Raw genomic sequence first — 57,671 nt, 5'->3', positions numbered from 1 at the left:
AAACCTGGAAGAGATGCTGATATAAGCGATTGGAAAATTCCAGACGAGGCTCGCAATTCACTTCCTCCAGAAAAAGAATATCTTGCGTCAATGGGAATTTACATATTCAATGCAAAGGCGATGGAGGAAGCGCTCGATAACAGCTTTACAGATTTTGGAAAAGAGATAATTCCTCGCGCTATAAAAACAAAAAAAGTGAATTCATTCATATTCAACGGTTACTGGGAAGACATTGGTACTATAAGAAGTTTTTATAACGCAACTCTGGACTTAACCGAGTACAATCCCGCTTTTAATCTCTATGATGTCGAAGAGCCGATCTACACACACATGCGTAATCTTCCACCTTCAAAAATAAACGATGCGATTATCGAAAATACGCTCACCTCTGAAGGCTGTGTAATAACAAAAGCAAAATTAAGGCATTCTGTTGTTGGAATTAGATCTATAATTGAAAACGGAACCGAATTAGACGGCGTAATAACTATGGGTGCTGATTTTTATCAGGGCGAAGATGAAAAAGCAGAAAATGCACGCACAGGAAAGCCAAATATTGGGATTGGAAAAAATTGCAAAATCGCTAAAACGATAATCGATAAAAATGCTTCTGTTGGAGACGATTGCCAGATAAACGTAAACGGAAAAACTTACGAAGACGGAGACCACGGAATGTTCTACGCTGCAGACGGAATAATAGTCATAAGGAAAGGAGCGGTTATTCCATCTGGAACTATAATTTAAAATAAAAATCCAACAGGAAATTTCTAACGATGCCAGATTCAATGTACGATAAATTGGGAGAATTACTCAATGATGCACTTGAATCTGGCAATTTTTTTAATTCATCCTCCGCAAAAAAACTCGATACTACACAAAAAAATACAGAAAATTCTTCTATAAAGAAAAATAAAAAACTTATAAAATTTGCTAGTTTAGAAGTTCAAAATGCATGTTCGATTTTAGGAATAAATGATGAAATGAGTTATTCTGATGCAAAAAAAATCTACTATAAAAAATTAAAACGCTTTCATCCTGATAAAAATGCGGATAATTTTGTAATGAATAAGATAACTAAAGAAAAAACAGACTCTATTTTAAAAGCGTGGAAGGTTATAGAAGATTGGTATAATAAAACTAGTTAAAAATCAGTCTTCTATTTCGTCTTGAATAAGTCCGTATTCGTTTAGTTTTCTGTGCAAGGTTTTTCTGCCGATTTTTAATGTTTCTGCAGTTTTGGTTTTATTTCCGTTATTTGAGCGCAGGTTTTCTAAAATTACAATTTTTTCGGCTTCTTCAAGGCTTGTTCCATAAGGAACCGATATAACAGAAGATGATTTTTGAGATGTCGAGTCAATAGTTAAATCTTCGCTTTGAATTTCAACGCCGTTAGACATAACAACTGCACTTTCTACGCAATGTTGCAATTCACGAATGTTTCCAGGCCAGTTATAATTTAGCAAGATATTTTTTGCACTCGAAGAAAAACCTTTTACATCCTTGTTGTTTTCTTTATTGTATTTTTTTAAAAAACTGTTTAATAAAAGCGGAATATCATCTTTTCTTTCACGCAAGGGAGGAACTGTAATTTCTATTCCTTTAAGCCTAAAATAGAGGTCTTCTCTAAATCTTTTTTGTTTGACTTCTTCTTCTAATTTTTTATTTGTCGCAGAAATAATCCTTACGTCAACTTCGATTGTGTCCTCTCCGCCTACCCGCTCAAAAGTTTTTTCCTGAAGTATACGCAAAAGTTTTATTTGAACGCTTTGACTTATCTCGCCAATTTCATCCAAAAAAATAGTTCCGCCATCTGCAAGTTCAAATTTTCCTTTATGAAGGCTTTCGGCCCCAGTAAAAGCACCTTTTTCATGACCAAAAAGTTCGCTTTCCAACAGCGACTCACTCAAGGCTGCACAGTGAACTTTTATAAAAGGCTTATCTTTCCTTAATGAACTCTGCTGAATAGCGTCCGCGACAACCTCTTTCCCAACTCCACTTTCACCAGTTATCAAAACACTTATCTTGGAATCTGCAACTTTTTGAATCAAAGTGTTGACTTTTTGCATTGCAGGACTTTTTCCTATCATGTTGTCAAGACTTTTGGATTTTACTTCCGATAAAAGCTCTTGATGCTGGAGGCTTAATTCTCTTCCTTTTAAGGCTCTTTTTACGACAAGTTCAAGGTGCTCAAGATTTAAAGGCTTGGTTAAAAAATCATATGCACCATTTTGCATTGCAGAAACGGCCGAATCTATTGAACCGTGCCCTGTAAGAACTATAACAGGAATCCCTGGCATCTGCGTGGTAACCTGCTTTAAAACATCCTCTCCGCTTATGCCAGGCATTCTCAAATCTGTTATTACAATATCGATATCTCCTTTGGAAAGATAGTCCAAGCCTTCTTTTCCGTTTGCTGCAAGTTTTACATTGTAACCGTCCATCTCAAAATCTGCGGCAAGACCTTCCCGTATATTTTTTTCATCGTCTATAACTAAAATCGTAAATTTCATTTTTCATCTCCACAATTTCTAAAATCTTTATAAGTGAGCAATTTATGTTGAGTTTGGGGAATTGGAAGATTTATCGTAAAAGTTGAACCTTTACCTAAAGTCGATTCCACAATTATATCGCCAGAAAATTCTTTTATAACTTTGTACGCCATCGCAAGCCCAAGCCCTGTTCCGTTTGCCTTTGTCGTATAGTAAGGCTCAAAAACTCGCGACATAACTTCTTCGCTCATTCCACAACCGTTATCTGAAAATTTTAAAATAAACCTGTCGTCTGTAACTTGAGTTTTTATCGATAACTTCCCAGAAAATGCACCTTCAAAAATTTTTACTTTTTTATTGTCATCAAAACATTCTTGAATTGCAGCAAGCGCATTTTGTGCAAGGTTTACCAAAACTTCTCTAAAAAGTTTTTCGTCAATCAAAAGCTTTGGCTCTTCTTTGCACAGCTCAGCGCAAACTTCTATATTATTTTCATTGAATTCTGGAGTGATAAAATCAATAAATTCACGCAAAATAGCATTTGCCCTCACAAGCGAAAAATTGGCAGCAACTGGCCTAACCGCCATCAAAAAATTGACTACGATTTTGTTCAAGCGGTCAATTTCTTGCGTTACAACATCAAGATAATTTTCTGTGTATTTTTTATCTGGGAGTTTTCCGTCGCCTTCCCGCTTTTTTTTAATCGCTTTTTGTAAAAGTTGAATGTGAATACTTATCGCTCCGAGCGGATTTTTTATCTCGTGAGCGACATTTGCTGCGATATTTGTAAGACCAGCCATGGTTTCCATTCTGTGTAAAAGGACTTCCTGATTTCTTTTTTGAGTTACATTGTCGACCCAAATTATGTTTCCTGTAATTTCATCGTCTTCGACCAAAGGCGTTACAGAAACTTCTATAAAGCGAATCGTGCCTGCTGCGGTCGAAAGTGTGTATTCTTCGCTTATATTTGTTTTATTTTTTTCTGCACAATCTCTAAAAAAAAGAGCAATTTCATCATCATCGATAAAATCATAAAATTTTTTATTTTCGTTTTTTTCGTCTTCTGGCAAAAATTTTAAAGGTAAAAGTCGTTCTGCAGCTTTGTTTATCTGGCGGACTTTCCAAGTTTTATCAACTGCAATAAGACCTGTAGAAAGCGATTGAAAAATTGATTTAAAAACTTCGTTTTGACTTTTAAGACCTTTAAAGATAACTTCAATCTGGCTCGCAGATAATTTTGAAAGTTTTTCGTATACTCTGTCTGAAAATTCCTGCAAAATCTACCTCAAATTTGATTTTTTTATAAATGCTAAATCTCTATAAAGTGTTTCTAAAGCAGACAGCGGTTTTTGATTGAAAAGAGAAACGCTATTGTAGCAATCTTTTATCGCTTTTAAATTTTTTGCCTGAATCTCAAAATCGCAGGCGAATTTTTTTTCTTCCTCGTTTTGATTACGCTGAGCAAGAATTAAAAACTGCAAAAAAAGTTTGAAAATCGTTTTAGGCTCAAAATTAGCACAGCGGTTTACAAAATCGTCTAACTGAAAAAGGGTGTTCTGTTTTATGCCTTGATAAAAATCGTTTGCGGCCTCTTGAATTTTTTCTGGCAAAATTGGAAGAAAAGTTTGCAAGTAACCAGCAATGGTTCCATCACCTTTATTTACATCGTCATGAAAAACCCGCTCTATAACTTCCTGCTGTTCGGCGATGCTTCTTTGATTAAAGCTGTAAGTTCTGACTCTGGAAAGAATTGTTGGCATTACAGCACCACGCCTAGAAGTTGTCAAAATAAAAAGAGAATCTGCTGGCGGTTCTTCTAAAATTTTTAAAAGAGCGTTTCTGCAACTTTCGTTCATCCTTTCCGCATTTTCTATGACAAGGACTTTTTTTCCTTCAGGAGATTTTAAATGAAGCCAAAATGATGAGCGCCTTATGTGTTCAATCGGCAAAGAATCGTACATAAAATTGCTCTCAAGTTTTTCCGATTTTTCTATTATTTTAGATGTTACGCTTTCTAAAACTGAATTTTCTGGCAACGAAAGTTCTGGATTCAACTTTTCTAGTTCATCATTTATCTCTTCTACCAATGGCGAAAGCTTTGAAAGTTTATCGTCTCCTTCCCAAAAAATTGGGCTAAATCTTAACAATAGCTTTCGTACAGAGCGAATAAAAAGATAGCGAGCGGCAGTGATATACGATAAATTGTTAAATCCGGCCTCTAAAAGAGTTCTCTTGGCAGCAAGAATTTCAAGAGAGCAATCACGTGGACCCGAAAGTATTAAATTTGTGTTTGCCAATTCTTTATGTTTTTTGCAGGAAGGACAGTCGCAAAGCCAACTTCCTTTTTCGTTTGAAGAAGATGTGCACGAAAGAATCCTTGCCAATTCCAAAGCACAGGTCAATTTCCCAGAAGATTCAGGGCCAGAAAGTAAAATCGAAGATGGCAACGTATTGTTTTTTATGTCAGAAGTGAGGATTGATGAAACATTTTGATATAAAAGATTTTCAAACATCAGATAAAAATTCCTGCAACTGCCAATATTGGTTTTTCAAGAAATTTTGAAAGAACCTTCCAATAAAAACTGCCGTTTGTAATTACAGAAAGGTCAAACCAGGGTTGTGCTTTTATCAAAACCAGAACAACACAAACTAACAAAAGTCCTTCCAAAGTCCCAAGACAAAAGCCCAAAAGCCTGTCCAAACTTCTTAAAATTTCCCCACCAAAAATTCCGCCAACAATAGTTTGAATTATCTTAACGAGCAAAAAAGCTGTTATAAAAAGCAAAACAAAAGACAATACAAGACAAACGCCCTTGTTATTTATGAAATTTTCAAGGTAAGGACTCAACTTTGCGCTAAAAAGAATTCCGGCAAAAATTCCTGCAACAAGAGCGAGTTTGCCGAAAAGTTCTTTTATAAAGCCTTTTACGCAAACCATTATCCCTAAAAAAAGAATTAAAATCGTAAAAACAATATCGATAAAAGTAAAATGCATTTAAATCTCCAAAAATCAAGATTTTGTTATATCTTTAAAAATAAGTTGGGCAATTTTTTGTGCTGGGCGTTCTTTTCCACCAAGTAAAAGAGCTTTTTTTGACATCTCATTTCTGATATTTGAGTTGGAAAGTTTTTCGAGTGCAGATTTTAACTGCTCAGCATTTGCTTCATCGCCTTCCAAAACAAAAGCACAGCCAGTTTTCTCAAAAAAATGAGCGTTATCAACTTGGTCTCCACGAGTTCCACTTCCGCAAAGAGGAATTAAGATGCTTGGTTTGCCTAAAACCGCGATTTCCCAAAGAGTATTTGCTCCTGCTCTAGAAAGCACAATATCGCAACAGGCAATAACGTCTGGCATCTGGTTATATATAAAAGGATAAGGACGATAATTTTCAGATTTTTCAGGAACAAAATCCTTATCTTTCTCGCCGCACTGATGAACTACAAAAAAGCGTTCGGTAAGCCAGTTGAGATTTTCTTTTACGAGCGAATTTAATTGATGAGCACCTAAACTTCCGCCCAAAATCAACAGTATGGGTTTTAAATCATCACGAGATTTTTTTTCATCACCAAAAAGAAAGTTAAAACCTCGCTCTACATTCGCCTCATAAAAAGCAGGTCTAACAGGATTTCCTGTAACAATAGCTTCTGATTGAATTTTCTGCGGCAAAAATTTTACAGTTTCCTCGTACGAAACCAAAACTTTAGACGCAAGCCGACTGTTAATTTTTGTTGCAAGCCCGGGAGTAAAATCGCACTCGTGTGTAAAGACAGGGATTTTTAGTATCTTTGCAGCAAGGCAAGGCGTAACAGAGACAAAACCGCCTTTTGAAAAAAGAATTGTCGGTCTTATAAAAAAAAGTCGAAAAAATGAAACGCAAAAGCCTGCAAATATTTTAAATAAATCAAAAAGATTTTTTAAAGAAAAATATCTTCTAAATTTTCCAGATGGAATGGAAACAAAAAAATCCGCACTTCCACTGCTCTTAACCAATTTTTTGTCTAATTTTCCTGTATTTCCAAACCAATATATTTTTATGTCGATGTTGTTTTCTTTTGCAAGTTTTTTTAATTCATCTGCTACTGCAAGACCTGGATAGATATGCCCTCCAGTACCACCACCAGCAAACACGATTTTAACGCTCATATATGTGTTATTATGACACGCTTACAGCCTTTAGACAATAATAAAAACGAGTTTGATGCGATGTAAAACTTGTTAGGATTTTTAATGTACAAAAAAGGCTACCATAAATGGTAGCCTTGAAAAATTTTTAAGTCTTATAACTAGATAATTAGATTGAAAGCCTTAAGCTTGCAGCACCTGACCAAAGTCCATCATCTTTAATGTTTCTAAGATCTGCTGTAATGCTCAAAGTAAAATCTATAATCAAGAAATTTACTCCAACGCCTGCAAAAACCTGTGGTTGAATCGCATTAAAATCAAAATTTGAAGTTGTATAAGCACCGTTATCCTTTAGTTTTGGGACAGGAATACTTGCAAGAGTTGCAGCATTCGCAATTTGAGTTGCATAAGTAGATTTGTATTCCCAATTCCATTCGTTGTTAGATTTAGAAACAAGCCCTCTTAAACCAACAAAAGGAGTAACAAAGAGAAACTTTTTAGAAAGCTGAGCCTGTGCATACATAGTGTGAACTTTATAGTCTACAGTGGCCTTTGCGTAATCAGAATCAACTCCAAAAGTTCCCTGATTGTAAAAATAACCAGCTCCAATACTCAATTTTGGCATTACAAGTCCACCTTCAAACATTGCATAGCGAACATCTGCTCCAATAGTCAGAAGGTCTACATCGAGGTCTGCACCAAATTTTGAAGTACTCAATTTTCCTGTTTTCATAACAGCAATTCCTGCATCAAAAGGCAACAAAACACCTCCAACGCGCAAATCTGCAGTAAATACAGGAAAATAATAATCGTTTTTAATGTCAATATCGCTCAAACCCAAAGATTCAATCGCTTTTTTTAAGCCACTTGTATTTATGTGGGTAAGCCCCATGTTTAAACCACCACCAAAGTGCGGAACTACAGAAGGAAAAAGTTTTCCTATATAAGCGTCTGCCCAAACATTTTGCTGTGTTGCAGCCTGAGGAACAGAAATTGAAAGTTGCTTTGCAAAATCGTCGAGTCCAGCACTTATTTGTCCGCTTTTTGCGTTTAGAGTGCTTGCAAGAGCAGCTGGATCAAACGCAAACGCAGAAACACCAACAAAAGCTGTAAGTGTAAAAGCTAAGGCTTTTTTTATAATTTTCATAATAATCCTCCAATGATGTGCTAATTCTAACCTAAAAAAATCTAAGTTACAATTTTCTTTATAAAATATTATAAATGCAAATATAAAAATATAGAAAATATCAAGCCCCAAGGCAATTATCATCGCTCATTTTTTTGCAATTCCCACTCCAGACAGTTGAATAAACTCAAACGCTATGTTATTTTACGCTAACAAACAAAACCGAAAAGGAGGTTTTTATGAATATTACAAAAGAAACAAAAGTTTCAGATTTGATTGAAAAATATCCATTTCTTAAAAAAGATTTTGCAAAAATAAATCCAAAATTTAAAATGCTTCAAACTCCAATGGCAAATATCATGCTTCCAAAAGCAACCGTACAGGATATGATAGAGCGAAGCGGAATGGAAGAAAACGAATTGATAAGCGCGATTCAAAATCTCATAAACGAATCTTCAAACGAAGTTTCTTGGGAAGATAAAATTTCAACATTCAAAAAAATGGATGTACGAGGCGCACAGGGCAATTTTTTCCCAGCATTGAGAGAACAAGCTTGCAAAATGAAAGTTGGAGAAGGAATTGAAATAATCCAAAAGTTTGAACCTCTTCCGCTTTACGAAGTAATGGACGGCTTAGGATTTGAACGCCTTACAAAAAAAGTGGGCGAAAATGAATGGCATGTCTATTTTTATAGAACAAAAATCGATGAAGCAGGAATGGAAATTCCTTTTAGACCAGCGGCACTTTTAAACTTTCCAATAATTGACGAAGATTTGGGAAATTTAACAGTAAATTTTTGGGATTTAACCTGGAACAATGATAAAAGATATTTGCCTTATGAAACACGATTGCTCCTTTCGCTTACAAATGCAGTAGGCGCTGGAAGAATGCGACAGGCAACACGCGAACTCGTAAAAGCGTATGTTCACGGAATAGACAGTGCTGCTTTTGATGATGTTTTTGAACTACTAGCATGGAATCAAGGAATAGGATTCTTCTCTTCTGAAATTGGACCTTCAACTTTGTTCAAAGCATATAAACACATAAAAAACCGCGAAAAAGCAGGAATAAAACGCGATGAAATTTGCAGCGAACTGATGGAGCAATTCGGCGAAAAAAATCCAGATGTAAAAGTATAAGAATACTCTTCTTATAACAAAAAAGTGAAAAACACAACATAAGCTTACAAAGCGAAACGATTTTTATATCGAGCTTTAGCTGTGTTGTGTTTTTTTTATTTTGTCGATGATTTTTTTTGATACGGAAATAAAACAGTTTTTTTTAACAATGCATATTACAAATCATCATAAACTAATCATTCAGGCATAAAAAAAGACCTCTGCAATCACAGAAGCCTTTCTTGCCACAGGTTGGAATCGAACCAACGACATACGGATTTTCAGTCCGGCGCTCTACCAACTGAGCTACTGCGGCGTGATGTTAGAATGATATAGATTCCAACAATTTTGGTCAATAGCATTTTTATAAAAAATTCTAAAATTATAAGTTTTTAAAATTTAATCTTTCTGTCAGAACCTTTATAAAATTCTTCACGAAGAGAGCGAACCTGTTCATCTTCCATATAATCGTCAAATGGCATCATCCTATCAATAACCCCTTTTGGAGTTATTTCTATTATGCGATTTGCAACGGTTGAAATAAATTCATGGTCGTGGCTTGTAAACATTATAACTCCAGAAAAATCGACCAGAGCCCTGTTCAAACTTTCTATCGCTTCCAAATCCAAGTGATTTGTAGGGTCGTCCATTATTAGAACATTTGAACCTGCAAGCATCAATTTTGAAAGCATACAGCGAACTTTTTCGCCTCCAGAAAGAACTTTTACTTTTTTAAGCGATTCGTCGCCGCTAAAAAGCATTCTTCCCAAAAATCCGCGAACATAAGCGTCATCCTGCTCTTTAGAATACTGCTTTAGCCATTCGGTTATATTATAATCGTTGTCAAAATACTTATTGTTGTCGCGACCAAGGTAAGACAAACTCGTAGTCTGCCCCCAAAAATATTCGCCGCTTTCTGCCTTTTTTTCTCCAGAGATTATATCAAATAACGAGGAAATGCAGTTGTGCTCGATTCCTACAAAGGCGATTTTATCTGTTCGATTAACAATAAGATTAAAATCATTTAACAATGCAAGACCATCATCGTCTTTAGAACACAATTTGCGACATTCAAGCACATTGCTTCCTATATCTCTGTCTGGCTTAAACTGAACAAAAGGAAATTTTCTGCTCGTAACTGGCAAATCTTCCAGCTCAAGTTTTTCCAAAACTTTTTTGCGGCTTGTAGCCTGCCTTGATTTTGCTGCATTGGAAGCAAACCTTTGAATAAACTCTTTAAGGTCTTTCGCTTTCTCTTCGTTCTTGCGTTTTTGGTCTTTTGCCTGTTTTTGAAGAAGTTGGCTCATCTGATACCAAAAGTCGTAGTTACCTGCAAATTGAGTTATCTTTCCATAGTCAATATCGCAAGTTACTGTGCAAACTGTGTTCAAAAAATGACGATCATGACTTACAACTATTACGATATTTTCAAAATCCAGTAAAAAGTCTTCCAGCCAAGTGATAGATTCAAGATCAAGACCGTTTGTAGGTTCATCAAGGACTAAAATTTCAGGATTTCCAAATAGAGCCTGTGCCAAAAGTACACGAACTTTTTGAGATTCATCGAGGTCTTTCATCACCTTATCGTGATAGCGCTCTTCAAGTCCAAGCCCAGAAAGCATCTGTTCTATCTGATTTTCGGACTCATAGCCGCCAAGTTCTCCAAATTGTGCTTCGAGTTCTGCAGATTTTATTCCGTCTTCCTCTGTAAAATCAGCCTTTGCATAAATTTCATCGCGCTCTTTTGAAACTTCATAAAGTTTTGGATAGCCCATCAAAACTGTTTCTTTTACGGTGTAACTGTCAAACGCAAAGTGATCCTGTTTTAAAACCGCCATACGCTCGCCAGGAGTTATTATTATTTCCCCAGAATCCCGATCCTGCTCTCCTGTTAAAACCTTTAAAAAAGTGGATTTTCCAGCACCGTTTGCACCTATAATTCCGTAACAGTTACCTGCCGTAAACTTAAGATTAACGTCCTTAAAAAGAGGTTTTTCGCTAAAGTGCAGGCTTACGTCTGAAACTGTAATCATTTTTATCTCCAATTGCGCCTTTTACGCAGATTTTATTTCTCCGCTTCGTATGCGGATTTTTTTGATAGAATTTTAAATTTGTTTTGAAAAGAAACTTTTTATTTTAGAAAAAAGTCCAATTTTCTTAGTTTCTGTTTTTTTGTTCACTTTATAATTTTGGGAAGAAGATTTCTTTGATGAAATTGATGAAAAATTCTTTTCTCGTTTTTTAGAATTCCTGCTAGAATTTTTATCAATTCTTTTAGATTTTGATGAACTTTTAAAAGATTCGTCAGATTTTTGTTTTGAATATTTATTCTTGTAGTATTGCATTCTTTCGTCTGATGTCATTGAACTCAATTTTTCAAGTTCTTCATCAGAAGAGCGAAGCGGTTTTTCTTTTTTTGAAAGATTTTTTTCGCTTTTTGAATGTTTTTTTAACTTTGAACGTTTTTCTCTTTCGTTTTTTAATGCTTTGAACGGATTTCTCTTTTCATCGCTATCGAGTTTTATAAAAACATCCTTGCTTTTATCTTCTACAAAATCTTCATCTCCTGCTAAACGATTGGGAATTTGCTTTTCGATATAGCGCTCAATCGGCATTAAAGAATACACATCTTGCTCGCTGCAAAAAGTATACGCTTTTCCGGATTTTCCAGCGCGTGCTGTGCGCCCAATCCTGTGAACGTAATTTTCTGCCTCGTTTGGAAGATCATAATTTACGACCATAGCCAAATCGTTTACATCGATTCCGCGAGCAGCAACATCGGTTGCGATAAGACAATTTATCTTTGAAGATTTAAAACTGTTCATTATTTTTAAACGCTTGCTTTGCGGTAAATCACCGATTATATATTCATTTTTGATGCCGTTTATCAAAAGTCTTTTAGACAAAATTTCGCACATCTTTTTTGTATTGCAAAAGATTATAAGGCTTTCTGGATTTTCCTTTTTTATGATTCCAAGCAGAAGTCGGATTTTATCTTCGCTTGAAACGTGAATAAGCTCTTGGACGATTTCGTCAACGGTTATGTTTTGACTTTCAATCGTAATCTCTTTTGCTTCATGAGTGTATTCCCAAGCAAGATTTTTTACATAGGAGTTTAAAGTTGCAGAGAAAAGCATTGTTTGCCTAGAAGTGCTTTGTGGAAGAAATTTTACGATTTTTCTTAAATCCGGATAAAAGCCCATGTCAAACATTCTGTCGGCTTCATCGATAGCAAGATAGCAAACTTTGCTCAAATCCATTTTATTGGATTCTTTTAAATCTATTATGCGGCCTGGAGTTCCAATGATTATATCGACTCCTTTTTTGAGTTTTGAAATTTGCTCTTCGTAGCCTACTCCGCCGTAAAAAGAGGCAAAACCTAAACCAGTATATTTGCCAAGTTTTTGCGCTTCTTGCTCAACTTGAACTGCAAGTTCTCTCGTTGGAACCATTATTAATGCATTTTTATGAGACTCGCTTGAGCTTTGTAAAAGTTGCTGCATTATGGTGATTAAAAACGCAGCGGTTTTTCCTGTTCCAGTTTGCGACTGAACATAAAGATCTCTTCCATCGAGAGAAACATTTAATACTTCTTCCTGTACTGGAGTACAACTTATATAACCTGCTTCTTGAATACCTTTAAAAAGTTTTTCATCTAAATTTAACTGTGAATAATCCATAAAACCAAATCTTTTTTATCAGGAGAAAATCTGTGCAGCAAATACTCCGATATTTGTTTGAAATTGTTAGAAAATTATACCTTTTTTTACCATACATATCAACCAAAGCGGCAGGGATTGTACTTAAAGAAAAACATCCGTGTTTTTCTTAAAGGGACAGTTTTTGAAAAACTGTCAACATTATTCGTAGGTCGCACCTCCTGTGCGACAAACATCCGTGTTTTTCTTTAAGGGACAATTTTTGCAAAACTGTCAGCATTATTCGTAAGTCGTACCTACTTGTGCGACAGTGCGGCAGTGATTGGAGGAGCGGCGTAGCCGTTGGCGTAAGCCAATGGAGCGATAGCGCAACTCCGCAAAGCACGATTTTTGCGCAGGCAAAAAGCCGCCCAAATTCTAAAATAAAAACGGTATATATTTTTTAGCATTTTTTTTGTAAAATCGGTGAACTTATGGAAAATAAAATCGAATATCAAGCGACGCTTTTTGAAAACAGGGTTGCAAAAAAATATAAGCTTTTAAAAAAATGGGCGAGAAAAAATCGGATAAATTGTTTTCGCATTTATGACCGCGACATTCCAGAAATTCCGCTCGCAGTAGATTTATACGAATTTTTGCCTGAACACATAAGCGAAAAAATTGAATGTGCACTCTGGCTAAAAGAGAATTCCGCCTTGATTTCTGCAAACGATTTAAAAACAATCGAAAATACAAAAAAACGGACGTTTGCACATCTTTACGCTTACGAAAAATCAAATGAAACTTCCGAAGAAGAATTTGAACCGTGGTTAAATGCGATGAAAAAATCGCTTGCAAAAGTTTTGCAGATTCCGCAAGCGAACGTGATAACAAAGATTCGAAAAAAACAGGCTGGAACTGCGCAATACGAAAAAATTGAAAGCGAGAAAAAAATTGAAGGGCTTGTTCAAGAATGCGGGCAGATTTTTAAAATAAATTTGAGCGAATATCTTGATACGGGGCTTTTTTTAGACCACAGACCTCTACGAGCGATTATTCGCGAATCTTGTGCTGGGAAATCAGTGTTAAATCTTTTTTCGTATACAGGAAGTTTTTCTGTCTATGCGGCGGAAGGAAAAGCGGCAAGGATTGAATCTGTTGACTTGAGCAATACATATCTTTCTTGGGCAAAAGAAAACATGGAGTTGAATGGATTTTTCGACAAAAAAAAGTTTTTTTACACAAGGCAGGATGTAAACGGATTTTTAAATCAAAAAAATGCGGAAGTTGAAAATAGCGAAGGCTCAAATAGGTTCGATTTGATAATTTTAGATCCGCCGACTTTTTCTAATTCTAAAGCGACCCAAAATATTCTGGATATAAACAGAGACTGGGCTGATTTGTGTGCAAAATCTTTAAAGTTGCTCCGCAAAAATGGAATTTTATATTTTTCATCAAACAGCAAAAGGCTTCCATTTAGCGAAGAAGAATTAAAGGCAAAGGTACAGGATTTTGAATTTGATATAGAAGATATGACAGAAAAATCGATTCCAGAAGATTTTAAAGGCAAAAAAATCCACAGATGTTGGAAAATAAAAGTAAAATAATGCAGAATGAGGTTTGAAAAGCTAGTAGACTTTTAAATCTGAAAATAAAAAATCGACAGAATCTCAGTATAAAAGATAGTAAAAATCAAAAATAAATAGCACTGGCAAAAAAACTTGCTATCTAAAAATTAAATTGAAATTTTCCCTCAGCAAAAAGCTTAAAAAATGTAGAAAAAGATAAAGAAATTTAGGCCAGCATAAAAAAAACCTTTCCGTTAAGGGAAAGGTTCATTGATAAAAAGTTTCTTCGTAAAAATCTTATTTTGATTCTTTTGAAGCAAGACCAAATCGCTTATTAAAGCGTTCGATACGACCTGCGGTGTCTACAAGTTTCTGTTTGCCAGTGTAAAAAGGATGGCAAGCAGAGCAGATTTCTGTTGTAATGTTCTGCACTGTAGAGCGAGTCTCAATTACATTGCCACAAGCGCAAGTAATTTTGGTCAATTTGTATTCTGGATGAATACCTGATCTCATAGTTTATTCTCCTTAAATTCTTTGCCCGATATTAAAGCAACTCCAGTCATCTCTAGTAACTACAAAAAAATTACTATCATTTCATCACTGTTAAGAAGCAAGTTAATACCACAAAGATTTTTTATATTTTACCTATTTACGATAAGTCTCGTCAACTAGGTATAATTTTTGTAACCAGTTTGACAAATTTTTGTCGAAAAAAAAACTGGCAGATATATGCAGAAAAATTGACAGAAAGGCAAAAAGATTTCACTCCCCTTGCCAAAATTTTACATACCTGCAAAAAAAATTTTTCATAGTCACCTTATAAGAATTCAGGCGATAAATGAATACTTAATTAATCCTGTGCAGCAGAACCCGTGTTCATGTTAGAAAGAAAAGCCTTGTTGTCCTTGCTCTTTTTCATCTGTTGCAAGATAAGCTCTGTAATTTCAATGTCTTCCATTGGAGCAATAACCTTACGCAAAACCCAGATTTTTTGAAGTTCATCTTCAGAAAGCAACAATTCTTCTTTTCTTGTTCCCGACTTTTTGATGTTGATAGCAGGGAACAAACGCCTTTCGGCAAGTTTTCTGTCAAGGTTGATTTCTGAGTTTCCTGTTCCTTTGAATTCTTCAAAGATAACTTCATCCATGCGACTTCCAGTTTCAATCAATGCTGTAGAAACAATCGTAAGTGAGCCGCCCTCTTCTATATTGCGTGCCGCTCCAAAAAAACGCTTTGGTTTGTGCAACGCATTTGAATCAACACCACCAGAAAGAACTTTTCCAGAAGTTGGAACTGTTATGTTGTACGCTCTGGCAAGTCTTGTAATAGAATCCAAAAGTATTACGACATCCCTGCCGTGTTCAACTAAACGCTTTGCTTTTTCCAAAACCATTTCTGCAACTTGAACGTGGCGGGTTGCCTGTTCGTCAAAAGTTGAAGAAATAACTTCTCCTTTTATCGCCCTTTCCATATCGGTAACTTCTTCAGGGCGTTCATCAATCAAAAGAACTATAAGATAAACTTCTGGATTGTTTGCAATTATTGCGTTTGCAATCTTTTGCATCAAAATCGTTTTTCCAGCCTTTGGCGGAGCAACAATCAAAAGACGCTGACCTTTTCCTATTGGAGCAAATAAATCTACAATTCTACCAGAATATTCCGCGCTTACAGTTTCTAAAGTGAGTTTTTCATTTGGATAAAGTGGCGTTAAATTTTCAAAAGGAACTCTAGTCTGTGCAACTCTTGGCTCATCAAAATTTACGGTTTCTATTCTAAGCAGAGCAAAAAATCTTTCTCCCTCTTTTGGCGAGCGAGTCTGTCCGTAAACCGTATCCCCTGTTTTTAAGTTAAAAAGTCTAATCTGACTTGGGCTTATGTAGATGTCATCGGGACCTGGAAGATAGCTGTTTTGTGGCGAGCGCAGAAATCCATATCCGTCTGGAAGAATCTCTAACGCGCCAGAAGCAAAAATCAAACCGCCGTGCTCTGTATGTGCCTTTAAAATATTGAATATCAATTCCTGTTTTTTCATCGAAGGAATATCTTCTTCTACACAACCATAATCGATAGCCATTTTTCTTAATTCTGGCATGCTCATCTTTGTAAGGTCGTTTATCAAAAGACGAGGTTTCGACTCATATTCTTCGGGATTTTCAATAATCTGAGCAGCAGCAGTTGCCTCATCACGAGCGGCATTTCGTGCAGCAATTCGTTCACGATAGGAAGTTTTTCTATTATTTTGAAATGAACGCGTATTTGATTTTTCGCCTTCATTTTTTGATGTAACAACAACTCTGCGTCTAGGCTTTACGATAACCTTGGAAGATTTATCTTGAGAATCATTCTCTTGCGAATTTTCATTTTGAACAAAATCATCAGAATCTTCAGTTTCAGTTCTTTCTTCACTGCTCAAGTCGCGCTCCTGTGAATGATTTTCCGCATCGCTGGTCTGCAACGGACTTTCGTATGACTGGGGCTGAATTTCCAGTTCAAGCTGTTGTTGTGGTTCTTCATTTTCTTTTTTAGAACCTTCTGACCTGTCAATAAAACGGCGCTTAATCAAAGCCATTTTTGTTTCTCCATAAGATTGGGTTTATTTAAAAGATTTTTTTATAAAAAAGTAAACTTCATTTACAAACAATTTTTATTGGATTTATATTTTTAATGAATTAAAAAAAGAATTGATGCCTTGATTATATTGTTTTATAAAAAGAAAAGTCAAGGAATTTTGATTTTTCATCAGTGTGGCAAATCAGATTTTATAACCAAGGCTCTCCTAAATTCATCCGAGGCAACCGAAAACAAATCCACCTCTGGAGGATTTTCTATCATAGTAACTTGACCTTCAAAGTCGACATCGTCTGCTATCCTAATTCGTCCAGTTTCTATATCGCCTTTTATTTTACTGCCAGAACACATCTCTACTCGTTCTAACGCGGTTATATTTCCGTTCACTTTGCCAGATATAACTGCGGAATTTACTTTTATAGAATCCACATCGCAGATTGCACTCTTTTCTATCTCTAAATCGCCGGACGATTCAATTTTTCCACTAAATTTTCCAGTTATTATCAAGTTATCGGTAAATTTTAAAACGCCATCAAATTCCGTTTCCTGCCCTAAAACAGTAAGATTCTTTTTTCGATTTTCTTCTCGTTCAACTTGCTTTGCTGTTTCTTTTTCATCAAGCATGATTTATCTTATCCTATTTATTTTAACTTCGCAATATAAGAAGCCTTCCGTAAAAGGCTCAAGCATTTTTTTTACTTCGCCAAGGCTGTTTATATAACAAGTTTGACCGCTATTTGTCGCTCTAACCGTGGGAAGCGAATTTTCTACGGAACGAAAGCAAGCCATTGCAAGATGCTGATACTGACATGCTTTACTGGCGCTCCAGGAATCGTTTGAAAGATTAACAAATAATCCTGCGCCTTTTTTTTTCATCGTCCTGGGAATTTTTGAAAAAGTGTCTTCAAAACATATTGGAGTTCCAATCGCAAACCCATCAAACTTTAAAAGATTGATTTTTTCACCCCTTGCCCAAAATACATTTCCATTTTCGAGCATTTTTTTATAGATTGGAGCGAGCAAAGTTTTTACAGGAAATTCCTCGGCAAAAGGAACCAAATGATTTTTTGAATAAATTTGATAATAAGGCAGAATATGAGAAGAATTCTTTTTTCTGATGAATAAGATTGCACTGTTATAATCTTTATAATTGGAACCTATTACAAAAGCACATTTCTTTGAATTTATATATTTAAATAAATCTTCGGAAAGTGCATAGCGATTTGGTTCGATATTCGCTTCGAAGTGGCTTAAAACATCCACAACAACAGCAGTTTCTGGCCATACGACCAAGTCAACATAAGGATGCTCTAAAAGAGCCTCATCTGTTAATTCTTTTAATTTTTCAACTTCTGCTTTATATTCAGCAAAATTACTTTTCCAAGGATTGCAATTATTTTGGATCAAAACAACTCTCAAAACAGAATTGACCCTTGCTTCTTCTATGCTAGCACCTACAACAACAGATTTTGCAAAATAAAGAATAAAACATAAAATTGCCGCTTGTTGAACTATGTTTAATCTTTTTCGCCTTCTGATTGTTTTTAAAAGATTGCAAACGATGCAATTAAAAAAGATTATGCCAAAAGTTATTCCCCAAACACCTGTAATTCTTGCAGTGCGAACAAAAATCGGAACTCTCCACTGAGTGTATCCAATAACGCCATAACCAAATCCCAAATAGCCGATTGTGCCTAAAACTTCAAATAAAAAAATTACTGCAGTGTTATAAAAATGCGAATATTTAGATTTTGAAAAAAGCTTTATTAAAGAAAAAACAACAGACCAATAAAAACCAAATAAAAAACAAACGCCAAAACCAGCCCAAAAGTTGTAAGAAAACAGCCAGTTGCAGATTAAAGCATAGGTTAAAAAACCATACAAAAAACCAAATAAAACAGAATCTTTTAATTTTAATCTTGATATAGAAAAAATAAATGGAACATAACAAAACCAAGCAAGTAAAGGTAGACCTTGATTGAATATAAAATTTGGAAAACTTAAAAACTTTAAAAAAGCCGAAAATACCAGCAAAAGAAAAAGCTGAATCAATTCGACCTCAAATTTGACTCTTCGACTAAAATTTGATTTCTAACTGATACAGGCAACTCCCAAAGAGCCTTTTTCAATTCCTGCCCAGAACGAAAAGCCGCCACATAATGAGGTGCGACTGTAAGTTGTTCACCTGTTTTAGGATTTCTCGCCTTTGAACGACCTTTTCGCAATCTAAGTTCAAAAGTTCCAAATCCTCGCAATTCGATTGCGTTTCCATTTTTTAAAGCAAGTTTTATTTCATCAAGAAGCTGTTCTACAACATCTTGAACGATTTTTTTTTCGCATTGTGTGTTTTGGTAAACTGATTCAACTAAATCGTATTTTGTAACTTTTTTAGATGACATGATTTACCCCCATAAGACATAAATTAGAAAAAAAATTCCTGATACTGCAACCACAATCTCAATCACAGCACCAGGTTTTTAGACAATGAGTCCTTAATGAATTATTTTGCAGCGGTTGCATTGAATGAAACATTATAGAGTTTCATCATGCGAGACTTTTTGCGAGATACAGCATTCCGTGAAATAACACCCTTACTGCGAGCAGAATCAAGTTTTGATACCAAAGTTGTCAATCTTTCCTGTGCAACTTTTGCATCTTTTGCCTGAACCGCTTCTACAAACTGTCTTGCATAAGTGCGAACTTCACTTTTAATTGCTTTATTGTGCAAGCGGCGAACTTCGCTCTGTGCATATCTTTTTTCTGCAGATGATTTTTTTCCAGCCAAAGGAGGCACCCCCATTAAAAAACTTCAATAAGTTTATCAAAGCAGTGATTTATAGTCAATATATTGCATAATTATTGAAAAACTGACTTTCTGTCGCTACTTATAATGTTCAATCTAGAATTATTTAGAATTCGGCTTTTTGTATTATTGACACAGCCATAAAGAATCATTAGAATACTTCAACATATTCGAATATTTTTGGAGGAAAAGTCATGGCTGGTGCAAGTAAGAACTCACGTACTGCAGTTGCAACTCAAAAATTCATCTGCCCTGTATGTAACGGCGAAATCGTAATGAAGACTTTGTATGAAAACGGAAGACTCCGCAACGTTGCAGAATGTTCTGGTTGTAAACTCACAAAACGTCGCCCTAAAGATTTTAGAAAGTAGACGTTTTAATCATAAAAATCCTGCTAAAACCAAAGTACACGGTTGAGCAGGATTTTTTTTACCCTTCTTATCTTCAAAGTAATTTTTTAATCATACATATTTAATCGATAAAGGATTCTACCGCTTTAGCAATATTTTCAATCGAGTCATACATTTTTTTTGTTTCTGGCAAACTTGAAGTAAAAATTTTTCCATAATGCTTTTCAACAATTCGCCTATCCAAAACGACAATCGCTCCCCTGTCAGAATTGCGCCTCATAAGCCTTCCAAACCCTTGCCTAAATTTTATAACAGCCTCTGGCAGCGAAAGCTCCATAAAAGGATTTCCGCCCCTTTGCAAAACCAATTCCGATCTTGCTGCAAAAACTGGATTATTTGGAACCAAAAACGGAAGTTTTACAATAATAACCTGCGAAAGACTTGACCCTGGCACATCCACACCTTCCCAAAAAGAATCGGTTGCAAAAAGAACACTGCTCTCATCTTCTTTAAAAGTGTTCAAAAGTCTAAAGCGATCATCGTCGCCTTGTTTTAAAATATTTATTCCAGAAGCTTTAAAAGCGGTTTTTGCTGAATCACAAGCATGCCTTAAAGAATCATAAGCGGTGAATAAAACCAAAGTCCTTCCACCACAAGCTTTTAAAAGCTTTACGATTGCATCTTCTGCATAGCTTTGAAACGAAATAAAATCTTCCGGAAAAGGGGCATCTTTTGTAACTGCAAACAAAACATTTTTTTCATAAGGGAACGGAGAAGGAAAATCACCTTCGCTAAGTCGCTGTTCGTCTGCAAAAAAAACACCAGTGCGTTTTTTCCAATAATTAAAAGAATTCCCTATTGAAAGAGTTGCGGAAGTACAGACAACACTAGACATGTTTTCAAAAACACCTCTGTTCATAGTTGGGGCAATATCAAGTGGGGTCTGAATAAATTGAACATAAAAGGGATTTTCATCATTTTTTGTAGAATTTGACGAAAGCCTTGATTTTTGAATCCAAAAAACGCTATCTTGATGCTCATCCCACGACAAAAAATTGTGCATAAAAATAGAAAAATCTTCCAATCGTCTTAGAACACTTCTACTTTCATACAAAACAGGACTTTCATTATCTTCTTCTGGAATAAAATCAAATAATTTCCGTACCGTTCCTACAAAATCCGAAAGATTTTTTTGCAAGGAAGACATCGCTTCAAAAACTTTTGCAAATTTCAATTTTGTTCCATCAAAAACTCTCAAAGTGTAATCATTTTCAAGAATGTCAAGTGATTGCTCATCAAGGTTAGCCAAAGCGATTTTTATTTTATTTACGCTTTCCATAAGTTCGTCAGCATTTTCTTCTGCCATCGAAAGAGAAAGCAAAGTAAGTAAAAATCCAGCGACAGAATTGCGCCTTTGCCTGTACATTAGGTTTAACTGCTTTTGTACTCTAAATCTATTTAACTGAGTACTAAAAAATGACGTTGCTGCTTCTTCAATTCCATGAGCTTCATCAAAAATCAAGCGCTTATAAGGAGGAAGGACGGCAGAATCTTCAAAACCAATGCTGTCAAGACGAGTTTGTATATCAGCAAAAAGCAAATGATGATTTACAATCAAAAGATTTGCGTCAATCGCTTCTTTCCGCATTTTCATGACAAAGCACTTTTCTCGAAAAGGGCACTTCATTCCCATACAGGCGTCGGATTCTGAATTAACCTTTTGCCAGATATTCTCCAGTGGCAAAAAAGAAAGGTCGGTGCGACTTCCTGTTTTAGTGGTTTTTGCCCATTCAAAAATTTTATCAAAACTTTCCTGTTCTTCGTCAAAAAGATCTCTTTCTTTTCCCACATCTTCAAGGCGGCGCAAACAGACAAAATTTTGCCTTCCTTTTACCAACACTGTCTTTAATTTTTTACCGACAATTTCTTCCGCTTTTGGAATATCTTTTTCTATGAGTTGTTGCTGAAGATTTATTGTACCTGTGGAAATTACAACTCTTTCTTTATTTTCAAGCGCCCAAAGGATAGAAGGAATCAAATATGAAAAAGATTTACCGACTCCTGTTCCTGCTTCAAAAACTCCAATTTTGTTGTCGTTAAATGCAAGTGTAATTTTTTTTACAAGGGCTAATTGAGATGGGCGTTCCTCATAATCTTTTGACTTTTTTGCGAAAGAACCAGAATTCGAAAGATAATCGCTGGCTTGTTCTGGATCAATTTTTTTTACCACAACAGGAAGTACAGCCTCCATAACGACATAGACATCTGAAACTTCGTTATTGATTATGTAAAAACCTTGAGCATTTTCTGCACAATCACTTGCAAAAGCTAAATCTGCATCAGAAGGATATAGATTTCCCGACGGATGATTGTGAATTAGAACCGAGGATTTTCTTGCTCCAGAATAATGAATTGGAACACTGTTTATATTTCCTCTGGATAGAGCCTCGACCGAAATAATCATTCCAGTTTCGTCTATATAACCTGCAAAAAAAACTTCGTTTCCGTTGGCATCTTCTATCTGATTTTTGATTTCAAGCCTTGTGCTTTCTGAAAAACGCCTGTTAATTTCCAAATTACATCTCCAAAAAAGGATGACAGAAAAACTATCAATTAAAAAACCCCTTGATGCCAGCAAAAAATGCAAAAACAAATCAAGGGGTTTTTATCTGAAAAAAATCATCTCCCACGGGAATTGAACCCATGTTGTCGGGATGAAAACCCGATGTCCTAACCACTAGACGAGGGAGACATTTGCAATTACTTCGTAATTGACGTTGGTATATTAACAAAAGCGATTTTTTTTGTCAATAAGAAAAATATATTTTGTAAACAAATTGGTATAAGTTCGTCTTATAGGGAATTCGTAAAAAGTTCGTTTTCTTCGTTTTCCTTTAAGGCGCTAAATCTACAACTAAAACAATCAAAAAAGAGGTGTATTAGCGTCATTTCTATTGGTTGGCACAGTTTGATTTAGCATTCTTTTTGTTAAAAGAACCTTCTGTTCAGTCCAATAGGAAGGTTCTTTTTTTATGCTCATTTTCCAAAAGGTCTCCTCCTTTGTTCTTTTGGAAGTGTTGCATAAAAGCCAGATGTTTTCAAAAAACTACTGGCTCTTTTTCGACCCAGACGGTTTGGAATAGGACTTGTCAGCGCCTGTTTTATTCTGGAAGGTTCAACTCCTTCTTGGGTCAATAGACTCTCGTATGAGAGATATAAACTTAATAATCATAGAGGACTGACTATGAAAACAATTACCTTTGCACTTCAAAAGGGTGGCACTGGAAAAACCAGCATTCCCGTATCAACAGCTGTGCAGTTGGCGGAAAATGGAAAAAAAGTATTGATGCTAGATGCAGACCCACAGGGGAACGCAACGACTTGGCTTGGCATCGACACAATTTCTGTAGAACTTGCAGATGTTCTTATGAAAAAGTTACCTGCAAAAGATGCAATCATTAAAACCCAGGTTGAAAATCTTTCAATTATTCCAACAGCAAGCTTAAACTCTGATTTAAGGCTTTATTCAAAAACACTTGCAACCCAGCAACCATTTATCATCAAACATATTTGTCGGGAAGTTAAGGAAGACCTTGATTTTCTCGTTATTGACACATCACCGTCTTTTGGAGCCCTTGAAGAAAGCTGTCTGCTGGCTTCTTCTGATGAAGCCGTTACGGTTTTAAATATCGATGAATTTTCATCTGACGGACTTATTACATTCATGCAAAATATTGACTCTCTAAAAGACCGATACGATACCGACAAACCAAAGATGAACAAAATCATCTTGAATTCAAGGGATTTAAGGCTTGTTCAACAGGCAGATTATCTTGAAAAAATTAAGTCAGCAACAGATTCAAAACTTTATATTGTTCCTGTAGACCAGGGATTTCGTAAAGCTCAGACCGTGCATATTCCGCTTCAATACCTTGAAGGAGTAAAAAAAGAAACTCTGTCGGTCATTTGTGAACTTTGTAAGGATTTGGAGAGAGAATAAAATATGCCAAGCAAAAAGATTTCATACAACGACTTAAAAAACACAATGATAACAATCAGCTTGCACAGGCATTTTCATCTGGAAAAGCCTTAGTTACACAAAATACTGGCTTTGAGAAGGTCAAAATTGAAGATATTGCAGAAAATCCAAAAGGAGACTTCACAGAAATATTTCCGTTCAATGAAGAAATGGCAAAGTCAATTGCTGAGTCAATGATAGCAAAAGGGTATGACAAGACACAGGTAATTCATCTTTTCAAAATCAGAGAAGAGCCAGAAACACTAGAAAAACCAATTCCTGGAGACGGTGCACACCGTGTTGCCGCTGCAAAGATTGCTGACATTGAAGAAATTCCAGCATATATTCATACCTTTGATACCAGAACGGAAACCTTGATATATGCCTATGAACTTCAGATTCTAAGACGAAACCTTGAACCGCCGTATCAAAAACTTGATGCAATGGCAAAACTTGACCAACTTAAAAATCCGGGTAAAAAGGCAGATGGACAATCCACAGGAAAATCATCGGAAGAAATAGCAGCTGTTCTTGGAGTCTCGACTCGTACGGCAGAAAGGATGCGTAACATCATCAACAACGCAGACGATGAAACTCTTGAAGCAGTAAAAAGCGGCACGGTCTCAATTTCAAAAGCAGATAAAATCACCACTGAAAAGAAATACAGTACCTACAATATGCCCTATTTCATGAAGTAATAATTTGCTTATATCTTTTCCTGACACAAAGGCTTTTCCTTGCATTTTGCCTTTATAATAATGCGGAATAAGAACATTCATTACACTTCCAAGAGTGCTTTTACCACTTCCACTTTTCCCTGAAATTAAAATAAATTCACCTTTTTTAATTTCAAGATTGATATTTTTTAAAGCAACTTCCCCATCTTCCCATTCATAAGAAACATCTTTTTACAAAATCATGGTTACACCTCATACTGAGCTTTCCATAATTTTGTGTAGTAGCCATCTTCCTCAAGAAGTTCCCCATGCTTTCCTTTTTCAAGTAAATTTCCTTTTTGAAATACAAGAATTTGGTCAGCTTTCTGAATTGTTTTTAAATGATGAGCCACTACAAGTACGGTTCTATTCTTTGCAAGTTCTGTAATGGCATCTTGTATCAAAGATTCATTTACAGGATCAACATTACTTGTCATTTCATCAAGAATTAAAATCGGTGCATCCTTTAAAAAAGCTCTTGCAATAGATATTCTTTGTCTTTGTCCACCTGATAAAATCCCACCATTTTCTCCAATATCAGTTTCATAACCTTCAGGTAAACTCATAATAAAATCATGGATTCTTGCTTTCTTTGCAGCCTTGATGATTTCTTCTTTTGTTGCCCCTTTTTTTCCTACTCTGATATTTTCCTCAATCGTATTATCAAACAGCTCCACATTCTGCATAACAATGCTGATACGATCCAAAAGTTCATCATAAGGAATATCTCTTATATCAGTTCCTCCAAGTGTAATTTTGCCTTGCTGCACATCATAAAATCTTAATAACAGGTTAGTTATCGTCGTTTTGCCACTTCCTGACTCACCAACCAGTGCAGTCATTGTTTTTTCATCAATATCAAAACTTAAATTTTCCATTTTGAACTCATCTTTTTCATAGGAAAAACCAATGTTCTCAAAAGCTATATCATTATCTTTCGGAATAATCCCGTCCACTTTATCCAGTATTACATCTGCATATAAAATTCTTGAAAGTCTTTCATAACTGTCCACCGCCGAAACATAGTACATATAGTGTTGTTCCATAGAAGCGAACGGCTTATAAAACTCTTTTGAGATTACCGCAAAGATAATAAAATTAAGTACATCAAGATTTCCCTTTACAACAAATATTGTTCCTGCAATTAAAAGAACTAAATATCCAATATCCAGTAAAAAACCAAATATAGATAGCTGTTTTGCCTTGAATCTTGAAGCTGCTTTACTTGTTTCTCCAAACTTTTTTGTCTTATTCATAAGCTCATTATCCAAGCTCTTATTGTTTGAAAAACTCTTTAGTACAGGTATTCCTCTAACATATTCAACAAATAAGCTAACCATATCAAGAAGGCTTAAGTTGTTCTGATTTTCTATTTTTTCAGATTGCTTAATTGTCATATATAGAAAGGCAAGTGCAATCGGAACGGATACTGCCATTATCAGTGCCAACTTTATATCAATACTTGCAAGACCAACAAATACGACTGCACCTATCAAAAAATCACCAAACATTCTCGACCACATGTGTCCTACAACAAGGGACATATTATCAACATCTTTGTGTAAAATTGTATTGATCTCTCCCAGTCTTTCATTGGTATAAAATCCCAAACTGAATTTCTTTAATTTGATAATTATGCTTTCTCTTATTTGCTGAACAATATCAAAACCTGCACTATGCTTTTTCATATCTGCGACCATATTACAAATACCTTTGAAGACTACAAGTAATCCAATCGCAATAAAATATTTATAAAGCATATCTAAACTCGTCCCATCAAATATCTGAAACAGTATAGAAAATACGATAACAATCATGGCTATGGAGCTTAGTCCATAAAGGGCAAAGAATACACTTGATATAATCAAATCTCTCTTGCCGGTTTTTGTAAGTAGTTTTAACATTTCTCTAAACATTTTCTGTTACCACCTCTTTCAAATTCCATCTATCAACTTTGTTCTGTGCATCAACCATATCCTTATAAAAATCACATCTTTTCATCAACTCTTCATGGCTTCCTGCATCAAGAACAACACCCTTATCCATAACTATAATTTGGTCTGAATCTCTAATCGTATTTAGATGATGAGCAATTGTAATGATGGTTTTATCCTTACTTAAATCATCAATCGCTTCACCGATTAGTCTTTCATTTTCACTATCAACAGCTGCCATTGCCTCATCTAATATTAAAATCGGTGCATTTTTAAGTATCATTCTTGCTATGGAGATTCTTTGTTTTTCTCCACCGGATAACTTAACTCCCATTTCACCTATTCGTGTTTCATATCCATTTGGTAAAGCAGAAATAAAATCATGGCATCTTGCTTTTTTAGCAGCTTCTATGACTTCTTCTTTTGTTGCATTTAGTTTTCCGATTGCTATATTTTCAAAAATACTTAAATCAAAAAGGATAACTTCTTGCCCGACACTACCAATCAGCATTGAGATGTTTTCTTGACTATATTCTTTTATGTCTTTTCCATTTATCAGTATTTGTCCTTCGTCTGCATCCCAAAATCCCATAAGCAAATTAGATACGGTACTTTTCCCACAACCGCTTGCACCTACAAAGGCATTCAAGCTATTTTTCTTAAAAGTTAAATTGATATTTTTTAGCTCAAAGCAATCTTTTCCGTATGCAAAATTCACATCTTTAAATTCTATGTTTCCAAATTCTAAACCTTGTTCTGTCTTTTTCTTTGGAAGCGGAACTGTTAAAACTTTTCCAATCGCCTTTAATGCCTCCCTAAACACAATAGAAAAATGTTGCAATGTAGCTGTCTTACTTATAGATGCAGTAAAAGCAGATGATAAAATTATTGCAAGAATAAAATTAGGAGTTGTAATATTCCCATAATAGAGAAAGATACTTCCCAAAATCATGACAATTACCACTCCAATTTCCATAAATATGTCAATAAGTCCCATTGGAATTGTAATTGCTCCCATGCTCTTTTTAACCCAGTAAATATACTCTCTTGCCGTTTTTAATGTTCTTTCACTAATCTCCTCTTCTTTAGCAAAAGCCTTAATCACAGAGATATTTTTTACATATTCCATTAGCTCTTCTCTCATCTTGTTTTCATGGTTAAAGTAAATAGCAAAGTTCTTATCCATTGTTTTCTGTGAAAGAACTTTTACCAAATACATGAGTGGAACTCCGGCAATCATTCCAAGAGCAAGACGCCAGTCTACAAAAATCATAGCTATGAAAATAATGGTAGGCAGAAGCGTAACTGCCATTATTTCAGGAAGACCATGAGCAAGGTATACTTCCACTTGCTCCACATCATGCTGAACAATGTTCGTAAGCTCCCCTGTATTATGTTCTTTGAAAAATCCCAAACTTAGTTTTTTTAGATGCCCGATAATATCTATCCTAAGTTCTGTCAATTTTTCGTATGCTTTCTCATGGGCAACCTTTGTTGCAAAATAGTAAAACACGCCTTTTAATACAAACGATATAAAGATTCCCAAGAATATATACTTTAAATTACCTTCGTTAATATTGTTTGTGATTAAAGAACTAATCAAATATACAAGTAAGATTTGTGGTATCAAATCAAATACTATTTTTAAAGCAAGAAGTGAATTGGATAAACTATTTTTCCCAATCACTTTTTTCCTTAATTCATTTTCCGGCATGAACAACTCTCCTTTCAAAATTGAATAATATTGAATTTTAATTCAGTATTAAAGTTTAAAGTAAGACTTTGCTGATTACGCAAAGTCTATTTTTTAGTGCTGATTATAGGGATTCCACTCCCTTGTAATAACACCTTGCAATAAGTTTTAACATATCTTTTGCCCACTTTTCACTTTGATAGTGCCTTGCTATTTCAAGAAGCCCCTCTGTAAAGTTACTGGCTAAAATATGGGCAAGCATTGGATCATATTCCTGTTTCGATTGTCTTTTTAAACTTACTTCAATATGAACCTGCATTTGCGATATGAGTTTTTGTTTTGCTTCTGTATGCTTAGTACCTGAGCTTTTATCCATTAAAATAATTAACTTCTTACGCTCTTTTAAAAGTTCATGAATATAATTTTCTCCAACTTCATCAAACCTTTCAGAAGCAGAACCTTTTTCCAAAGATTCTTCCTCATTAAAAGCTGACTCGAAGTTTATATAAACAGAACTTACTACTGCATCAAACAAAACTTCCTTATTTTTGAAATAGGTATAAATTAGTGCCACAGGAATATCTGCTTCTTTTGCAATTTCTGTTAATTTGGCACCTCTATAATCCTTTTTATAAAATACTTTTTCCGCTGCTTCGAGTATTCTATTTCTAACTTCTTCTTTTAATACTTGTGCCATAGCACATCTCTTTCTATTCCAATATTGAATTTATGTTTAATAATAAATCAAAATTCAATATTTGCCAAGATAGCTGTAGAAAAAACACTACTTTTATGTTATAATTTATTTAATATTTAAAACTTGCTTAACGCTTGTATTACAATCATTCTTTTGTAGCAAGCACAGTAAGTGTGTACCCACTTACGAAAAATCGATGAAGCAGCCCCTCGTGGAGTTGCTTCTTTTTTTTCAATTTTAGCTTGTTAGGGAGTACCCTAAGACCCCTGAATCTAGAGAAAGGAAGTAACAGACATGGCAAATAGAATTAGAAATGTTCAGCTGAAAATAAACTTAACAGAAGAAGAAAAAGCACTTTTTGAAAAGAAAATGAAGATGTCAAAGTGTAAGACAATGAACCATTTTCTAAGAAAAGTAGTGTCAGAATCAGATATTTATGTTGTCGATTTACAGCCATTTAGAGAAATACAAGGATTGCTTTTTAGGTATGCAAGTAGTGTAAACCAAATTGCTAAACGAGTTAATTCTACTGGTATTATCTATAACGATGACATCAAAGATATGAAATCTCAAATTGAACATCTATCAAAAGAAATATGGCAGATACATTCCCTACTACTCAATAAAACTACTAACAAAGGAGATGACATATAAGTGGCAATTACAAAAATACATCCTGTAAAATCTACTCTTAATCTTGCTATTGCTTATATAACAAATGAAGAAAAGACAGACGAAAAAATATTGGTAAGCACAAATAAGTGCTTTGCTTCAACTGCCCATACTGCTTTTATGAAGACTAGAGAAGATAATAAAGTTAATGGAACTATACTTGCAAGACACCTCATTCAATCATTTATGCCTGGTGAAGCTACGCCAGAAATTGCACATCAAATCGGAATGGAACTTTGCAAGAGAATACTTAAGGATCAATATGAGTTCGTACTTACTACCCATATAGACAAAGGTCATATCCATAACCATATCATCTTCAATAATGTAAATATGGTTACAGGCAAGTGCTACCAGTCTAACAAGAGAAGCTATCATCAAATTAGGTATCAAAGCGATAAATTGTGCAAAGAAAATAATCTATCTGTTATTGATGAATTCTATGAAACTTATAGAAAGAAATATAAGACTAATGGTAAATCATGGTATGAAAATGACCAATTTAAGAAAGGTACTTCTTGGAAAAGCAGACTTCAATTTGATATAGATAGAGCTATTAAACAAGCCAATGATTGGGATGATTTTCTAAAGAAAATGACTACCCTTGATTATGAAATCAAGTATGGAAAGCACATTGCGTTTAAGCACAAGGACAAAGAAAGATTTACAAGAGCTAAGACTATTGGAGAAGATTATACTGAGGATAGATTAAAAGAACGTATCTTAGATAATACTAATCAAAGAACCTATACTGTTAAAAACGTGTTGGGAATATTATAGATATTGCAAATAATGAAAAGATAAAATCAAGCAAAGGCTATGAGTATTGGGCTACAAAACATAATTTAAAAACTGCAGCCGATACTGTACTTTTGATGCGTGAAAAAGGATTTAAGTCTATCTCCCAGCTTGATGAATTCATTAAGGAAAGTGCATTAAAAAGACAAAATATACAGGATGAAATCAAAGTCATAGATAACAAAATTTCAGCTCTATCAAATACTATGGAACAAGTTCATACTGTAAAATTGTATCGTCAAATCTATCTGGAATATAAGAAAGATCCATCTGATAAGGCTTTTTTTGAGGAACGTAAATCAGAAATAATACTCTATGAAAATGCCCTTTCAGACCTAAAAAAAACTTACTCAAAACTTCCAAATTCCAAGGATATTCTGGAAGAGCTTGATTCATTGTATGAAAAAAAGAATACCCTAATGCAAGAGTATTCTTCTGCAAAAACTGATATGAAAGAACTGTATCAGATCAGAAAAAATTATGAGAAATATATGAGTAAGGAGATAGAGAGGTGATTCAATTTATTATATGCTCACAATAGAATTGTTCTAAAGTTTTCTTTTAGTTTTATGCAAATAAACTGTTTCTCTAGATTTTTACTAACACTTAAATATTCAATAATATCATTCATAAAAGATATATTATAAGTTGTATGAAGTCCCTCAGTAAAGGGTGCATCGCTTTCAAGGAGTATCCTATCTATTGGAATCATATCAATAATAGTTCTCCCATTTTTACTCTTTATCATTTGTTGATTTATGGAGAAAAAATAACCTCTCGATATTGCAATTTTTAAATTACTTAAATTACCAGTGTACCAATGCAATATTACTTTTCCCTCAAATCCATCAAGAATTTTCAAACAGTCATTTTCTGCCTTTCTTGTATGAACACTTATTATCTTTTTGTTATCAGCTTTACATAAATCAACAATTTTTTTAAATACTTCTTTTTGCTTATCTACATTTTCTATATTTTGGGCAGAATAATCTAACCCAATTTCTCCAATATAACGTGTCGTTTTAATGTATTTTTCAAAAATATTAATTTGAGCATAATATTGTGCGGCCAACTCTGGATGAAAACCTAATGCTAATCTTACATATTTATAATCCCAATTCTCGGCATAGTATTTCCTATACAAATCTGGTAGATTGGTTACTGCAAGAGTATAAGACTTCTTATCTTCAATATATTTCAAAACTTCATATTTATTTTTGTATAGGTCAAAGTGCATATGCATATCCATATAAAAGTTAGTCATCCAATTCCTCCAAATATGTTTTTAATTCCTCCATACCTCTAATATACAGATTTGCATAATCTTCAATATTATTCTCTATAGAGCCACTAGATTGAATTGTCATAAAAGCGTATTTAGGATTAAATTTTCTTAATCCAAAACGATACGAATTTAAACAAGTTCTGGAAACCTTGCCTCCATTAAATTTATTATCCCTATATGAACTTTGATCTATAATGCCTGCACGCATGATTGCTGCTTGTCTTATTACGCATGGTAAACAGTAACCACAATGCCTAGCTTCCTTTTCTTTTTGCATTCTACCATTATCCGGATGTGAACAGGACATAGTATTATCCAAATTTTCTCTAACAAAAGATTGATTTTTGCAGTTCAACAACATTTCACCTTTTGTTTTAAATTGATACGGATTAACTAACGTTACTTTTAATTCAATTAAATCTAACAACTTTTGAAACAAGCCCATATAATGTGGGTGTGTTGTTCTTGTGCTACTTGTACCTATTCGAGAAAATGTGTTAGGAATATTTAATGAAATAAAACCATTTTCTGGTATAACCAAATGAACTTGCTTTCTCAAACATGATGCAACTGCTAATGAGTGAGAGAAAAACATGAAGGAACGTGTTCTTGTAGTATCTTCAATACCTGACACAACCTTTGCATAATACTGATGGAAATCTCTTAATTCTAATGAATACTGATTAATAAACTTTTCTTTAAGAATATCTTGAAATTCCTTTGTTCCTTTCCCGCCACCATAATGGCTCACAAATAATGTTTTATCACTATTACTTTCCAACAAATCTATTGCACCAATAAACGAATCCATTCCGCCTGAAAACATACAAATTTGATCATAACTTTTTATTTTTTGCTTTGATTTTTCCCATTTATTGTTGTTTATCTTTTCCTCTTCAGATTGCTCTCTTCTTCTAAAAATAAAAGTCCATTTATCGCCGCTTAAAAAATTCAACATTTTCTCAAGTGTTGATTTTGCATTTTGCCACATATCATATTCTAAAATAGGCATGTATATAGAAAATTCTCTACTCCATCCATCATGCGCATCTTTTCTTAAACATAATCTATCCGCCGCAAAAACAGCCATAGAAATGTAAAGCAAATCTAACGCTTGTTGACTGTACCAATACGGTAACTTGTTTTTATTCTTCCAAAATGTATATGAAAAAGAATTGGAGTTGAAAAAATCAACATTTATTGCTTGTTCATCAACTTCAAAAGTATCTGTTTTATTTATGTGACAAACTATTTTCATAAGATTCCCTCCATAACTTTCAAACAGCATTCATGCATATCTCTAATCGTAGACGAAATATTTTTATTTATTATATTACCTTGCTTATTAAACTCAACATCTACAATTCCCATAATCATATCTTTAAATTCGCATTCCGTAGCATATGAATCATCTGCATTTGTTATATACATTTCTAAACGACTACCTAAGTCTTTCATCATTGTAATCCAAATATATGCACCAACGTATTCTTTTAAGGCTTCATGCATTAATTCAATTGACATATTATTTAGAGAGTCTATATCCATCGAATTATTTTCAACATAATCAAATACTTTAGATAGAGCTGCTTGTGTAGCTTCCTTAGCCACAATATCTTCTTTAGTGCTTGAATTAGGTGCAATTACATCTACTAACCTAGAAAAAATCGCCTCTACAGATTTACCTTCGTATTCAATTCCGAGATTTTTAAAAGTTACCTTCACGCCATTAGTGACAATACCATTAAAAAAGTTCCCCAGATTTCCTCCAGCTTTCCTTCCAGAGTATGACTGTGAAGCCAAACTTCTAGCTCCACCAGCTGCTTTAACATATTGTCTTGCTATATGTTTTGCGGAACTGTATGTACCACCACTCTTTACAAACTTTGACATATCTGACTTAACTGTCTTCCATTTGACTGGTTCCGTTACATCAGTGTCTTCATCTTGATTAGGGTTATAATCTTCTGGTAACAAGGAATTTCTATCATTCCTACCATTAAAAATACTTGATGTTCCCATAAGCCCCTCCTCTTATACTATTTTTCTAACAGTTTTTCTATTCCAATTTTTAAGCCTTGTTTGTTCTTATCCCATTGAGATGCTATCTCTAAAATTTCTACTTTCTTATTCATTTTATTTGCATATTCAGCTATATAACTTATACAACCAAGATTAATTTGCGAGCCACTAAGTGATTGTAAATAACTGAGAGTATCATTGGTTAACTCAGTTCTTTGCTGTGCAAACAGTAGAAATGATTTCATCAATTCTTTGGCTATTGTTGTTTCAGATATCATGGAAGAATTCATAGCCTCAAGAATTGCAGCCGCATCAGCATCTGATATATTTGCAACAGATTTAATTGCTTGTTGAATTTTAACGTCTGATTTTGAAAGAAGTTGTTCCAATATTTCTTGGGCTTCTGGTGAAAGAAAAGATGATATACGACTAATTTTTTCATCCAATGAGGTTCTTGTAAAATAAAAATATGTATTGAGGTTTTCATCAGATAATTTAGGATCTATTTTACACCAATTTAAAAACCAATTATCTTCTCTCCAAATTTTTAACTTATCGCTATTCTCTGGTGTACCATTCTCGAATAGTGTTAATTCTTTACTTAAACTATTATCCGCTGCCATCTCTGCTATTTTATTGAAAATTCTTGGTTTTATATATTCCAACATCATTATCTTTGCAAGAATTTTTCTATCCAATTTCTTATTCTTATAAGATGCCATTTGCACTCTCATATACATGGAATTCAAGAAGCGTTTACACTGACGAGGGTTTCCACGCAATCCATTAGATAAAACAAATGCCAGCTGATTTGCAATAGAAAGTGATTCTACAATATTTGAATAATTATCTTCTTTATCTGAAAATAAAGTTATAATTGATTCGATCTTAAATCTCTCGAAATCCTCTTTTTTCTTCTCAACTATCCATGATAGAGCCTTTTGAAAATTTTCTTCCGATAATTCCGACTGTAAAAGTAAACATGCAATATAAATTTCCACCTCATCTGCATTTAATTGTGGGATGCGAATAGGATATTGTATTAATTTCTCAAGATATTCTTTCCCAATATCAATCTGAATGCCTTCTATATCTCTAAATTTACTTTTAACTGCATACGAAATATGACGTTCATCAGCACCAATAACGAAAGCAACTTTTCCCTTAAAAAGAAATAATTTTATTGCTTCAAGCGTTTCTAAAATAGTATCTGGTCTACATCTATCCAACTCATCTATAAAAACAACTAAACGACTAATTTTTGTTTCTTCTAACAAAGATGCAAATGCTTTTTGAAATTTTCTAATATCCTCACGTAACTCTTTGTTATTTAATTCGCTTTCAATATTAGATTTAATTTTTTCTAAATCAGTGACTTCTATTTTTTCTTGACCATATTTCAAGACCTGATTCATTGTTATGCCAAGTAAAGAGCCAATCCCTCCTGTCACTAAAAAATCAGTTCCATATTTCAATGCACCTTTTACCAATTTAAATTTATCAACACTTTTATATAACCCTTTAATAATTTCTTGTGCCTTTTTAGTTAAGTGTGTTTCTTTACTAATCTCATCAAGAATAGTACCTAATATCGCCGTTTTTGCGTCTTCATAATTTTCAAATAGCCAACCATTAAATACTAAACATTTAATTTTTTCATCTTCCTTAATCAAACGCTCTTTGCACATATACATCAAGCTTGACTTTCCACTCCCCCAGTCACCATATACTCCAATACTCGCTGGTAAAATAGAATCATCTGTGATGATACTTTGAAGCGTTTGTATTAAGTAATCGTAGTCAAGAAAATCAAGCTCAGTTTCACTATCTTTCCACATTTATTCACCTCATATATCAGGATAATTTCTTAGTCTATTTGCGTTCGCAAACCTTGTTCCATGCGATTTTATGTTCAAAATTAATTTCAGTGTTTTCGGATAAGTTCTTTACATACTTCTCAACGAAAATATCTGTGTTATCAAGTAATCTCAAATAATACTTTAATGGAGGAAACACACCATTCACTATGATTTGACATCCATGTTCTTCTCTGATTTTACATATCATTTCACCTATTGCCACTCGGTCATCCTCACTAGGTGCAACCGTACTTAACAAATAGTATCTTTGTACAGGTTTTTCACTTATTTTTTTATAAGCATCCTCAATCATAATTGCATTGACTGGTATTTCAAACTTAACTTCAACCACTTTATAAATAGAATTATCATTGTCATTTCGAACAACAATATCCCCGGTCTCTCCACTACTCTTATCACAACTATTATGAGATGCTAGCTTATCTAAAGTTTTTCCATTAAAACGTTTAAGCTCATCTGTAATACACTGATAAATACTATATAATGCAACGACAGGAAGTATAGACGCTCCTCGACTCTTATATTGAAAATAAAAATGCTCATGTAAAGATTTCATAATCTCATTAATTGTTAGTGAGGTTTCCTTTTCTATTGGATTAACAAGAATCACTGTCTTATCTTTTTTGCATTTAATGCTATACGCCATTATAGCTGTCACATATTTTTCGGGATCTGCTCCATTTACTTCAACATCATTAAGAATATTTAAAAATGCCGCCTTTACATTTTTATTCTGAATTTTCCCTGGAAAATCTAATTCATACGGGATATTTTGTTCAAGACTTCTAGTTAACCAACCAGACTCTTTCATTGCACCAAGGAATCTTTTTTGTTTCATAAATGGAGTTACGTACTTAGTATCAAAACTTCTTCCACTATATCCATTCTCCATATTTGCTTGATGTCTTCTCACGTCCTGTTCAGGATGTAAGCTTTTATATACTAAACTAGTTAATAGAACAGTAAATACACCTTTAAATGTCTCTTCTTTATCAACTATAATTTTAACCATTTCAATCTGATTCTCCATTAAACCAATCGAATCTAAGTTACCTATTTTTTCAGCTTCATTATATTTTTCTTCTAAAAATTTTGTTTCTCTTTCCATCATTTCTCCTCCAACAAAAAATTGTTTTACAATTTCATCTGCTACTGCTTTTACCATATTCACACAAATTGAATTGCCAATACGTGCATACAGATTTGCAGTACTGCCTGTTTTTTTATAATTTTCTGGAAATCCCATGAATCTAAAACACTCATCCATTGTTAACTTTCTTACTACATCTCCATCTTTTATAAAATATCTTCCACTAGATTCTTGAGATGCTAATGTAGGATGTATTCCAGAGGATGAATAAATTCTATTAGGCTGTTTATGGACTCTAGATAGGTGTTCCGTACCTGGTCTAACACCCACAGTTCTTATTTTTTTATTTCTATACCCACAAAACATTAACCCTGATTTTGATTGTTTTTTTATTTGCGAATCATCAAGAATTGTATAACTTTCTTTAGGAAGTATTTCAAAGTCAGCAGCCTTATCTAAAAATGGTTTCATTGTTTCAATAGTATTCGTCTTTAGCTTTGTAAAGTCAAAAGCTCTACCATTCAGGTTTCCAACTATAATAATTCTTTCTCTGTTTTGAGGAACGCCAAAATTTCTAGCATTAAGTACTTTGTAAACAACTGTATAACCTAACTCCGATAGTACAGACAACATAACGGTAAGCATTCTTCCTTAATCATGTTTTTCAAGATTTGACACATTTTCTAAAACAAACGCTTTAGTTTTTTTTTCTTCTATAATTCGACAGATATCAAAAAATAAGGTTCCTCTTGTTTCATCATAAAATCCTTTTTGCTTTCCACAAATTGAAAATGCTTGACATGGAAAACCTGCACAAAGAATATCAAAATCAGGAATATTCTTTGGATTAAGTTGCGTTATATCACATCTTGGATTTTCCCCGAAATTTAATTCATACATTTCACAAGCATGATCATCTATCTCTGAACTAAAAACGCACTTACATCCTGCATTTTCAAAACCTAATCTAAATCCACCTATACCAGCAAAAAGGTCAATAAACTTTAATTTTTTATCTACCATTCTATACCTCATTCATTTATTTTCTTAAATATATTTATATTTCCAGCGTCTAAAAATCCTTTGGATAGCCCACCAGCTCCTGAAAATAAATCTATAACTGTAAACTTAGACACCCGTTTTCCCTCCATCTTCAATACTTACACACTCTACAATTTCCGAAATATCGCATTCCAATACATCACATATCCTTAGCAATACATCAGTAGTAACATTTTCGCCATTTTTTATTTTGTAGAATGTACTTTTACTTACTTTGGCTTTTTCCATAAGCTCAGTATTTTTCATTTCTATATCTATTAATTTCTTAAATAATTTTTTATAGCTTAGTTTTGACATGATTATCCTCCAGTCTTATCCATCTTAATATCACATCGTTTCTATTATAGCATAATAATAGAACTTTTAATAGTATTATCTTCTTTTTTCTCGAACTAATTTTGCAATAAAAAAATCGGTGTAGCCCTAAGACCACACCGACATATTCTATCTCTCCGTTTCCTTTGAAGATTCTTTCTTTTCTACAGGTTTTGCTTTTTCTTCAGCCTTATATTTCTTTATTGCTCCAAGTACTGATTCTTTCTTTTCTTCTTGCTTCTTCATCTGTTCCTTTGCTTTTAAAAGCTTAGACGATAGTATTCTAACATTAGTATGTTCATTTCCGTTATCGTCAATGGATGATCTCACCTGTCCAAAAAGCTTTACAAAGTCTCCCTGCTTAAAGTTCTTTGGAATATCTCCCTTATCCCCATAAGCTGAGCAATTAGTGTAAATCTTATTTCCCTCATCATCTTTTGACACAACCGAGAAATTAACTACTTTAAAGGCTTCTCCATTCTTATTTTCTCTTTCAATTGTTTCAACCTCACCTACGATATTCCCAACAATATTCACCAGATCATTATCTTCTTTTTCAATTGCTGCACTGTCTTTAATTTGTCCATTTTCTCTAAGTTCGTCAATCAAATAATCAAACTCATCATTAAGTAAACTCATACTGTCATTATCCATATACTCCTGATATAACTTATCCAAGGCAACTTTATCATTGATTCCTTTTTCAAAACTAATTAGTGCCTTAGCAAAATCTTCGTGATTTTCATTTGCCATTTGTTCAAGTGTATTTCTCATTTCTTTGTAGTTCATAATATTCCTCCATATTTTCTACTAAAATTGAAAAGGAGCTTGAAATAAGCTCCTTAACGTTCATCATGCTCTTTAGATTTATTTCCTTTTATTTCTGTTTGTTTTTCTTCTGACTGATATGACCTAATCTGCCCCAGGATAGATGCTTTTTCAGATACCTTATCTTTGCTTTCTGCCTTTGTATTAAGGTTATCCTCTACATCATAAGTAGTTTCAAAGTAGTCACTATCTCTAAAGTCATTATCGTATCTATCTGGCACACCATCATTGTCCAAATCTTTTGCAAGCGGATCATAGATATTACCATCGCCATCTCTTTCAAGACCTAATGCTTTTTTAAGGTCATTATCATCAATAGATACAAACTCCCCAAAGTCTCCATATTCCATTTCTTGTTTTAGAAATTCCAATGCCTTTTCTTTACTACCAAGGTCTTTGAGATAATCAATCTTTGTAATTGGTTCTCCATTGATATATTGAGTAGCTGTAAAGTCTTTTAAACTAATTTCATATTGAATTTCATGCTTTTCATCTGGTGTAGTAGTATATGCAATTCCAATATGAGCAATATCAGGAAATAAATTACTAAAATTTTCATAGGTATAACTATCGTCTTCATATTCCCTTTTGCAAAAATCTACAATAGCCCTCTTTACATCTTCAAGTAATGGATTAAGATTTTCTTTTTCTTCTACTTCTCCCATATCAAGTAGCTTGTTTAATTCTGCAAGTCTTAATACCTTAGTTTTTAGCTCATCTGCTTTTTCAAAAGGCTTTTTTAATTCTTCTTTGGCATTTTCCAGTTGTTCCTTTGTGCTAACGAGTTTTTCTTCAAGACGATTTAACCTTTCAGGCATTTTATCAATAGAATTATCCAATCTTGTAATATTACCATCTGCACTTGTACCAAGGTCTCCTGAATGGTTTGTAGCACCTTTTAAAGTGAAATTATGCTCATTGGTAAAGAAGTTATAGCTTACCTCTAAATCCATGTTTCGGTACTGTCCTATGACCTTACTTTCATTAATTTTTACGCCTTTAATCGCTTCTAAGAGCTTTTCTCCAGCTATCTTTTTATCTCGAATTATCTCGCCATTAATCGAGATAGAAGTGAATTTATTTTCACCACTTGCCTGTGGTTCAACTTTTTTAATATCTTTTTTCACTGCTTCAATTAGCTTTTCAGTTCTTGCTATTTCTTCAGGATATGTCTTTGCAACCTTATCCTCTAATCTATATCGATTGGACTTATAGTTTTCTTCAAGCATTTTAAGTTTCGTGACTTCATTATCCAAATCCATCTTTTCTTTTACCTTTGGATCACCAGTAGCAAGTGCTTTAATCTCAGCATAGTTCAAACTACTTTCATCTACATCTTCTGCAACACGAACAGGCGTCTTTGAAGTCATAATCTGTGAAATAAATTTCTGCTTATTCTCTATCGTCTGCCAAAGATACGCATCAAAGGTATTCTCAGTGATGTAACGATAAATATTAACCTCTTTATTTTCATTGCCTTGGCGAACAATTCTACCACTTCTCTGCTCAAGGTCAGCAGGTCTCCATGGTACATCTAAATCATGCATTGCGATTAGTTTATTTTGCACATTCGTTCCGGCTCCCATCTTCTACGTTGAACCCATTAAGATACGAACTTCGCCTTTTCGCACTTTCGCAAAGAGTTCATCCTTTTGCTTATCTGAATTCGCTTCATGGATAAAGGCGATTTCTTCTTTCGGTATTCCCATAGCTATAAGTTTTTCTCTAATATCATCATAAATGTTAAATTCTCCATCTCCTTTTGGAGTAGACATATCGGAGAAAAGTAGCTGTGTTGACCTATTTTCTTTTGTCTTATCCCAAATAGAGACAGCCAGTAAGCAAATAACGCGATTTAGAGATGTTAAAATGGCAGAAAAAGAAGGTAAAAACATGCAAAACAGCATTATTCAGGAAAACTACATCGATGAAGAAGCAGCAAAACAGTATCTTAATGATTGCTATAAAGGCGTGGATTTGCTTCCTAATGTGCCAGAAAAACTCACAGTACAGACAATGGCGGCAGTCCTGAATATATCAGAACCTACAGTCTCCAGAATGATTACTGCACAGGAAATAAAACCATTCAAAAAGGATGTACTCAACTATATTCTAAAAAATATGCTGGTAAATCGTCCTATAATCGACACGCCAGAAGACAAAAAAGAGCCAGAAAAGTTTGCCACAAAGCAACAAAGAAAGTCAAAAACACCCCAGTTAGAGCTACTTTTTTAACAAAAAAAATGACCCAAAAAGCCCCATTTTATCCCAGATACCCCCACAAAAAAATCATTTTTTCTTAGAATTTTTTACCACTTTTTTTTGTGATTGATACATAGACAGGGTATTTCTAAAAAATGCAAAGTCTAAATTTCGTGAAGTTTATTTTGACATTGATGATGTAGTTCTATCTCAGATAAAACTTAAAAATAAAAAAGCTGCGTAAGTAAAAAACTATTTGAAATAGTACTCAAAAAAAGAGCCTCTGATAAAAGAGGCTAGAAGTTTTTTAAATCACAATAAAAAAAAATAAAAAAACTATAAAATCTGAAAAAAAATTGATTAATAAGCTCCTCGAATATCATAAAATTCGTTAAAATTAACAAAATCACACAAAAAATGAGAAAAAAATTCAAAAAAAATGTGGCGAACTATTAAAAAACTGTTTACATAAGAAAAATATATTTTTTATTTTTTTTACATTGAAATATCGAATTTTTTTAAGATTTTTTCTTTTAAAGATTTTATATCATTATTTTCAAGCCCCATCGCTTCCGCTGCCGACAAATCTTCAAGAGCCTTATTATCGTCTTCCAGTTTAAAATAGGCTACAGCTCTTCTATATCTTGCATGCGACTGAAATTCATTTATTTCAAGGGATTTAGAAAACGCTTCTACCGCTTTTTCATATTCTTTTTTTAAGGTATAAACGATTCCTATATAATAATATGCTCGAAAGCCCTTAGGATCGTATTTTACACTGGTGTTAAAATCATTCAATGCATGGTCATATTCATTTGAAGCAAAATATGCCATTCCACGATGCTTAAATACAACAGCCATTACAGGAGGAGCGGGTTCTGGTTTTAATTCTAAAATCTGAGTATAGATTGAAATTGCATTTTCCGTATGCCCATTATTGTGTTCATGAATTGCCATCAACAAAAGATCATCTATCGTTCCTGGCAAAAAAGGACTAACGCGAGCGATTTGAACCTTTTTTTCCTTTTCGCGAGGAGAAAATTCTGCAGTTGTTTCATCAACTTTTTTATAAAAGGCTTCTCTTCTCGTTGCTGTTTCTGATTGCAATTTTTTTTGATAATCGCGGATTTCTTGAAAAATAGTATCAGCAAGGCTCAAACTTGCATTTATTGAAGCAAGTTTTCTTCGCAAAGGCATATCAAATGGAGAAAACTCTGTCTTATATATAAGTTCGTGCTCAACTTCTGCCCAAGCATCTTGTAAAATAGTGCGTACTTGAATTTCGCAAACTATATCATCTGGAATTTTTAAATCCAGATTTTGAGGAATACAGTCACTTGGAATTGAAATCAAAATATGTGTTGATTCATATCCAAATTCCTTAAAATTTTCACCACTGCCTTTGTATTCAACTTCCTTTACCACGAAATTTTCTCGAACTTGTTCTTCAACCTCGTGCAACTCTTCTATAAAGGCACAGATAATTCTGATTCCCATCATATCTGTAAGGGCAATCAATTTTTTTGATTCCGAAAATTCTTCTGCCTTTAGCCGCAGAATTTTTCTATAATAAGAATTAAAAGATTTTACTCTTGTTTTATAAGTGGGCGCAGAAGAAAGTTTTATGGTCTTTTTCAACTTTTCTTCTACATTTTGCATTATTTGTGAAAGGATGGGGGTATAACTTTCGTATTTTTTTTTGATTTCATTTTTATGAGGAATTGAAATTTTTACTTTTTCCATTTGTAAAATTCTATCATCAATGTTTTATAAAATCAAATAACAAAAAAAACCACCCTAGCCTAAAACTAGAGCGGTTTTCAGAAGTTTCCGTTAATTAGAAAACTTATCTAGCATTTGCAGCTTGACCACCGTTGCCCTGTGCATTAGAAGATGAATTTTCATCAAGTGAAGGAGTGAAAGACTCTTCTGTAGCCATCTTAGCTTTTTCAAGATAGCGGTTAACTTGCTTGTTACCAAAGCGGCTCATCTCAAGATTCTGACGTGCAGTTTCTTTCTTTGTGATGATTCCCCAAAGATCTTCGTCTGCAATATCCCTTTCAGAAGTGAGTTCTGCTTTGTCGTAGATAATTTTTACATCTTTGAAGTATCCAATAAAGTCATCTCCAACATGCGCTGCATCACGTGTAATCTGGAATCCAGCGAACTTAACAAATGGAAGTCCTCTTGGATAGATTGGATATACGCGGATTTCGCGAGTTCTAACTTCAGAAATGTAATCAGGATTATTCCAAGTGAGTGTTTTCCAACCGTCAAAACCAAGGTACCCCATGAAATAGCGGCGAACTACTCCGTCTGTATCTCCAAGAATAACATAAAGTCCGTGAGGGAAATTCATACCCATTGTTGTAACTGCGATTGATTTGAGCGTTCCTACGTTCTTTACAAGACCGTAACCTGGAGTGTCATCAGAATCTGCTTCAAACAAAGTGCGACCAGATGCTTTTTCTTCATCTGTCTGTGGCTGACGATTGCCATTTGCATCTGCAGTAGAAAGTGGTTCGTATGCAGGAATTTCAAATGGAGGTACGATTTTTGCGTTTGCATTATATGCACCAGAAGGGAATACTACGCGCACACCCATTACATTTTTTCCAGCAAATGGAACTTTTGCACTCTGACGCACAGGTGCTGGAACAACCTTAGATTGAGCCAGTGCAGGAACTGTCTGAGCTGAACTATTAAGTTTTACTTCCCAGTCGCCAAGATAGAGAGAAGTCTTCATGAGATCTTTCTGATCCTGATTGAAAGTAGCACCTGCAGCAATACCGTAGTCCATAATTGTACGACTATTTTCAGGGATTTCAACGTCGCTGTCCTGCGCCTTTATAGAAATGTCGGCATCAAGAGTTGTGAAATCGATAAGTGTTGACTCTTTTGCAAATACTGATGTACCGATAAGCATCATTACTGCAACAGATAAAACGAAAGTTTTCTTCATTCGAAGCTCCTTATTTTCGATTGATGTAGCCTTGTATAATGTGTAATTATTGTATAACCGTTTTGTTTTGTCAACGGTTTTTTTCGCTGGTTTTGATATCCTAAGCGTCAAAATTTTTGTTAGTTATTTGATTTCCGTCTATAAAAAGTTCAACTTTTTTAATCGATTTAAAATTGTCTTTAAGATTTTTTTCTAAAAGCTCAAAACTTTTTTCAAAATCAAAATCTTCAGAAAAATTAAAAAGCGCATCTTCGGAAAGATTTAAATAGAAAACATTTTTTTTGTATAAACAGGACAAAATTCTCGTTCCCAATGGGAAAATTGGCATTGCACGCTGCACTGTAGAACCTAGCAAAAGTTCTTCAACATATCTTTCCATTGAGGAATATCCTCTTAATGATTTTACTTTTCTTGTTTCGTAAACAGTTTTATACGAAGTTCCTGCCTCATAATATTTAAAAGAATAGTTACTGCCAGAAAAACCGACCAAATAAAAAATCAGCGAGATAAAAAAAATCAAACTTATCAAGGCGAACATTAAAAGTTTTTTGTTTGTTTTTAATTCATAAAAAAAATTTTTCATCTATCTTGAACCTGTAAATCCTCGTGAACGCTCAAAATGAGTTACAAAAGCAGAAAGCCCATTATATATTCCCAAAGAAAGTTTCTGCAAGTAAGACTCATCTTTGAGCAAAAGTCCTTCGTTTTTATTTGTTAAAAAACCAAGCTCAACTAAAACCGCAGGCATATTCGAATTTCTAACTACAAACCATTCCTCTGCTTTTATTCCGCGAGGAGATGAAAGATTACCAACCTGTGCTTGAATTCCGTCCATTATGAATTTGGCGATTAAAATGCTTTCTGTTGTATATTCTTCTTCCATCATTGAATTCATTACTTTGTAAAGATCTTTATCTTCTACAGATTTTTCATCAATTACACTTCTTCTGTAGCCTGGAGAAAGATACCAAACTTCGTAACCAGAAGCTTTTTTGTCTAAAGAAGCATTCACATGTATAGAAATATAAAGAATCGCTTCTTTGTCGCCCAGTTTTATAGAATTTGCAATTTCTGTGCGCTGCGATAGCGACAAAAACTCATCTTTAACCCGCGTCATCTGAATATTTTTATCTGGATAAGCGGCTTTTAAACGAGAATAAAGCATCTTTCCAACCACAAGGTTTATTTCTTTTTCTGTAACAGTTATTTTTTTGCCGTTGACTAAATGTGTGAATTGAGCGCCTGGGTCTTTTCCTCCGTGACCTGGGTCTATCAAAATCGCTCCAATTTTGAATCCATTTTGAGAAGTTTCCGTTTTAAAAAGATTTTCTGCAACTTCGATAAAATCATCTTCGACGAAGAGAATTCCATTTTTTAAAGACGGCGGATTTACAATCGAAAGTTTTGAATAATCTTGTAGTATTAAATTATCACCAGCCTTAAACGATATTTGATGTCCGTTTTTTTCTAAAATTCCTGATTCACAAAGGCTATCCCAATATAAAGTCATTCCAGATTTTAAAGCGGTTTCGACAAGGTTTATGTCCTTAGAAAAAAGAGGAAAAATCAAAAATAAAAATGAAATAAAAAATAGATTTTTCTTATTCATTTACGGTTTAGCCTCGTATCCTGCAACGTAAAGAATCGCCTGAATTGAGCCACGAAGAAAAGCGTTCCAAAAATTTTTTCCGTCAAGTTTTTTATGGATTGGCATGAGTTTGTCAAATTTTTGTGCGACCTGTGAAACTGTCAATAAATTCCAATCGAAAATTTCGTCCGCGCAGGATTTTAATTCTTCGGGGATGAATAGAGAAACCTTTGAATTTTCTGGAATATCTTTTACCTTTGACCAATCTATTTTTACATCAAAGGCTGAAGGGGGAAAGCCTTTTTCGTTCTCGCTTTCAACATTTAAAAGAAAATCATCGGTCGCTTTGTTTTTTAATTCCAATATCAAAGTTATTTCGCTGATTGCAAGTTTTGCAAAATTTTGTGCTTCTTCATAAGAATCTGCCAAAGTTATTACGTTTCCACATTTTTCTACATTGTTTCTAGGAAAATTTACTGTATCGCCTGCTTTATTCCTTGGAAAAACCTCTTTTACGCCTTCGCTCGACCTTGCTTCATCCAAACCTTTTACAAAAGCAATCTTTCCAGGTATGGACATCCACGCTCGCTCTGCACTCACCTTTTCGCTTTTTACTTCAAATAATTCAAAAGGCTGTGCTTGAGAGCTTACGCTTTTGTGTGGAATCCATTTTATCGTTTTACGCCTTTTTAAAAGTTCGTCTGGCTCTTTTCCCAAAGAAATTTTTAAGGCTTCTTTTGTTAAAAAAAGATTTGAAGAAAACGGATAAGTCCAGCCGCTCATATATCCGCCAGAAAGACGAGCGGCGATTTCTCCTATCATAGGGCCATCTTTTGTATATTTTATATCTGCTTTTGCAACGCCGTGTGTAAGTCCCAAAGATTTTATTCCCAAAGCAAAGGTTGCAATCAATTCCGCCTTCATTTTTTCGTCGATTTTTGAAGGAATCGTGTGCCCAGTTTCTATAAAATATGGAGGATAATATATGTGTCTGTCTGCAAAACCTGTAATCGTCAAAGTTCCGTTGTAAACTACAGAATCTATGCTGAATTCTGGGCCTTCCATATAATCTTCAAATATCGCTTTACCTGAACGGCTGTTTTTTATCGCTGTTAAAAGGGATTCGTGCAATTCTTCTTTGCTGCGTGCCAATCGGCAACCTCTACCGCCCATGTTGTCGACAGGTTTTATAACCTTTGGAAATTCAATTTTTCCTTCTTCTGCTAATTTTTCGATTTCTGAAAGACTTTTTTCATCAACTTCTCTAAAATTTGGACTTGGAACTTTATCTTTTGCAAAACATTCTCGCATCAGAACCTTGTTGGAAGCATTTAAGCATGCTTGGTATGAATGACCTTTTAACGAAAACTCCTGTGCGAGGTATGCAGTGTTCGCTGAAAAATCAGTGCCTGCTGTAAAAACCGCCGCAAGAGATGAGTTTTTATCTTCTGTTATGCTTTTTGCAAGAGAATAAAGGCCTTGCTTGTCTTTTAAATCTACGACTTTAAAACAATCTGCGTCTTTTGCACAAACAGCAAGTGGATTTGCGTCCACAACAACGGTTTTATATCCCAATTTTTTTGCAGCAATGATTGCAGGTCCTTGCATGAGCCCCGCACCTAAAATCATGACAATCTTTTGTTGTTCCATAAAAATAATTTCAACATCCTTTTTTATAAATCTTTTTCTTTTTTGCAATAGACTTCAAAAGTGTCTCCAAGTCCAAAGAATCTGCTGGCCGCTGCATAAAATGCCCATTTTAAACTGTTTGGTTTTGAGCCTGCAAGATTTGGAAATCTCTCTGGATGGTGGCCTGTGCTTACTATGCGTTCAATTTTAAATCCGTATTTTTTTAAGATTGAAGCCGCACGTGCTGGTTCCCAAAGGGTGTAATGGTCAGAAGGGCTGTTGCAAAAGAAAGATTGCATATTAAATCTTCCAGAAACTCCGCTTGCAGAAGGCGTGCTAAACGCGAAAACGCCTCCAGTTTTTAAGATTTTTGAAACCGCTTTTAAAACGCTATCCACATTTTGAAAATGCTCAATCACATACCACATCGTAACAACATCAAATTCGCTTATTCCAAATTCTGCCGCGGGATCAAATGCAGGAAAATTTGAGCAGCTTGCAGGATAATGCAATTTTTCTTGAACATAAGTTACCGCTTCTTTTGAAATATCTGTTCCAAAAACTTGCCAGCCAGCGTCGTTTGCAGCATCCATAAAAGGACCAAAAGCACAGCCAACATCAAGGGCTGCTGGAGTTATAAGCCTATGAGAGTTTCTAAAGATGTAATCTATTACAGAAGTGCGCCTTATGCATTGCGATTTTATGGAATGAAAATCTTCAAGATAAGTTTTTCCGTATTGATTTTTGTAACTGTCAAAAAAATATTTTTCGTTATAAAAAGGCAAATCTTCGTCTGTTGTATAAGACATGTAAAGCATTCCGCACGAAGAACAGCGCCGGAAAGTTCTCTTTTCTGTCCTTGCAACTATTAAATCTTCAAACGGCAAATGCTCGTTTGCGCAAACAGGACAACTCAATCTTCTTCCTTTTGCAAGTATTGTTGCAAATTTTGCTAAGCTTTTTATTTGAGAATCCTTTTTTGCAAAAGGACTTGAAGGATATAGTTCTTCAATATTTGAAAGCGAATATTCAGCTCCAATTTCGTTTATATTTTGTTGAGAAAGGCATTTAAATCCGTATTTTTTTGCAAGGTTTACATGAAGAGGTGTTGTTCCTAATAACACAACAGCACAACCGGCCGCAACAGCTTCAAACGCGGTAAAACCGTAATGAGTTACCACAACATCGTATTTATACAGTTCTTCTCGAAGATTATGAACTGGCTTTATAAAAGTTATATTCTGCTTGAGATTTTCTGGCACTCGCTCCAACGACTCTTCGCATTTTTGAACGATTGCAGTTATCTTGTACCCCAAAGCTGCGTAACTTATTGCAGCAGGAACTACTAAATCGCTGGGATCTTCGCCGCCAACTGTTACCAAAATGGATTTTATTGAAGAAGTTGAATCCAATCGTTTTTCTTTTTTGTTTTTTGGCAAAGTTATATAAGAAGGGTCAGCAATATTTGCCGGACGTTGCAATCCATAAGAAGGAATTATATCAAGAAGATAATCGCACAAATCTGTGTTTAAAGAGCCCTCGTCTATTGCGGCAAGTTTTGAAACCGAAGCAAGCTTTAAAGCAAAATCCCTTTCTAAAACAAAGGCATCTGCCAATATGAGAGAGTATTCATCTTTATTTGGAAGCGTTGTAACTATTTGATTTTCAAAAAGTCCGTCTTTTCTCGCTTCCTCTAAAAGCTCATCTTTTTCTTCTAGGTCTGCATTTTCTGGAATATAAATATCCGCACCAGCTGTAAGGGCAACAGAAAGACATCTTCTAAGATGCCCCGTTCCCTTGCCTTTTTTTACACAAGGCACGCACAAAATAGGATATTTGATTGAATCGTCTTCAAAAGCGCGTAAAATATCTTCGCTTGAATAAGGACCTTCTCCGCCTAAAAAACGCACAACAGCCAATGCTCGCCTGTAATCCCAAGGAGTGTCAACCGTTGTTCTTAAATCTGGATGATTCCACTGTTCAGGAGGATTTAGCATTACACTTATAAAAGATTCAGGATGTTTATAAAGGGCAGGTCCTACGTGCTCATGATCATAAGGAGTTGCAAAATCCTTTGCTTTTAAAAGCGAATCTGCTCTAAAAATTTCTACGCCGCTTCCGTGCGGAAGATTTGTATAAGTTATGTAGTCGCACTTTCCAGTTTCGTTTCTGCGGTTAAACTGTTCCACTAACGAAGTTGCAGCATCGTAAAAAAGAAAAGGATTATCCGCAGTTGCCCTTATGACATAATCCGCCTTTGTTTTTTCGATTAAGAGACAAAATCTCTCTAAAACATCTTCCAGCGGACCTGCAAAAATTTCAAAATCGTTTCGCTTTGCAATTTCAGAAAGCTCTTTAAAACTCTGCTCATCTGTTGCAACAAAATACCTGTCGGCTGGAACTTTTTTCATCGCTTGCAAAGTCCAGTCAAGAATTGTTTTATTTGCAAGTTTGAACAACGCTTTACCAGGAAGCCTTGTTGAAGAAATACGGCATTGAACGACTAAAATTGTCATTTGATTTTACCCCAATTTTCTACGAGATATTTTGCATCAAACTTAAAACGATATTTATTTATACTGACCCATTTTTTTGCAGCGGAAAATTGTCTTATCGCTTCAAGTAAACCGCAACTAGCCCTAGAAAGATATACGAAAAATGAAGAATTTGGAATAAGGGCGTGATCTTCATCATATCGAGCCAAAAGATTTTTTAGATAAAATCTGCTGTATGAAAAATCTGCGGACAAGTCTTCTACAGGAATCGAATTTTCATAACAAAGGCAAAATGCCGTCGAAATTTTTATTTTTTCACCCCAAAGCCACGCTCTAAAAAATAAGTCTAAACTCTGCCAATGCGGCGACTTTATAGTGTAATCAAATCCACCTAACTGAATAAATTTATTTCTGTCATAAAGGGCAATATTATCCAAAGGATAAAGAGTTTTACAGCCGTCGAAATACGAAGAAGAATTTAAAACTTGAAAAACACAAGCCTTAACTCCAGGATAAAATATGTTTGGAATTGATGAATAGCCGCTTGCACAAAGTCTGGGAGCCGTGCAAAAATTTTTTGAATCGCAAAGTTTTTCCAAAAGCCTCTCTGTCAAAATATCGCCAGAAAGATTTATGCTGTCTTTTATAACCAAAACAAAATCGGATTTTAACTCTTTCATTCCAAGATTTATCAATTCGCCTTCGGTTGCTTTTTCCAAAGGAATTATGAATTTTACGGTTGGATATCGGTGAACATAGTTTTCTACATTGTAATTTTCGGCACTGTTTTCTATAGAAACGATTTGCTCAAATCCTTGTTTTACGAGATTTTTTAAAGTCGAATCTCTAAATTGACTTCCCTTTGTGTTTAAAAGTATAAGTCCGCAAGAAAGTTTTACGTCTAAAACGCTCTCGCTCCCACCGAGAATGTTGATACTCACAGGTTTTTCATTAAAAATTAAAGGTATAGAATTCATCGCAATCCAGACATTTTTGGCAATATTTTTTTTCTATGTGATTTTGAACTTCTGCAGTCAAATTTCGCCAGATTTTTTCAAAATCTTCATCCAGAGCGTTCCCAGCAATTTCTTGAAAGCGAGATTTACAAACGATTACGCTATTGTCGCTTAAAATGTTCATATCTCGTCTAAGATGCCAACAGGCATTGCGCTCAAGAGGAGAAAGGTCTGCTACTTTTTCGTCACTTAAAAGCCGGGCAAAACTGTCGTACTTCATTATTAAAACTTTTCCAAAAGAAGGGCTTGTTTTTTCACTCCAAAACCTAAAAAAACTTTCAAGCTGACTTTCGTTCGCTTTCATCCTTGTAAATTGCGGATAAACACAGCCTCGAAAATATTTTTGGAGCATAGAAACACATGCAAGTGCTTTTTCAAAATATTCTTGAGGAAGAGCGTTTATCTTTTGATACATCGCCCCGTCAAAAGCGTCAAGTTTTAAAGCGATAAAAACCCTTTCATCTGAATTTGCAAAATCCCGTATTTTTTTTGCCGTCTCTTCTCCAAAACAAAGTCCGTCGGTTTCGATAAAAAGTTTTAATCCTTCGTATTTTAAAACTTCCGCCGCAAAATCGCAAAAATCTTGATTCAAACACGGCTCACCAAAAAGCGAGAGCGAAACCGTTGCCTCTTCTGAAAAGTCGACAATTTTTTTTACCAAAACCTTAAAATCGCTCAAAGCCATATTTTTTAGTTCCCTTTTAAAATCGATTTTTTCGTAAGGGCAATAAAGGCTTTTTGTATTATACGAATTTGAAATCTGCACATTGTAAAACGAAGGAAGGCTCTGCTGAATCAACGCACTTTGTTCTGCCAGATCCAAAAGTTTATACGCGTCAAAATCGCCATTTTTTAAATTGATAGCATTGTTCTTTGCAATTTCAAAGAGAGTTTTGCATAAAACAAGTCCAGATTTTGAAGTTGCTTCTAAGTTTAGCCTTAACATTCTGTAATCTTTGTCTGCAATCACAGTTTCAATTTCAAAAGAGTTTATATCGGCACTGATTATTGAAAAAAGTGCATTGCGCTCGGCTTTTTTTTCGCCAGAAGATTTTAAGCTTTCTTTTGAAAGCTCTGCAATTATCGAAGCAGCACCGCTATCAACAACTTCTACAGTAAGACCACCAGCAAAACCGTCTGCAAAACTGTATTCGGCCTTGTATTCAAGGTGATTTTTTATGATTTGCTCATTGAGATTTCTGTTTAAAAAGGGATTGTCCGCCCAAGCAAAAACTGCAAAATCCACATTTAAAAGTGCAGTTTCTTCCGCAATGGCACAGGCAACAGCGGAGTTTGTCCAGTCTTCATTTTGAACGATTTTAAATGAATCTTCATTTGCGGCAGAATTTTGTTTTATAAATGAAGAAATCGCTTGTCCTACGAGAGAAAGATTTTTTGAATCAACTAAAATAACAGTCTTTATGGAAGATTCTATGGAAAAAGAAAATTCAAGGCTTAAATCAAAGGCAGAATGCGAATCAAAAACTTTTTCAAATTTGTGTCCAATTTTACCAGCGGCAAACAAAACCGATATGCTTTTCATTTTTTTTATTATCGTCTCCATAATTGAACAAGATAAATTGATTGTATAAAATCCAATGAGTTATGACAGCACAACTTTTTCCAGCAGATACAGTTTTTTCAGTAACAGATTTAACTTCTGTCATCAAAGATTTGCTTGAAGGCGCATTTGTAAACATAAACCTAGAAGGCGAAATTTCAGGCTATAGACCAAACTCTAGCGGACATTTGTATTTTACATTAAAAGACGAAAATGCTCAAATAAGCGCAGTTATGTTCCGTGGAAAAGCATCCTCGCTTTCTTTCATTCCAAAAGACGGTTTAAAAGTTCGCTGCACGGGAACGATTTCTGTTTACGCACCGAGGGGAAGCTATCAGATTGTGGTTTCTAAAATGGAAATCGCAGGCGAAGGAAATATTCTTCAAATTTTGGAAGAGAGAAAAAATCGCCTAGCAAAAGAAGGACTTTTTGATGCAAAAAACAAAGTGAAAATTCCTTTTTTTCCAAAGACAATCGCCGTAATAACAAGTCCAACAGGAGCGGCTTTAAGGGACATCTTGCAGATAACAAAGCGGCGTAATCCAAGCGTAAATGTTATAATTTTGCCAGCCGTCGTGCAGGGAAACGAAGCCGCAAAATCGATAGCCACACAGATAAAAGCTGCAAACGATTTTAACCTTGCAGACACTTTGATAGTTGGCAGAGGAGGAGGTTCAATAGAAGATTTGCTTCCATTTAGCGAAGAAATTGTTGTTCGTGCGGTTGCCCAGAGTAAAATTCCAATAATAAGCGCTGTAGGGCACGAAATTGACTGGGCACTTTGCGACTATGCAGCCGATTATAGAGCGCCAACGCCTTCAGCGGCAGCAGAACTTGCAGTTCCTCAAATCATAGATATAAAAAACGATTTAAACGGCTATAAAAATGAACTTTTGACAGTTATAAATTCCAAAGTCGAAAAGATGAAATTGATGATAAAATCGTTTAATCCTGAATCCTTAGAAATGCGCTTTAGGACGATAGAACAGCCGTATTTAATGCGACTGGATAACGCAAAAAGGCAACTTGAAGATAATATAAAAGAAAAGATAAAAGACATAAGACAAAAATTAAAAGAAAGCGTGCAAACCTTAGAAGGCGCAAGTCCAAAGACAATCCTTTCAAGGGGATATTCGATGGTAAAAACCTTAGACGGAAAAATTGTTCGCTCGAGCCTTGACGTAAAGCCTCAAGAAAAAATAGAGATATATCCGGCACAGGGGAAAATTTCTGCAACCGTAAATGTTTAAAACAAACGATAAAAATACGACAAAACTTTTGTCGTGGAGGAAAAATAAATGACATTTGAAGAAAACCTTTCAAAACTTGAATCTTTAACAAACGACATAAAAAGGACAGACATTTCGTTAGAAGATGCACTAAAGGACTTTGAAGAAGGTATAAAACTTGCAAAAAAATTGGAAGAAAGCCTCGATAAAATTGAAGGGCAAATTTTAATACTTACAAATCAGCCTTTAAAAGAAGAAGACAGCCCTTCGCAAAACGAAATTGCACCTCAGATGGAACTTTTTTCTTCAACAGATTCTCAAAGTGGCTCTTCTGGAGCACCCACACAAGGTTTAAGACAGTAAGATTATGGAAAAACAAATCCGTCGCCCCGTAAGAGTTTTAAGCGCAGAAGTTTCAAGAAAAATTGCTGCTGGCGAAGTTATAGACAGACCAAACGCAATCGTCCGTGAACTTATGGATAACGCTGTAGACAGTGGCGCAGATTCAATCAGTGTAGAAATTTGTGGTGGAGGAATTGAAAAGATAAGGGTGAGCGACAACGGTTTTGGAATGACAAAAGATGATTTATCATCCTGCGCCCACCCACATGCAACAAGCAAAATTGTAAACGCAAGCGATCTGATGAACTTAACGACGCTTGGCTTTAGAGGAGAGGCTTTAGCATCGATTGCGGCTGTAAGTAGGCTTTCAATTTTAAGCGGCAACCATAAGATGACGGCAAGCATAACAGAAGACCACGTAATCGAAGAAATTCCGCCTGTTCAAAACGGCAAAGGAACTATAGTGATGAGCGAAGGTCTTTTTGAAAACTACCCTGCCCGTCGCGTCTTTCTAAAACGAGAAGCTTCCGAAAACCTTTTGTGCAAAGAAACATTTATAGAAAAATCTCTTCCCAAAACGGATATTTCGTTCCGCCTTACAGTAGACGGACAAGTCCGCCTTGACCTTCCAAAAGATGTAAGCCTTGCAGAGCGCTTTGTTCAGGCGCTCCAATTAAATGAAAATCCAGAAAATTTTGCAGAATTAAAATCGAGCGACGAAAAAGACTGGAGTTTTCGCCTTGTAATAGGACAAAGCCACATCTACAGAAACGACAGAAAGCAGATTTATATATACGTAAACGGAAGACGCGTCGTCGAGTATTCACTTGTGCAAGCGATAGAATACGGCTGTCAGGGATTTTTCCCTAATGGAACTCATCCAGTTGCAAGCCTTTTTGTACAGATAAATCCTTCGCTCGTGGACTTTAACATTCATCCTGCAAAAAAAGAAGTCAGATTCAGGGACAGTTCAGCCATTCATCACGCAGTAAGCTCAACCGTAAAAGAATACTTTCGCTCTTATGGAATAAAAAACTCAGAAATTTTTGAAACGCAAAAAAATCAACCAAAAAAAGAAACAAACGCCTTTTTTGATTTTGAATATGAGCAGAGTTCCCAAAACAAAATTCCAACTTACAATTCGCCTTCAACTTTTTTTAGCGAAAAAACTTATTCTTCTCCTTATTCAATAAAAGATTCATCTTCATCAAACAAAAATAAAAACACGGCTGGCGAAAACGATTTTCGTTCAAAATTTTTTAATTACGAAAGCTCAATTCAAAAAAAATCCTATGCAAACGAGCATAATTTTTCAAACGCGAGTGCAGACCTTGCCTTGCAAGCACTTGCACAGGATAAAAACGAAGATAATCCTTCAAATCCTCAATTTACAACTTTAGACGAAAATGGTTTTTGCTACATAGGCTCGGTTATGAATTGTTTTTTGGTTGCTCAGATAAACGACACTGTTTATTTTATTGACCAGCACGCAGCGCACGAAAGAATACTTTTCGACAAGATAACTTCATCAAAAGCAGAACGGCAAAACCTTTTAATTCCTTACACAATAGAAACTCAGGATGAAGATGAAGAAAAATACTTAAACTCATCGCTTAAAATGCTCGAAGATGCAGGCTTTTCAGGAAAAAACACAGGCAACGGCAAATTTGAGTTTTCAAGCGTACATTCGCGCTGGCAAGGAAGCGAAGAAGATTTTAGAGCTGCAATTTTAGACCGCCTTGTTTCGCCAAAAGACATAATCTATTCCGTCGCTGCAATGACAGCCTGCAAAGCCGCCGTAAAAGACGGCTACGTATTGGACAGGGGCGCGGCAGAAGATTTGGCAAAAAAAGCCTTAGCCTTAAAAGACCCACACTGCCCACACGGAAGGCCAATTTGGACAACCTTAACAAAACAGCAGTTGTTTGACAGAGTAAGGCGCACCCGTTAAAAAATAAATTTAAAAATGAAAAGGGCAATCCGCCAGCAAGCTGCCGTCGCTATGTACGCCCTTCGCTTACGCTCATCCACCTGCGGTGGACTAAAGGGGCTCCCAGCGCTATTGCAAAAACTCTTTTATAAAAATTGCAATAAGCTTAAAAACGAAAAAGTCATCTTACAGTTTTTATAATTTTATAGAACAAGAATCTTGTGCTTCAAGGCCAAAGGCATTCCTAACAGTAATCTTGCAATCAAAAGCTTTCTCCTGCGTAAAATCTTGGAGCAAATCTTTTTTATTCACTTCAATTTGAGATGGCAAAGTTTTTCCTTCCTCTTGATAAATAGTTTTGTCTTCGTCTTTTATTTCAAATTTCCAAGATTCAATCAAAGATTCGCTTTCAACTTTTACAGCAAACTTCAATTTATCGTCAATATTTAACCTGTCGTCCACAGGCAACTCAGAGTCAACAGTCAACTTATCGCCAGCAGTCGATTTATCGTCAATCGGCAATTTGCTGCCAGAAAGCAATTCATCGCTGGTGCTGAAGTTTTCTGTTAAATTTTCAGTTTTTTCTATAATTTCTATACTAACCTGAGGAAAGTCGCTAAAGCACGTAAATGCGGACGATTGTGCAGTTACTAAACCGCCTTGCGCATACGACACAGTCAATCTTGCAGTAAACCGCCCTGAAGCGACAAGTCCACTATCGGTTTTTCCGTCCCATTCAAGCTGTGCCTCAAAATGATTTTCCTTTGTGGTTCGAACAACCCTTCCTTTTTCATCTAAGATTTCAAAAACATAACTTTCGACATTCTTCTTATCCGAAACGGCAATGTTAAAATACTGCTTTTGTTTTTTTGAATCCGTGCTATAAGGAGAAAAGCCGTAAGCTAAAGCCTTTATGCTCACTTTTCCAGCTGGAAGTTTATACAAGGCATCTGCAAGTTCTTCATCGTCAAATATTTCTTCATTGTCTGCATAAATATTCTGGGGTTCGTTTCCTTGTGCAGAATCTTCATCCTTTGCAAATTGTGAATCTTCTAAATTAGGTTCAACTTTCTCCTGAGTAACGACTTCCGTGCTTTCCTTGAGATTTTTTTCATCCTCGCTAATCTCTGGAGCTTTTGCAATTTCTAAGTTTACAAGTTCTTCTTTTACATCTTCATCGTTTTTTTCTTCTATATTTTCATTTTCTAAGGCAACTTTTTCTACAGGAATTTCAAAAATCATCTCGTCGTTTTTTACATTTGCAAAGTCTAAATCGATTTTTTCTGGTTTTTCTTTTGAACGGCGTAAAATTTCTTCATCAAGCAAAATCAAAAGTTTTTCTAAATCCTGTTTTTGCAAAGATTCTGGCTCAAGTTCAAGATATTTTATGTAATTCATCTTTGCGTCCTGCAACCTGTCTTGTTTTAGTTGAGAATTTGCACGGTTTAAATATGCAGGAGCAAAGGATTCATCTTCTTTTATGGAAATCGCATAACAGGCTTCGGCTCTGGCATAATTTGTAAGAGCGTAGGCGGAATTTCCTGCGTTGTATGCTAAAATTTTGTGGTCGGTATTTGGTTTTGTAAGACCTTTTGTACAGCAAGCCAGTGAGCGAGTAAAATCGCCAATCTGATAATACGCTACTCCCAAATGAACCCAAACCAATGGATTTACATCTTTTACATCTATGCATTTTTCAAAATAGACAATCGCTTCTTCTGGTTTATTGAGCGTAAAAAGTTCCTCGCCTTTTTCAAAATCTTCGTTATAAACAACTGGAGTTTGAACTTTTTCTTCATTTTTTGATGCTTTTAGAATTTGACTTTTTTTCGACGTCAAATTTTTCTTTGCTTGCGGAAAAATTAAAAGAAACGAAATGAAAACACAAAACACACAGAATAATTTTTTCATGGTTTTAATATCGGTA

At 34.8% G+C, this 57,671-nt stretch carries 51 protein-coding genes, 2 tRNA genes and 1 pseudogene (1 of these 54 only partly in view); 14 read left to right on the top strand and 40 right to left on the bottom strand.

Annotated elements, in window-relative coordinates; genetic code table 11:
- A protein-coding gene (locus tag FXX65_RS00535; RefSeq protein ID WP_147614632.1) for a glucose-1-phosphate adenylyltransferase crosses the window boundary here: on the top strand, positions 1–741 show its 3' portion. 555 nt of this gene lie to the left of the window's left edge; only the last 741 of its 1,296 coding nucleotides appear in the window; its start codon lies off the left edge, out of view; the stop codon is at positions 739–741.
- Positions 742–770: 29 nt separating this feature from the next.
- Positions 771–1,142 carry a J domain-containing protein gene (locus FXX65_RS00530; protein ID WP_147614631.1) on the top strand — a complete coding sequence of 124 codons (372 nt, stop codon included), beginning with the start codon at positions 771–773 and terminating at the stop codon, positions 1,140–1,142.
- A gap of 3 nt (positions 1,143–1,145) precedes the next feature.
- Here FXX65_RS00530 and FXX65_RS00525 read toward each other — a convergent pair whose 3' ends face one another.
- The 6 genes from FXX65_RS00525 to FXX65_RS00500 all read right to left on the bottom strand — a co-directional run bounded on the left by FXX65_RS00525 (position 1,146) and on the right by FXX65_RS00500 (position 7,756).
- On the bottom strand, positions 1,146–2,507 hold the full coding sequence (locus tag FXX65_RS00525) for a sigma-54-dependent transcriptional regulator (RefSeq protein WP_147614630.1): 1,362 nt from the start codon (positions 2,505–2,507) through the stop codon (positions 1,146–1,148).
- Entirely contained in the window at positions 2,504–3,763 is a 1,260-nt protein-coding gene (locus FXX65_RS00520) for a two-component system sensor histidine kinase NtrB (protein WP_147612622.1), read from the bottom strand. Before FXX65_RS00520 ends, FXX65_RS00525 begins: the two co-directional genes overlap by 4 nt.
- A gap of 3 nt (positions 3,764–3,766) precedes the next feature.
- The gene (locus tag FXX65_RS00515; RefSeq protein WP_147614629.1) at positions 3,767–4,999 is read right to left on the bottom strand and encodes a DNA polymerase III; all 1,233 of its coding nucleotides are present in this window, start codon (positions 4,997–4,999) and stop codon (positions 3,767–3,769) included.
- Complete coding sequence (locus tag FXX65_RS00510; RefSeq protein ID WP_147614628.1) at positions 4,999–5,481, bottom strand: CvpA family protein; 483 nt, start codon at positions 5,479–5,481, stop codon at positions 4,999–5,001. Before FXX65_RS00510 ends, FXX65_RS00515 begins: the two co-directional genes overlap by 1 nt.
- A gap of 15 nt (positions 5,482–5,496) precedes the next feature.
- Entirely contained in the window at positions 5,497–6,630 is a 1,134-nt protein-coding gene (locus tag FXX65_RS00505; protein WP_147614627.1) for a UDP-N-acetylglucosamine--N-acetylmuramyl-(pentapeptide) pyrophosphoryl-undecaprenol N-acetylglucosamine transferase, read from the bottom strand.
- Positions 6,631–6,778: 148 nt separating this feature from the next.
- Entirely contained in the window at positions 6,779–7,756 is a 978-nt protein-coding gene (locus FXX65_RS00500; RefSeq protein ID WP_147614626.1) for a hypothetical protein, read from the bottom strand.
- 218 nt (positions 7,757–7,974) lie between these two features.
- Between FXX65_RS00500 and FXX65_RS00495 the strand changes: the two genes are divergently transcribed.
- A complete protein-coding gene (locus FXX65_RS00495) occupies positions 7,975–8,874 on the top strand; it encodes a DUF1858 domain-containing protein (protein ID WP_246104321.1) in 900 nt (299 codons plus the stop codon).
- Between the two features lie 222 nt (positions 8,875–9,096).
- On the opposite strand, the gene FXX65_RS00490 is transcribed toward FXX65_RS00495, so the two are convergent.
- The 3 genes from FXX65_RS00490 to FXX65_RS00480 form a co-directional block, all read right to left on the bottom strand.
- Positions 9,097–9,169, bottom strand: a tRNA-Phe gene (locus FXX65_RS00490).
- Positions 9,170–9,245: 76 nt separating this feature from the next.
- Entirely contained in the window at positions 9,246–10,886 is a 1,641-nt protein-coding gene (locus tag FXX65_RS00485; RefSeq protein ID WP_147614625.1) for an ABC-F family ATP-binding cassette domain-containing protein, read from the bottom strand.
- Positions 10,887–10,958: 72 nt separating this feature from the next.
- Complete coding sequence (locus FXX65_RS00480) at positions 10,959–12,533, bottom strand: DEAD/DEAH box helicase (protein ID WP_147614624.1); 1,575 nt, start codon at positions 12,531–12,533, stop codon at positions 10,959–10,961.
- Between the two features lie 452 nt (positions 12,534–12,985).
- On the opposite strand from FXX65_RS00480, the gene FXX65_RS00475 reads away from it, so the two are divergent.
- Complete coding sequence (locus FXX65_RS00475) at positions 12,986–14,098, top strand: class I SAM-dependent methyltransferase (protein WP_147614623.1); 1,113 nt, start codon at positions 12,986–12,988, stop codon at positions 14,096–14,098.
- Between the two features lie 258 nt (positions 14,099–14,356).
- Here FXX65_RS00475 and rpmE read toward each other — a convergent pair whose 3' ends face one another.
- The 6 genes from rpmE to rpsT all read right to left on the bottom strand — a co-directional run bounded on the left by rpmE (position 14,357) and on the right by rpsT (position 19,412).
- A complete protein-coding gene (gene rpmE / locus FXX65_RS00470; protein WP_147612630.1) occupies positions 14,357–14,572 on the bottom strand; it encodes a 50S ribosomal protein L31 in 216 nt (71 codons plus the stop codon).
- A 337-nt stretch (positions 14,573–14,909) separates the two neighbouring features.
- The gene (gene rho / locus FXX65_RS00465) at positions 14,910–16,628 is read right to left on the bottom strand and encodes a transcription termination factor Rho (protein ID WP_147614622.1); all 1,719 of its coding nucleotides are present in this window, start codon (positions 16,626–16,628) and stop codon (positions 14,910–14,912) included.
- Between the two features lie 170 nt (positions 16,629–16,798).
- Positions 16,799–17,251: a bactofilin family protein gene (locus FXX65_RS00460; protein WP_147614621.1), complete on the bottom strand. Its 453-nt coding sequence runs from the start codon at positions 17,249–17,251 to the stop codon at positions 16,799–16,801.
- Between the two features lie 3 nt (positions 17,252–17,254).
- Positions 17,255–18,679 (bottom strand): apolipoprotein N-acyltransferase, encoded by a 1,425-nt coding sequence (gene lnt / locus FXX65_RS00455; RefSeq protein ID WP_147614620.1) that lies wholly within the window; start codon positions 18,677–18,679, stop codon positions 17,255–17,257.
- Positions 18,676–19,026 (bottom strand): HU family DNA-binding protein, encoded by a 351-nt coding sequence (locus tag FXX65_RS00450; protein ID WP_147614619.1) that lies wholly within the window; start codon positions 19,024–19,026, stop codon positions 18,676–18,678. The genes lnt and FXX65_RS00450 overlap by 4 nt, the downstream gene beginning before the upstream one ends.
- Before the next feature lie 101 nt (positions 19,027–19,127).
- Entirely contained in the window at positions 19,128–19,412 is a 285-nt protein-coding gene (rpsT, locus tag FXX65_RS00445; protein WP_147612635.1) for a 30S ribosomal protein S20, read from the bottom strand.
- Positions 19,413–19,624: 212 nt separating this feature from the next.
- Here rpsT and FXX65_RS00440 point away from each other — a divergent pair, with 212 nt between their 5' ends.
- Positions 19,625–19,801 (top strand): hypothetical protein, encoded by a 177-nt coding sequence (locus FXX65_RS00440; protein WP_147612636.1) that lies wholly within the window; start codon positions 19,625–19,627, stop codon positions 19,799–19,801.
- Positions 19,802–19,901: 100 nt separating this feature from the next.
- Here FXX65_RS00440 and FXX65_RS00435 read toward each other — a convergent pair whose 3' ends face one another.
- Both FXX65_RS00435 and FXX65_RS00430 read right to left on the bottom strand, forming a co-directional pair.
- Positions 19,902–22,355, bottom strand: coding sequence for a helicase C-terminal domain-containing protein (locus tag FXX65_RS00435; protein WP_147614618.1), 2,454 nt, complete (start codon positions 22,353–22,355; stop codon positions 19,902–19,904).
- 105 nt (positions 22,356–22,460) lie between these two features.
- Positions 22,461–22,532, bottom strand: a tRNA-Glu gene (locus tag FXX65_RS00430).
- 492 nt (positions 22,533–23,024) lie between these two features.
- Between FXX65_RS00430 and FXX65_RS00425 the strand changes: the two genes are divergently transcribed.
- Entirely contained in the window at positions 23,025–23,780 is a 756-nt protein-coding gene (locus FXX65_RS00425) for a ParA family protein (protein WP_147614617.1), read from the top strand.
- A 188-nt stretch (positions 23,781–23,968) separates the two neighbouring features.
- Positions 23,969–24,496, top strand: coding sequence for a ParB N-terminal domain-containing protein (locus tag FXX65_RS00420; protein WP_147614616.1), 528 nt, complete (start codon positions 23,969–23,971; stop codon positions 24,494–24,496).
- Here FXX65_RS00420 and FXX65_RS09740 read toward each other — a convergent pair.
- From FXX65_RS09740 to FXX65_RS00400, 4 genes are all read right to left on the bottom strand, one after another.
- Positions 24,428–24,622, bottom strand: a complete 195-nt coding sequence (locus FXX65_RS09740) for a P-loop NTPase family protein (protein WP_281282657.1) — start codon at positions 24,620–24,622, stop codon at positions 24,428–24,430. The genes FXX65_RS00420 and FXX65_RS09740 overlap by 69 nt on opposite strands.
- Positions 24,623–24,720: 98 nt before the next feature.
- A complete protein-coding gene (locus tag FXX65_RS00410; protein WP_147614615.1) occupies positions 24,721–26,430 on the bottom strand; it encodes an ABC transporter ATP-binding protein in 1,710 nt (569 codons plus the stop codon).
- The gene (locus FXX65_RS00405; protein ID WP_147614614.1) at positions 26,423–28,162 is read right to left on the bottom strand and encodes an ABC transporter ATP-binding protein; all 1,740 of its coding nucleotides are present in this window, start codon (positions 28,160–28,162) and stop codon (positions 26,423–26,425) included. The genes FXX65_RS00410 and FXX65_RS00405 overlap by 8 nt, the downstream gene beginning before the upstream one ends.
- Before the next feature lie 103 nt (positions 28,163–28,265).
- A complete protein-coding gene (locus FXX65_RS00400) occupies positions 28,266–28,838 on the bottom strand; it encodes a TetR/AcrR family transcriptional regulator (RefSeq protein ID WP_005367034.1) in 573 nt (190 codons plus the stop codon).
- A 294-nt stretch (positions 28,839–29,132) separates the two neighbouring features.
- Here FXX65_RS00400 and FXX65_RS00395 point away from each other — a divergent pair, with 294 nt between their 5' ends.
- The 3 genes from FXX65_RS00395 (at position 29,133) to FXX65_RS09845 (ending at position 30,823) form a co-directional block, all read left to right on the top strand.
- Positions 29,133–29,492, top strand: a complete 360-nt coding sequence (locus FXX65_RS00395) for a plasmid mobilization protein (protein ID WP_147614613.1) — start codon at positions 29,133–29,135, stop codon at positions 29,490–29,492.
- Complete coding sequence (locus FXX65_RS09850; RefSeq protein ID WP_433031323.1) at positions 29,493–30,290, top strand: relaxase/mobilization nuclease domain-containing protein; 798 nt, start codon at positions 29,493–29,495, stop codon at positions 30,288–30,290.
- A 95-nt stretch (positions 30,291–30,385) separates the two neighbouring features.
- On the top strand, positions 30,386–30,823 hold the full coding sequence (locus tag FXX65_RS09845; RefSeq protein WP_433031326.1) for a hypothetical protein: 438 nt from the start codon (positions 30,386–30,388) through the stop codon (positions 30,821–30,823).
- Between the two features lie 17 nt (positions 30,824–30,840).
- On the opposite strand, the gene qatD is transcribed toward FXX65_RS09845, so the two are convergent.
- The 10 genes and pseudogenes from qatD to FXX65_RS00340 form a co-directional block, all read right to left on the bottom strand.
- Positions 30,841–31,572 carry a Qat anti-phage system TatD family nuclease QatD gene (gene qatD, locus FXX65_RS00385; RefSeq protein WP_147614612.1) on the bottom strand — a complete coding sequence of 244 codons (732 nt, stop codon included), beginning with the start codon at positions 31,570–31,572 and terminating at the stop codon, positions 30,841–30,843.
- Positions 31,565–32,851: a Qat anti-phage system QueC-like protein QatC gene (qatC, locus tag FXX65_RS00380; protein ID WP_147614611.1), complete on the bottom strand. Its 1,287-nt coding sequence runs from the start codon at positions 32,849–32,851 to the stop codon at positions 31,565–31,567. The genes qatD and qatC overlap by 8 nt, the downstream gene beginning before the upstream one ends.
- Positions 32,848–33,615 carry a hypothetical protein gene (locus tag FXX65_RS00375; protein WP_147614610.1) on the bottom strand — a complete coding sequence of 256 codons (768 nt, stop codon included), beginning with the start codon at positions 33,613–33,615 and terminating at the stop codon, positions 32,848–32,850. Before FXX65_RS00375 ends, qatC begins: the two co-directional genes overlap by 4 nt.
- Positions 33,616–33,632: 17 nt before the next feature.
- Complete coding sequence (locus FXX65_RS00370) at positions 33,633–35,453, bottom strand: KAP family P-loop NTPase fold protein (protein ID WP_147614609.1); 1,821 nt, start codon at positions 35,451–35,453, stop codon at positions 33,633–33,635.
- Between the two features lie 34 nt (positions 35,454–35,487).
- Positions 35,488–37,608: pseudogene (gene dcm / locus FXX65_RS00365) on the bottom strand (DNA (cytosine-5-)-methyltransferase).
- 8 nt (positions 37,609–37,616) lie between these two features.
- Positions 37,617–37,721, bottom strand: coding sequence for a DNA cytosine methyltransferase (locus tag FXX65_RS00360; RefSeq protein WP_147614608.1), 105 nt, complete (start codon positions 37,719–37,721; stop codon positions 37,617–37,619).
- Positions 37,714–37,944, bottom strand: a complete 231-nt coding sequence (locus FXX65_RS00355) for a helix-turn-helix domain-containing protein (protein WP_010680156.1) — start codon at positions 37,942–37,944, stop codon at positions 37,714–37,716. The genes FXX65_RS00360 and FXX65_RS00355 overlap by 8 nt, the downstream gene beginning before the upstream one ends.
- Before the next feature lie 147 nt (positions 37,945–38,091).
- The gene (locus FXX65_RS00350; protein ID WP_147614607.1) at positions 38,092–38,751 is read right to left on the bottom strand and encodes a DNA-binding protein; all 660 of its coding nucleotides are present in this window, start codon (positions 38,749–38,751) and stop codon (positions 38,092–38,094) included.
- A 53-nt stretch (positions 38,752–38,804) separates the two neighbouring features.
- The gene (locus FXX65_RS00345; RefSeq protein ID WP_246104320.1) at positions 38,805–40,337 is read right to left on the bottom strand and encodes a hypothetical protein; all 1,533 of its coding nucleotides are present in this window, start codon (positions 40,335–40,337) and stop codon (positions 38,805–38,807) included.
- A gap of 42 nt (positions 40,338–40,379) precedes the next feature.
- Complete coding sequence (locus FXX65_RS00340; protein ID WP_147614605.1) at positions 40,380–40,685, bottom strand: hypothetical protein; 306 nt, start codon at positions 40,683–40,685, stop codon at positions 40,380–40,382.
- On the opposite strand from FXX65_RS00340, the gene FXX65_RS00335 reads away from it, so the two are divergent.
- Positions 40,660–41,025: a helix-turn-helix domain-containing protein gene (locus tag FXX65_RS00335; RefSeq protein ID WP_147614604.1), complete on the top strand. Its 366-nt coding sequence runs from the start codon at positions 40,660–40,662 to the stop codon at positions 41,023–41,025. The two genes, FXX65_RS00340 and FXX65_RS00335, sit on opposite strands and share 26 nt — an antisense overlap.
- Before the next feature lie 462 nt (positions 41,026–41,487).
- On the opposite strand, the gene FXX65_RS00330 is transcribed toward FXX65_RS00335, so the two are convergent.
- The 8 genes from FXX65_RS00330 to FXX65_RS00295 form a co-directional block, all read right to left on the bottom strand.
- The gene (locus FXX65_RS00330; RefSeq protein WP_147614603.1) at positions 41,488–42,735 is read right to left on the bottom strand and encodes a tetratricopeptide repeat protein; all 1,248 of its coding nucleotides are present in this window, start codon (positions 42,733–42,735) and stop codon (positions 41,488–41,490) included.
- A gap of 103 nt (positions 42,736–42,838) precedes the next feature.
- On the bottom strand, positions 42,839–43,954 hold the full coding sequence (locus tag FXX65_RS00325) for a flagellar filament outer layer protein FlaA (protein WP_147614602.1): 1,116 nt from the start codon (positions 43,952–43,954) through the stop codon (positions 42,839–42,841).
- A 100-nt stretch (positions 43,955–44,054) separates the two neighbouring features.
- Entirely contained in the window at positions 44,055–44,537 is a 483-nt protein-coding gene (locus FXX65_RS00320; RefSeq protein WP_147614601.1) for a GerMN domain-containing protein, read from the bottom strand.
- Positions 44,538–45,563 (bottom strand): N-acetylmuramoyl-L-alanine amidase, encoded by a 1,026-nt coding sequence (locus FXX65_RS00315; protein WP_147614600.1) that lies wholly within the window; start codon positions 45,561–45,563, stop codon positions 44,538–44,540.
- A complete protein-coding gene (locus FXX65_RS00310) occupies positions 45,564–47,192 on the bottom strand; it encodes an ATP-grasp domain-containing protein (protein WP_147614599.1) in 1,629 nt (542 codons plus the stop codon). It abuts the gene before it with no gap.
- Between the two features lie 23 nt (positions 47,193–47,215).
- Positions 47,216–49,687 carry a cytidylyltransferase domain-containing protein gene (locus FXX65_RS00305; RefSeq protein ID WP_147614598.1) on the bottom strand — a complete coding sequence of 824 codons (2,472 nt, stop codon included), beginning with the start codon at positions 49,685–49,687 and terminating at the stop codon, positions 47,216–47,218.
- Positions 49,684–50,643, bottom strand: coding sequence for a hypothetical protein (locus FXX65_RS00300; protein WP_147614597.1), 960 nt, complete (start codon positions 50,641–50,643; stop codon positions 49,684–49,686). The genes FXX65_RS00305 and FXX65_RS00300 overlap by 4 nt, the downstream gene beginning before the upstream one ends.
- Positions 50,618–52,225: a spiro-SPASM protein gene (locus FXX65_RS00295; RefSeq protein ID WP_187116180.1), complete on the bottom strand. Its 1,608-nt coding sequence runs from the start codon at positions 52,223–52,225 to the stop codon at positions 50,618–50,620. The genes FXX65_RS00300 and FXX65_RS00295 overlap by 26 nt, the downstream gene beginning before the upstream one ends.
- Positions 52,226–52,287: 62 nt before the next feature.
- On the opposite strand from FXX65_RS00295, the gene xseA reads away from it, so the two are divergent.
- The 3 genes from xseA to mutL are packed head-to-tail and all read left to right on the top strand — an operon-like array spanning position 52,288 to position 55,765.
- On the top strand, positions 52,288–53,493 hold the full coding sequence (xseA, locus tag FXX65_RS00290) for an exodeoxyribonuclease VII large subunit (RefSeq protein WP_147614595.1): 1,206 nt from the start codon (positions 52,288–52,290) through the stop codon (positions 53,491–53,493).
- 48 nt (positions 53,494–53,541) lie between these two features.
- Positions 53,542–53,835 carry an exodeoxyribonuclease VII small subunit gene (gene xseB / locus FXX65_RS00285; protein WP_147614594.1) on the top strand — a complete coding sequence of 98 codons (294 nt, stop codon included), beginning with the start codon at positions 53,542–53,544 and terminating at the stop codon, positions 53,833–53,835.
- Positions 53,836–53,839: 4 nt separating this feature from the next.
- Positions 53,840–55,765 carry a DNA mismatch repair endonuclease MutL gene (gene mutL, locus FXX65_RS00280; RefSeq protein WP_147614593.1) on the top strand — a complete coding sequence of 642 codons (1,926 nt, stop codon included), beginning with the start codon at positions 53,840–53,842 and terminating at the stop codon, positions 55,763–55,765.
- 174 nt (positions 55,766–55,939) lie between these two features.
- Here mutL and FXX65_RS00275 read toward each other — a convergent pair whose 3' ends face one another.
- Positions 55,940–57,583: a tetratricopeptide repeat protein gene (locus FXX65_RS00275; RefSeq protein ID WP_187116179.1), complete on the bottom strand. Its 1,644-nt coding sequence runs from the start codon at positions 57,581–57,583 to the stop codon at positions 55,940–55,942.
- Positions 57,584–57,671: the final 88 nt, after the last annotated feature.

It is taken from the genome of Treponema pectinovorum, assembly GCF_900497595.1.
GTDB classification, from domain to species: Bacteria; Spirochaetota; Spirochaetia; order Treponematales; family Treponemataceae; genus Treponema_D; species Treponema_D pectinovorum.
The sequence above is the reverse complement of the archived record's forward strand: the minus strand, read 5'-3'. Positions and strand labels throughout refer to the sequence as shown.

Excerpts from the sequence above, each read along its gene's own strand:
- FXX65_RS00375 (WP_147614610.1), bottom strand. The coding sequence starts at position 33,615 with ATGGGAACATCAAGTATTTTTAATGGTAGGAATGATAGAAATTCCTTG.
- FXX65_RS00320 (WP_147614601.1), bottom strand. The coding sequence starts at position 44,537 with ATGAAAAATTTTTTTTATGAATTAAAAACAAACAAAAAACTTTTAATG.
- FXX65_RS00500 (WP_147614626.1), bottom strand. The coding sequence starts at position 7,756 with ATGAAAATTATAAAAAAAGCCTTAGCTTTTACACTTACAGCTTTTGTT.
- xseA (WP_147614595.1), top strand. The coding sequence starts at position 52,288 with ATGACAGCACAACTTTTTCCAGCAGATACAGTTTTTTCAGTAACAGAT.
- FXX65_RS00525 (WP_147614630.1), bottom strand. The coding sequence starts at position 2,507 with ATGAAATTTACGATTTTAGTTATAGACGATGAAAAAAATATACGGGAA.
- qatD (WP_147614612.1), bottom strand. The coding sequence starts at position 31,572 with ATGACTAACTTTTATATGGATATGCATATGCACTTTGACCTATACAAA.
- FXX65_RS00295 (WP_187116180.1), bottom strand. The coding sequence starts at position 52,225 with ATGAAAAGCATATCGGTTTTGTTTGCCGCTGGTAAAATTGGACACAAA.
- FXX65_RS00495 (WP_246104321.1), top strand. The coding sequence starts at position 7,975 with ATGAATATTACAAAAGAAACAAAAGTTTCAGATTTGATTGAAAAATAT.
- FXX65_RS00345 (WP_246104320.1), bottom strand. The coding sequence starts at position 40,337 with ATGCATGATTTAGATGTACCATGGAGACCTGCTGACCTTGAGCAGAGA.
- FXX65_RS00420 (WP_147614616.1), top strand. The coding sequence starts at position 23,969 with ATGGCAAAGTCAATTGCTGAGTCAATGATAGCAAAAGGGTATGACAAG.
- FXX65_RS00315 (WP_147614600.1), bottom strand. The coding sequence starts at position 45,563 with ATGAATAAGAAAAATCTATTTTTTATTTCATTTTTATTTTTGATTTTT.
- FXX65_RS00510 (WP_147614628.1), bottom strand. The coding sequence starts at position 5,481 with ATGCATTTTACTTTTATCGATATTGTTTTTACGATTTTAATTCTTTTT.
- FXX65_RS00355 (WP_010680156.1), bottom strand. The coding sequence starts at position 37,944 with ATGTCAAAACTAAGCTATAAAAAATTATTTAAGAAATTAATAGATATA.
- rho (WP_147614622.1), bottom strand. The coding sequence starts at position 16,628 with ATGGCTTTGATTAAGCGCCGTTTTATTGACAGGTCAGAAGGTTCTAAA.
- FXX65_RS00440 (WP_147612636.1), top strand. The coding sequence starts at position 19,625 with ATGGCTGGTGCAAGTAAGAACTCACGTACTGCAGTTGCAACTCAAAAA.
- qatC (WP_147614611.1), bottom strand. The coding sequence starts at position 32,851 with ATGAAAATAGTTTGTCACATAAATAAAACAGATACTTTTGAAGTTGAT.
- xseB (WP_147614594.1), top strand. The coding sequence starts at position 53,542 with ATGACATTTGAAGAAAACCTTTCAAAACTTGAATCTTTAACAAACGAC.
- FXX65_RS00530 (WP_147614631.1), top strand. The coding sequence starts at position 771 with ATGCCAGATTCAATGTACGATAAATTGGGAGAATTACTCAATGATGCA.
- FXX65_RS00475 (WP_147614623.1), top strand. The coding sequence starts at position 12,986 with ATGGAAAATAAAATCGAATATCAAGCGACGCTTTTTGAAAACAGGGTT.
- mutL (WP_147614593.1), top strand. The coding sequence starts at position 53,840 with ATGGAAAAACAAATCCGTCGCCCCGTAAGAGTTTTAAGCGCAGAAGTT.
- FXX65_RS00485 (WP_147614625.1), bottom strand. The coding sequence starts at position 10,886 with ATGATTACAGTTTCAGACGTAAGCCTGCACTTTAGCGAAAAACCTCTT.
- FXX65_RS00505 (WP_147614627.1), bottom strand. The coding sequence starts at position 6,630 with ATGAGCGTTAAAATCGTGTTTGCTGGTGGTGGTACTGGAGGGCATATC.
- FXX65_RS00370 (WP_147614609.1), bottom strand. The coding sequence starts at position 35,453 with ATGTGGAAAGATAGTGAAACTGAGCTTGATTTTCTTGACTACGATTAC.
- FXX65_RS00335 (WP_147614604.1), top strand. The coding sequence starts at position 40,660 with ATGGCAGAAAAAGAAGGTAAAAACATGCAAAACAGCATTATTCAGGAA.
- FXX65_RS00515 (WP_147614629.1), bottom strand. The coding sequence starts at position 4,999 with ATGTTTGAAAATCTTTTATATCAAAATGTTTCATCAATCCTCACTTCT.
- FXX65_RS00340 (WP_147614605.1), bottom strand. The coding sequence starts at position 40,685 with ATGTTTTTACCTTCTTTTTCTGCCATTTTAACATCTCTAAATCGCGTT.
- FXX65_RS00300 (WP_147614597.1), bottom strand. The coding sequence starts at position 50,643 with ATGAATTCTATACCTTTAATTTTTAATGAAAAACCTGTGAGTATCAAC.
- FXX65_RS00460 (WP_147614621.1), bottom strand. The coding sequence starts at position 17,251 with ATGCTTGATGAAAAAGAAACAGCAAAGCAAGTTGAACGAGAAGAAAAT.
- FXX65_RS00425 (WP_147614617.1), top strand. The coding sequence starts at position 23,025 with ATGAAAACAATTACCTTTGCACTTCAAAAGGGTGGCACTGGAAAAACC.
- FXX65_RS00310 (WP_147614599.1), bottom strand. The coding sequence starts at position 47,192 with ATGGAACAACAAAAGATTGTCATGATTTTAGGTGCGGGGCTCATGCAA.
- rpmE (WP_147612630.1), bottom strand. The coding sequence starts at position 14,572 with ATGAGATCAGGTATTCATCCAGAATACAAATTGACCAAAATTACTTGC.
- FXX65_RS00410 (WP_147614615.1), bottom strand. The coding sequence starts at position 26,430 with ATGTTTAGAGAAATGTTAAAACTACTTACAAAAACCGGCAAGAGAGAT.
- FXX65_RS00350 (WP_147614607.1), bottom strand. The coding sequence starts at position 38,751 with ATGAACTACAAAGAAATGAGAAATACACTTGAACAAATGGCAAATGAA.
- FXX65_RS00395 (WP_147614613.1), top strand. The coding sequence starts at position 29,133 with ATGGCAAATAGAATTAGAAATGTTCAGCTGAAAATAAACTTAACAGAA.
- FXX65_RS09845 (WP_433031326.1), top strand. The coding sequence starts at position 30,386 with ATGCGTGAAAAAGGATTTAAGTCTATCTCCCAGCTTGATGAATTCATT.
- FXX65_RS00330 (WP_147614603.1), bottom strand. The coding sequence starts at position 42,735 with ATGGAAAAAGTAAAAATTTCAATTCCTCATAAAAATGAAATCAAAAAA.
- FXX65_RS00400 (WP_005367034.1), bottom strand. The coding sequence starts at position 28,838 with ATGGCACAAGTATTAAAAGAAGAAGTTAGAAATAGAATACTCGAAGCA.
- FXX65_RS00480 (WP_147614624.1), bottom strand. The coding sequence starts at position 12,533 with ATGGATTATTCACAGTTAAATTTAGATGAAAAACTTTTTAAAGGTATT.
- FXX65_RS00305 (WP_147614598.1), bottom strand. The coding sequence starts at position 49,687 with ATGACAATTTTAGTCGTTCAATGCCGTATTTCTTCAACAAGGCTTCCT.
- FXX65_RS00405 (WP_147614614.1), bottom strand. The coding sequence starts at position 28,162 with ATGCCGGAAAATGAATTAAGGAAAAAAGTGATTGGGAAAAATAGTTTA.
- FXX65_RS00325 (WP_147614602.1), bottom strand. The coding sequence starts at position 43,954 with ATGAAGAAAACTTTCGTTTTATCTGTTGCAGTAATGATGCTTATCGGT.
- FXX65_RS00450 (WP_147614619.1), bottom strand. The coding sequence starts at position 19,026 with ATGTCATCTAAAAAAGTTACAAAATACGATTTAGTTGAATCAGTTTAC.